50 protein-coding genes are annotated in these 57,671 nt (G+C 59.4%); 30 read left to right on the top strand and 20 right to left on the bottom strand.

What is annotated here, in order from left to right:
- Window positions 1-54: 54 nt before the first annotated feature.
- A complete protein-coding gene (locus GHO42_RS08855) occupies window positions 55-960 on the bottom strand; it encodes an ABC-three component system protein (RefSeq protein ID WP_153327685.1) in 906 nt (301 codons plus the stop codon).
- 822 nt (window positions 961-1,782) lie between these two features.
- On the opposite strand from GHO42_RS08855, the gene GHO42_RS08860 reads away from it, so the two are divergent.
- From GHO42_RS08860 to GHO42_RS08910, 11 genes are all read left to right on the top strand, one after another.
- Complete coding sequence (locus tag GHO42_RS08860) at window positions 1,783-2,949, top strand: Fic family protein (RefSeq protein WP_095020441.1); 1,167 nt, start codon at window positions 1,783-1,785, stop codon at window positions 2,947-2,949.
- Between the two features lie 32 nt (window positions 2,950-2,981).
- Window positions 2,982-3,434 (top strand): Lrp/AsnC family transcriptional regulator, encoded by a 453-nt coding sequence (locus GHO42_RS08865; protein WP_016782458.1) that lies wholly within the window; start codon window positions 2,982-2,984, stop codon window positions 3,432-3,434.
- A 150-nt stretch (window positions 3,435-3,584) separates the two neighbouring features.
- A complete protein-coding gene (locus GHO42_RS08870) occupies window positions 3,585-5,267 on the top strand; it encodes an NAD(P)/FAD-dependent oxidoreductase (RefSeq protein WP_094999922.1) in 1,683 nt (560 codons plus the stop codon).
- Between the two features lie 135 nt (window positions 5,268-5,402).
- A complete protein-coding gene (locus GHO42_RS08875; RefSeq protein ID WP_153327687.1) occupies window positions 5,403-6,197 on the top strand; it encodes a carbon-nitrogen hydrolase family protein in 795 nt (264 codons plus the stop codon).
- A 39-nt stretch (window positions 6,198-6,236) separates the two neighbouring features.
- On the top strand, window positions 6,237-8,675 hold the full coding sequence (gene pqqF / locus GHO42_RS08880; RefSeq protein ID WP_153327689.1) for a pyrroloquinoline quinone biosynthesis protein PqqF: 2,439 nt from the start codon (window positions 6,237-6,239) through the stop codon (window positions 8,673-8,675).
- Between the two features lie 152 nt (window positions 8,676-8,827).
- Entirely contained in the window at window positions 8,828-8,902 is a 75-nt protein-coding gene (gene pqqA / locus GHO42_RS08885; protein ID WP_003444522.1) for a pyrroloquinoline quinone precursor peptide PqqA, read from the top strand.
- Between the two features lie 82 nt (window positions 8,903-8,984).
- Window positions 8,985-9,896 (top strand): pyrroloquinoline quinone biosynthesis protein PqqB, encoded by a 912-nt coding sequence (gene pqqB, locus GHO42_RS08890; RefSeq protein ID WP_048361138.1) that lies wholly within the window; start codon window positions 8,985-8,987, stop codon window positions 9,894-9,896.
- A gap of 78 nt (window positions 9,897-9,974) precedes the next feature.
- Window positions 9,975-10,727, top strand: a complete 753-nt coding sequence (gene pqqC, locus GHO42_RS08895) for a pyrroloquinoline-quinone synthase PqqC (protein WP_016782463.1) — start codon at window positions 9,975-9,977, stop codon at window positions 10,725-10,727.
- A complete protein-coding gene (gene pqqD, locus GHO42_RS08900; protein WP_094999919.1) occupies window positions 10,724-10,999 on the top strand; it encodes a pyrroloquinoline quinone biosynthesis peptide chaperone PqqD in 276 nt (91 codons plus the stop codon). The genes pqqC and pqqD overlap by 4 nt, the downstream gene beginning before the upstream one ends.
- Window positions 10,992-12,137, top strand: coding sequence for a pyrroloquinoline quinone biosynthesis protein PqqE (gene pqqE / locus GHO42_RS08905; protein ID WP_153327691.1), 1,146 nt, complete (start codon window positions 10,992-10,994; stop codon window positions 12,135-12,137). The genes pqqD and pqqE overlap by 8 nt, the downstream gene beginning before the upstream one ends.
- Window positions 12,103-13,935 carry a S9 family peptidase gene (locus tag GHO42_RS08910; protein WP_130872138.1) on the top strand — a complete coding sequence of 611 codons (1,833 nt, stop codon included), beginning with the start codon at window positions 12,103-12,105 and terminating at the stop codon, window positions 13,933-13,935. The genes pqqE and GHO42_RS08910 overlap by 35 nt, the downstream gene beginning before the upstream one ends.
- 17 nt (window positions 13,936-13,952) lie before the next feature.
- Here GHO42_RS08910 and GHO42_RS08915 read toward each other — a convergent pair whose 3' ends face one another.
- Together GHO42_RS08915 and GHO42_RS08920 are read right to left on the bottom strand one after the other, a co-directional pair.
- Window positions 13,953-14,111: a YqaE/Pmp3 family membrane protein gene (locus GHO42_RS08915; RefSeq protein WP_004419451.1), complete on the bottom strand. Its 159-nt coding sequence runs from the start codon at window positions 14,109-14,111 to the stop codon at window positions 13,953-13,955.
- 187 nt (window positions 14,112-14,298) lie between these two features.
- A complete protein-coding gene (locus tag GHO42_RS08920; RefSeq protein ID WP_095019489.1) occupies window positions 14,299-15,582 on the bottom strand; it encodes an aspartate aminotransferase family protein in 1,284 nt (427 codons plus the stop codon).
- Between the two features lie 217 nt (window positions 15,583-15,799).
- On the opposite strand from GHO42_RS08920, the gene GHO42_RS08925 reads away from it, so the two are divergent.
- Window positions 15,800-16,699 (top strand): LysR family transcriptional regulator, encoded by a 900-nt coding sequence (locus GHO42_RS08925; protein WP_094999915.1) that lies wholly within the window; start codon window positions 15,800-15,802, stop codon window positions 16,697-16,699.
- A 260-nt stretch (window positions 16,700-16,959) separates the two neighbouring features.
- On the opposite strand, the gene GHO42_RS08930 is transcribed toward GHO42_RS08925, so the two are convergent.
- The 7 genes from GHO42_RS08930 to bioB form a co-directional block, all read right to left on the bottom strand.
- On the bottom strand, window positions 16,960-18,738 hold the full coding sequence (locus GHO42_RS08930) for an acyl-CoA dehydrogenase C-terminal domain-containing protein (RefSeq protein ID WP_094999914.1): 1,779 nt from the start codon (window positions 18,736-18,738) through the stop codon (window positions 16,960-16,962).
- 253 nt (window positions 18,739-18,991) lie between these two features.
- Window positions 18,992-20,797, bottom strand: a complete 1,806-nt coding sequence (locus tag GHO42_RS08935; protein ID WP_094999913.1) for a phenylacyl-CoA dehydrogenase — start codon at window positions 20,795-20,797, stop codon at window positions 18,992-18,994.
- A gap of 274 nt (window positions 20,798-21,071) precedes the next feature.
- Window positions 21,072-21,752: a dethiobiotin synthase gene (gene bioD, locus GHO42_RS08940; protein WP_094999912.1), complete on the bottom strand. Its 681-nt coding sequence runs from the start codon at window positions 21,750-21,752 to the stop codon at window positions 21,072-21,074.
- Window positions 21,749-22,561 carry a malonyl-ACP O-methyltransferase BioC gene (gene bioC / locus GHO42_RS08945; RefSeq protein WP_153327693.1) on the bottom strand — a complete coding sequence of 271 codons (813 nt, stop codon included), beginning with the start codon at window positions 22,559-22,561 and terminating at the stop codon, window positions 21,749-21,751. Before bioC ends, bioD begins: the two co-directional genes overlap by 4 nt.
- Entirely contained in the window at window positions 22,554-23,285 is a 732-nt protein-coding gene (locus tag GHO42_RS08950; protein ID WP_153327695.1) for an alpha/beta fold hydrolase, read from the bottom strand. The genes bioC and GHO42_RS08950 overlap by 8 nt, the downstream gene beginning before the upstream one ends.
- Window positions 23,278-24,450, bottom strand: coding sequence for an 8-amino-7-oxononanoate synthase (gene bioF, locus GHO42_RS08955; protein ID WP_153327698.1), 1,173 nt, complete (start codon window positions 24,448-24,450; stop codon window positions 23,278-23,280). Before bioF ends, GHO42_RS08950 begins: the two co-directional genes overlap by 8 nt.
- A 134-nt stretch (window positions 24,451-24,584) precedes the next feature.
- The gene (gene bioB / locus GHO42_RS08960; protein WP_094999908.1) at window positions 24,585-25,640 is read right to left on the bottom strand and encodes a biotin synthase BioB; all 1,056 of its coding nucleotides are present in this window, start codon (window positions 25,638-25,640) and stop codon (window positions 24,585-24,587) included.
- Window positions 25,641-25,727: 87 nt separating this feature from the next.
- On the opposite strand from bioB, the gene GHO42_RS08965 reads away from it, so the two are divergent.
- The 5 genes from GHO42_RS08965 to rarD all read left to right on the top strand — a co-directional run bounded on the left by GHO42_RS08965 (window position 25,728) and on the right by rarD (window position 31,651).
- Window positions 25,728-26,468: a ComF family protein gene (locus GHO42_RS08965; protein ID WP_095023264.1), complete on the top strand. Its 741-nt coding sequence runs from the start codon at window positions 25,728-25,730 to the stop codon at window positions 26,466-26,468.
- Between the two features lie 57 nt (window positions 26,469-26,525).
- Window positions 26,526-27,290, top strand: a complete 765-nt coding sequence (locus GHO42_RS08970) for a TOBE domain-containing protein (RefSeq protein ID WP_095031824.1) — start codon at window positions 26,526-26,528, stop codon at window positions 27,288-27,290.
- Between the two features lie 182 nt (window positions 27,291-27,472).
- Entirely contained in the window at window positions 27,473-29,374 is a 1,902-nt protein-coding gene (locus GHO42_RS08975) for a PhoX family phosphatase (RefSeq protein WP_095026650.1), read from the top strand.
- Window positions 29,375-29,552: 178 nt separating this feature from the next.
- Window positions 29,553-30,527 carry a serine/threonine protein kinase gene (locus GHO42_RS08980; protein ID WP_094999904.1) on the top strand — a complete coding sequence of 325 codons (975 nt, stop codon included), beginning with the start codon at window positions 29,553-29,555 and terminating at the stop codon, window positions 30,525-30,527.
- Window positions 30,528-30,763: 236 nt separating this feature from the next.
- On the top strand, window positions 30,764-31,651 hold the full coding sequence (gene rarD, locus GHO42_RS08985) for an EamA family transporter RarD (protein ID WP_094999903.1): 888 nt from the start codon (window positions 30,764-30,766) through the stop codon (window positions 31,649-31,651).
- Window positions 31,652-31,661: 10 nt separating this feature from the next.
- Here rarD and GHO42_RS08990 read toward each other — a convergent pair whose 3' ends face one another.
- Window positions 31,662-32,180: a glycine cleavage system protein R gene (locus tag GHO42_RS08990; protein ID WP_016782481.1), complete on the bottom strand. Its 519-nt coding sequence runs from the start codon at window positions 32,178-32,180 to the stop codon at window positions 31,662-31,664.
- A gap of 427 nt (window positions 32,181-32,607) precedes the next feature.
- On the opposite strand from GHO42_RS08990, the gene GHO42_RS08995 reads away from it, so the two are divergent.
- Complete coding sequence (locus tag GHO42_RS08995) at window positions 32,608-34,785, top strand: malate synthase G (protein WP_094999902.1); 2,178 nt, start codon at window positions 32,608-32,610, stop codon at window positions 34,783-34,785.
- Window positions 34,786-34,849: 64 nt separating this feature from the next.
- Here the strand turns inward: GHO42_RS08995 and GHO42_RS09000 are convergent, their stop codons facing one another.
- Entirely contained in the window at window positions 34,850-35,290 is a 441-nt protein-coding gene (locus GHO42_RS09000; RefSeq protein WP_094999901.1) for a response regulator, read from the bottom strand.
- Between the two features lie 294 nt (window positions 35,291-35,584).
- On the opposite strand from GHO42_RS09000, the gene GHO42_RS09005 reads away from it, so the two are divergent.
- The 7 genes from GHO42_RS09005 to GHO42_RS25735 all read left to right on the top strand — a co-directional run bounded on the left by GHO42_RS09005 (window position 35,585) and on the right by GHO42_RS25735 (window position 43,873).
- Window positions 35,585-37,519, top strand: coding sequence for a putative nucleotidyltransferase substrate binding domain-containing protein (locus GHO42_RS09005; protein WP_094999900.1), 1,935 nt, complete (start codon window positions 35,585-35,587; stop codon window positions 37,517-37,519).
- On the top strand, window positions 37,516-38,226 hold the full coding sequence (locus GHO42_RS09010; protein WP_094999899.1) for a PolC-type DNA polymerase III: 711 nt from the start codon (window positions 37,516-37,518) through the stop codon (window positions 38,224-38,226). The genes GHO42_RS09005 and GHO42_RS09010 overlap by 4 nt, the downstream gene beginning before the upstream one ends.
- 199 nt (window positions 38,227-38,425) lie before the next feature.
- Window positions 38,426-38,950 carry an RNA polymerase sigma factor gene (locus GHO42_RS09015; protein ID WP_165446525.1) on the top strand — a complete coding sequence of 175 codons (525 nt, stop codon included), beginning with the start codon at window positions 38,426-38,428 and terminating at the stop codon, window positions 38,948-38,950.
- Window positions 38,947-39,924: a FecR domain-containing protein gene (locus tag GHO42_RS09020; protein WP_153327699.1), complete on the top strand. Its 978-nt coding sequence runs from the start codon at window positions 38,947-38,949 to the stop codon at window positions 39,922-39,924. Before GHO42_RS09015 ends, GHO42_RS09020 begins: the two co-directional genes overlap by 4 nt.
- A gap of 90 nt (window positions 39,925-40,014) precedes the next feature.
- The gene (locus GHO42_RS09025; RefSeq protein WP_094999897.1) at window positions 40,015-42,450 is read left to right on the top strand and encodes a TonB-dependent siderophore receptor; all 2,436 of its coding nucleotides are present in this window, start codon (window positions 40,015-40,017) and stop codon (window positions 42,448-42,450) included.
- 140 nt (window positions 42,451-42,590) lie between these two features.
- Window positions 42,591-43,703 carry a PepSY domain-containing protein gene (locus GHO42_RS09030; protein WP_095020452.1) on the top strand — a complete coding sequence of 371 codons (1,113 nt, stop codon included), beginning with the start codon at window positions 42,591-42,593 and terminating at the stop codon, window positions 43,701-43,703.
- Complete coding sequence (locus GHO42_RS25735; protein WP_094999895.1) at window positions 43,700-43,873, top strand: hypothetical protein; 174 nt, start codon at window positions 43,700-43,702, stop codon at window positions 43,871-43,873. The genes GHO42_RS09030 and GHO42_RS25735 overlap by 4 nt, the downstream gene beginning before the upstream one ends.
- 93 nt (window positions 43,874-43,966) lie before the next feature.
- Here GHO42_RS25735 and fba read toward each other — a convergent pair whose 3' ends face one another.
- The 5 genes from fba to tkt form a co-directional block, all read right to left on the bottom strand.
- Window positions 43,967-45,031, bottom strand: coding sequence for a class II fructose-bisphosphate aldolase (gene fba, locus GHO42_RS09035; RefSeq protein ID WP_004419605.1), 1,065 nt, complete (start codon window positions 45,029-45,031; stop codon window positions 43,967-43,969).
- Window positions 45,032-45,205: 174 nt separating this feature from the next.
- Window positions 45,206-45,424 (bottom strand): hypothetical protein, encoded by a 219-nt coding sequence (locus GHO42_RS09040; protein ID WP_094999894.1) that lies wholly within the window; start codon window positions 45,422-45,424, stop codon window positions 45,206-45,208.
- 32 nt (window positions 45,425-45,456) lie between these two features.
- Window positions 45,457-46,620, bottom strand: coding sequence for a phosphoglycerate kinase (locus tag GHO42_RS09045; RefSeq protein ID WP_094999893.1), 1,164 nt, complete (start codon window positions 46,618-46,620; stop codon window positions 45,457-45,459).
- A 26-nt stretch (window positions 46,621-46,646) separates the two neighbouring features.
- The gene (gene epd / locus GHO42_RS09050) at window positions 46,647-47,702 is read right to left on the bottom strand and encodes an erythrose-4-phosphate dehydrogenase (RefSeq protein ID WP_095019480.1); all 1,056 of its coding nucleotides are present in this window, start codon (window positions 47,700-47,702) and stop codon (window positions 46,647-46,649) included.
- A gap of 126 nt (window positions 47,703-47,828) precedes the next feature.
- Complete coding sequence (gene tkt, locus GHO42_RS09055; protein WP_095025301.1) at window positions 47,829-49,826, bottom strand: transketolase; 1,998 nt, start codon at window positions 49,824-49,826, stop codon at window positions 47,829-47,831.
- Between the two features lie 260 nt (window positions 49,827-50,086).
- On the opposite strand from tkt, the gene GHO42_RS09060 reads away from it, so the two are divergent.
- The 3 genes from GHO42_RS09060 to GHO42_RS09070 all read left to right on the top strand — a co-directional run bounded on the left by GHO42_RS09060 (window position 50,087) and on the right by GHO42_RS09070 (window position 52,875).
- Window positions 50,087-51,082, top strand: coding sequence for a metalloregulator ArsR/SmtB family transcription factor (locus GHO42_RS09060; protein ID WP_094999890.1), 996 nt, complete (start codon window positions 50,087-50,089; stop codon window positions 51,080-51,082).
- A gap of 19 nt (window positions 51,083-51,101) precedes the next feature.
- Window positions 51,102-52,292 (top strand): methionine adenosyltransferase, encoded by a 1,191-nt coding sequence (gene metK / locus GHO42_RS09065; protein ID WP_094999889.1) that lies wholly within the window; start codon window positions 51,102-51,104, stop codon window positions 52,290-52,292.
- A 187-nt stretch (window positions 52,293-52,479) separates the two neighbouring features.
- Window positions 52,480-52,875 carry a DUF1090 domain-containing protein gene (locus GHO42_RS09070; protein WP_094999888.1) on the top strand — a complete coding sequence of 132 codons (396 nt, stop codon included), beginning with the start codon at window positions 52,480-52,482 and terminating at the stop codon, window positions 52,873-52,875.
- Between the two features lie 120 nt (window positions 52,876-52,995).
- Here GHO42_RS09070 and GHO42_RS09075 read toward each other — a convergent pair whose 3' ends face one another.
- A complete protein-coding gene (locus GHO42_RS09075; RefSeq protein ID WP_094999887.1) occupies window positions 52,996-53,445 on the bottom strand; it encodes a cytochrome c in 450 nt (149 codons plus the stop codon).
- Between the two features lie 128 nt (window positions 53,446-53,573).
- On the opposite strand from GHO42_RS09075, the gene GHO42_RS09080 reads away from it, so the two are divergent.
- Window positions 53,574-54,728 (top strand): murein transglycosylase A, encoded by a 1,155-nt coding sequence (locus GHO42_RS09080; RefSeq protein ID WP_150628467.1) that lies wholly within the window; start codon window positions 53,574-53,576, stop codon window positions 54,726-54,728.
- A gap of 112 nt (window positions 54,729-54,840) precedes the next feature.
- On the opposite strand, the gene GHO42_RS09085 is transcribed toward GHO42_RS09080, so the two are convergent.
- Together GHO42_RS09085 and GHO42_RS09090 are read right to left on the bottom strand one after the other, a co-directional pair.
- Window positions 54,841-55,227 carry an MAPEG family protein gene (locus GHO42_RS09085; RefSeq protein ID WP_095019477.1) on the bottom strand — a complete coding sequence of 129 codons (387 nt, stop codon included), beginning with the start codon at window positions 55,225-55,227 and terminating at the stop codon, window positions 54,841-54,843.
- 13 nt (window positions 55,228-55,240) lie between these two features.
- Window positions 55,241-56,074: a DMT family transporter gene (locus GHO42_RS09090; RefSeq protein WP_094999884.1), complete on the bottom strand. Its 834-nt coding sequence runs from the start codon at window positions 56,072-56,074 to the stop codon at window positions 55,241-55,243.
- A 199-nt stretch (window positions 56,075-56,273) separates the two neighbouring features.
- Here GHO42_RS09090 and GHO42_RS09095 point away from each other — a divergent pair, with 199 nt between their 5' ends.
- Complete coding sequence (locus tag GHO42_RS09095; RefSeq protein ID WP_083369739.1) at window positions 56,274-57,533, top strand: sodium:proton antiporter; 1,260 nt, start codon at window positions 56,274-56,276, stop codon at window positions 57,531-57,533.
- Window positions 57,534-57,671: the final 138 nt, after the last annotated feature.

Genomic DNA, 57,671 nt, shown 5'->3' on the forward strand with positions numbered 1-57,671 from the left:
TCAGCTGTCACCGGTAGAGTTTGAAAAGCGTTACGCAGCGAGCCTGGAGAGTGTCTAGGAAACCCGGGGCGATTCAACACCTATATCTTGGATAAGCCCTACATACTTCCTAATGTCCCCTTTCTGAATAAGACTAAAGCGCTCCGATGGTTTAATTAGCTGACACAAACACTTTATTTCATCAGCGGGAGTTACCCTAATATGCTCATAGAGCTTTCGAGCTCTCTCATAACTGGCGTCTGTCATGCCAAGTACTGATTGCTCTAATCTATCTTCAAAATGCGCGTGAAGCCTACTCTTAAGATTTACAGCGTAATAATCCGAATCGCTATAAGGATCATTCTTAATAATATCTTCTAGAATACTTTGACCAAGAATCCTATTTGTGTATGCAGCTCTTCTTTGAGAGTCCCCATCCACTTGAATAGTCTTATGGATTTCGATTGCCTTAGAGCTGATTTTTTCAGACAATAAACAGTAGTTTAAATTTAAAAGATTTGCACTCAAGTCTATATCTTTGGCTTGGCAAATTTTAGTTATAACTGCTTTTGTGAGTTCTTCTATCGCATCCAAACTGCAATACTTGTCATCCCCATAAGGATAAAAAATAACAACCTCACCATTATCATCCTTGTAATCACCCGCATCTGAAATTGCTATAGATACATGAAAAAACCGAGAAACCCCTTTAACCCTGTCCAATTCTACCTTTGCTGATTTTACTAAAGCATCTTTGTAGTCAGAACGATATTTACCTATATTCGCCTTAACTTGATGGGCACTAGCTAGAATTCCGCTTTTATATATAGCAAAATCATCGGTACTATCCAGCTGTAGTTCAAAATCCACATCGCCTTCATCTATTAACTTAAGGCAGTGATATAGGGCGATTTTCCCTTGGTATACAAAGCCGCTCCAGGAAGAAACGGCACTGTGTGGATATTGTTCTTCTTCGTTCACGTTGACTCCATTCACCAGGTGATCATTTTTCGACCAAAGTGGCCGAATGATATCACGCAAAGCGTGCTGCTCTTCTGTGTCATTGGCCAACTTGGCTGGCTTGAGGTTGAAAAGCCCCCTAGCGTCCTAGATACGTCCGAATGATCGTTTTTAGCTGTGAGCCCACCGATGGACGCGCCCGCTAAATTCTGTGTAACAACAAAAAGTGTTGCAGATGAAGCAGAGCCCTAATAGACCCGAAGCGGCGGTTAGCAAAGGGTAAAAGGGCCAAAGCTGCTGGATACCTGTGCATGGCGCTTTGGTAGCAATTCGCTAGACCGCTTAACTTCTTGATAGCAAAGAGTAAGCCACTGCTAGGACGGAGCTAAGTTGTTTAAAAGCAAAGGAGAGTCACTTGCTGCTAAGTGAGTACAATCACGGTACAGTGCCCAGCTAGATCAACCATCTAAAAAATACGCTAAACAACACGTACTACGGGGCTCCAGCTATGCCAACCTACGTTCACCTACGAACGACTTCTCTAGGCATACTCGTTCGCCCAGTAACTCATAATCCCTTGGTCGTAGGTTCGAGTCCTACTGGGCCCACCAAACTCAAAGCCGCGCACTGCGCGGCTTTTGTGTTTCCGGGGTTTGGGATTTTGCTTTTCAAAACGCCCAGAAAACCGGTTTGCGTCCACAAAACGTCCACAGGCCAGCTCTATAGTCCTTTCGTCGGCTTACCCTGCATCCCAGGTTAGACAGTGAGCCGATTAGCCGGCATTATCGGCTCACTATATGAGCCGAATATATTCATTAATCGGCTCATAGACGAGTAAAGCCCATGAACGATTCCCCCTGGATCTGGCAACAGCCCGGCTGGCCAAACTTTAGCTGGCAAGCTGAGATGCTTAACCCGCTATTGCGTGCCTGTACCCAGGCTCAGGGCCGTTTGCTGGGGATGATTGGCGCTGTCGGAAGTGATAATGAAGCGCTCAACAGCCTGGACACCATGCTGCAAAACATCGTTACCTCATCAGCCATTGAGGGCGAACAGCTGAATGCAGGCTCTGTACGTTCATCCCTGGCTCGCCGCATGGGGCTGACCGGAACAGGTCGCACAACTGCACGCTCCGAAGGCTTGGCACAATTGTTGTTCGATGCCACAAGTGCGCATCAACGCTTGCTGGATCTTGAACGCCTCTATAAGTGGCACTGCTGGCTGTTCCCCGGCGAGGACAAGCTGTTGGCCCGCCCACTGCACACTGGCACGCTGCGCGGCGAAGAACCCATGCAGGTAGTATCCGGGCCCCTCCACCACCCCACCGTGCATTTTGAAGCACCACCACGTGCCGGGCTGGAAGAGCAACTGGGCGACTTCCTCACTTGGTTCGAGAGCAGCAGAATCGATGTCAGCCTTGATCCTTTACTACGTGCTGGCATTGCCCACTTTTGGTTCGTTACCTTGCATCCGTTCGATGACGGCAACGGCCGCCTCACTCGCACGCTCACCGATTTGGCATTGGCCCAGAGTGAGCAGCAATCCATCCGCTTCTATGCCATGTCAGCCAGCATTCTTGATGACCGCACCGGTTATTACCGAATTCTGGAGTCCAGCCAGAAAGGCACACTGGATATCACTCCTTGGTTGCAGTGGTTTCTAGCCACGCTGCTTAAAAGCCTGGAGCAAGCCCTTGCCCGGATTGAACGAGTATTGAGCAAGGCCCGTTTCTGGCAACTACACCGCGACCAGGCCCTGCTAGCCGAACAGCTCAAGGTGCTGAACCACCTGCTCGACGGTGGCGAACGCGGCTTCGAGAACGGTATAAACGCCGCTCAATACCAAGCCGTGACCAAAGTCTCCAAGGCTACCGCGACCCGCCACCTGGGTGACCTGCTTGCGAAAGGCTGCATCACTCGCCTGCCTGGCAGTGGGCGCAGCACACGCTACCAAATTCAGTACGGCGTCAGCCTCCAAGGTGACCAGACACTGAGTAGCAAACTCGACTAAGACCAACAATCACGCAGCCCCTGGAGCCACCCTTGCCTGACACCCGCCCCCCTGCACTGGATGAAATCGACCGTCAATTGATCGCGGCCTTGCAGCTCAATGCCCGGGAAAGCGTGGCAATGCTGGCACGCCAATTGGGGATTGCCCGCACCACCGTGACATCACGCCTGGCGCGGCTGGAGAAAACCGGGGTGATTACCGGCTACGGGGTTCGCTTGGGCCAGCGCCTGATTGATGGCGGCCTGCAGGCCTATGTCGGGATTACCGTGCAGCCACGCTCCGGCAAGGACGTGGTGCGACGCTTGAGTGCGATGGCCCAGGTGCAGCAACTGTGCGCAGTCAGTGGCGAATTCGATTACGTGGCTTGGCTGCGCAGCGATTCACCCGAGCAGCTGGACCAGTTGCTCGATCAGATCGGCAGTGTCGAAGGCGTCGAGAAAACCACCACCTCAATCATCCTCAGCAGCAAAGTTGATCGCGGATAAGTCACATCGACTAGCCGCTTCGTCATATTGACTAAATAAAAGTCATAACGACGACAGTTTGCGTCTTATTTACGTGTTCTGCGCTGCCTATCATGGTGCCTGTCTTTTTCTATACTCAAGGTAAAGCTTGGGTCGCCAGCAAGGTCAGCCATGAACAAGAATAATCGTCACCCTGTCGACGGTAAAAAACCCGTCACCATCTTCGGCCCGGACTTCCCGTTTGCCTTCGATGACTGGATCGAACACCCCGCTGGCCTGGGCAGTATTCCCACACATAAACTTGGCGCTGAGGTAGCGATTGTCGGTGCTGGCATGGCCGGGATGGTGGCGGCCTACGAGTTGATGAAGCTGGGCCTCAAACCCGTGGTATATGAAGCCTCGAAAATGGGTGGGCGCCTGCGCTCGCAAGCCTTTGAGGGCAGTGAAGGGGTGATTGCCGAGCTCGGCGGCATGCGCTTTCCAGTGTCGTCAACAGCGTTTTACCACTATGTCGACAAGCTGGGGCTGGAGACCAAACCCTTCCCCAACCCGCTGACCCCAGCTTCCGGCAGTACGGTTATCGACCTCGAAGGCCAAACCTTCTACGCACAAAAACTGGCGGATCTGCCTGCCCTGTTTCAGGAAGTGGCCGACGCCTGGGCCGATGCGCTGGAGGAAGGTTCGCGCTTTGGCGATATTCAGCAAGCCATCCGTGACCGCGACGTCCCTCGCCTCAAAGAGCTGTGGAACACGCTGGTTCCTCTGTGGGACGACCGCACGTTCTACGACTTCGTCGCGACCTCCAAGGCCTTTGCCAAACTGTCATTCCAGCACCGCGAAGTGTTTGGCCAGGTGGGTTTTGGTACTGGCGGATGGGATTCGGACTTCCCCAACTCGATGCTGGAAATCTTCCGGGTGGTGATGACCAACTGCGACGACCATCAGCATCTGGTCGTTGGCGGTGTCGAGCAAGTGCCACTGGGAATCTGGCGCCACGCTCCCGAACGCTGTGCCCATTGGCCTACAGGCACCAGCCTGAGTTCGCTGCACAACGGCGCACCTCGCACCGGGGTCAAGGCGATCTCTCGCACACAAGATGGGATGTTTTCCGTCACTGACATTCTCGGAGTCACACGCCCCTACGAAGCCGTGCTGGTCACATGTCAAAGCTGGCTACTGACCACCCAGATCGAATGCGAAGAGTCGCTGTTCTCACAGAAGCTGTGGATGGCCCTTGACCGTACGCGCTACATGCAATCATCGAAAACCTTTGTCATGGTCGACCGCCCGTTCTGGAAGGACAAAGACCCGGAAACCGGCCGCGACCTGATGAGCATGACCCTCACCGACCGCCTGACCCGTGGCACCTACCTGTTCGACAACGGCGACGACAAGCCGGGGGTGATATGCCTGTCGTACTCGTGGATGAGCGATGCGCTGAAAATGCTCCCGCACCCTGTGGAAAAGCGCGTGAAGCTGGCCCTCGACTCGCTGAAAAAGATTTATCCGAAGGTAGATATCGCCAGCCGCATCATCGGCGATCCGATCACCATTTCATGGGAGGCAGACCCGCATTTCCTGGGCGCGTTCAAGGGTGCACTGCCGGGGCATTACCGCTACAACCAGCGGATGTATGCGCACTTCATGCAACAGGACATGCCTGCAGAACAACGCGGGATCTTTATTGCCGGCGATGACGTGTCGTGGACCCCGGCCTGGGTTGAGGGCGCGGTGCAGACTTCATTGAACGCGGTCTGGGGCATCATGCATCACTTTGGCGGCAGCACCCATGCGGCCAACCCGGGGCCGGGAGATGTGTTCCACGACATTGGCCCGATTGCGCTGCCGGATTGACCCCGCAGGGTGAATTGATTCCAGTGGGAGCGGGCTTGCTCGCGATTCAGGCAACGCGGTGCATCAGGCATATCGGGTGGATGATATCGCGAGCACGCCCGCTCCCACACCAACAGTCAACACCAGGAGAACCCCATGCGCATTGCCCTTTACCAATGCCCGCCTCTGCCCTTGGATGTTGCGGGCAATCTGCAGCGTTTGCGTGAAACAGCCCAGCAAGCCGATAACATTGACCTGCTGGTGTTGCCCGAAATGTTCCTCACCGGCTACAACATCGGCGCGCAAGCCGTAGCCGAACTCGCACAAGCCCACGACGGCGACGCCGCACAGCAAATTGCCAAACTGGCCAAAGCCACGGGCATGGCCATTGTGTACGGCTACCCCGAGCGCGGTGCAGACGGACATATCTACAACAGTGCACAGTTGATCGACGCACACGGCAAAAGTCTGTGCAACTACCGCAAGACTCACCTGTTCGGCGAACTCGATCACTCGATGTTCAGCCAGGGCCCCAACTCATTCCCGGTCATTGAACTCAACGGCTGGAAGCTCGGCCTGCTGATCTGCTACGACCTCGAGTTTCCGGAAAACACCCGCAGGCTGGCCCTGGCCGGAGCTGAAGTGATTGTGGTACCCACCGCGAATATGGTGCCCTTCGAGTTCATCGCCGATGTCACCGTGCGTTGCCGCGCTTTCGAAAACCACTGCTATGTAGCCTACGCCAACTACTGTGGCCATGAAGGCGAGATCCATTACTGCGGCCAAAGCAGCATCGCCGCACCCAACGGCAAGCAGATTGCCCTGGCCGAACAGGATGAGACCCTGCTGGTGGCAACGTTGCAACGCCAACAGCTGACTGATGCAAAAAGCGGCAACTTTTACCTCGCAGACCGTCGGCCCGAGCTATATGGCGAGCTGAGCAAGGGCTAAATCCGCTAGCATGAGCGCTTCTCTGTTCCGGAAGTGCCCATGCCTGCGCTGAACCACCCTCACACCCAACGTCTGACCCTTGAAAACGGCCTGACCCTCTGCGTACGCCACGAGCCGCGCCTCAAGCGCTGCGCGGCCGTTTTAAGGGTCGCCGCAGGCAGCCATGATGTGCCTGCGGCCTGGCCGGGCCTGGCGCACTTCCTTGAACACTTGCTGTTTCTGGGCACCGCACGCTTCCCGGCGGCAGACAACCTGATGGCCTGGGTACAGCGCCACGGCGGTCAGGTCAATGCCAGAACCTGCGAGCGGCATACCGACTTCTTTTTCGAACTGCCCATGGGTGCTTTCGAAGGGGGTCTTGAACGCTTGTGCGACATGCTCGCCCATCCGCGCATGACTCTGCCTGACCAACTGCGTGAACGTGAAGTGCTACATGCCGAATTTATTGCCTGGGCCCGTGAGCCTTCGGCACAGCGTGAGATCAAACTGTTCCAGCCATTGAACCCGGCCCATCCACTGCGCGCATTCCATGCCGGTAACCGTTATAGCCTGCCAGTACCTCGCGCGGGTTTTCAGCAAGCCCTGAAAGGTTTCTACCAGACCTTTTATCAGGCCGGACAAATGACCTTGAGCCTGAGCGGCCCGTCGGCAATCCGTGAACTGAGCACCCTGGCCGAGCGCTGCAGCGCTGTGTTGCGCCCCGGCAAAGCCGTGCAACAGGCCGATGCACCCGCCTTGATGACCGGTCAGCAGCGACATTATCAACACATTGACGGCTCGCGCCTGAGCCTGATGTTTGCCCTGGAACAGCTGCCGCCGGAGTCTGACAAGGCGCTGGAGTTCCTGTGCAACTGGATCAATGCCGACAAAGCCGGCGGTCTGTTCGCACAGTTACGCCAGCAGCAACTGATCGACACCCTTAAGGCCACGTCGCTCTACTGCTTCAAAGACCAGGCACTGCTACAGATTGAGTTCACTGCAACCAACGCCATTGCCCAACATGCCACGCTAATCAGCGACACCTTCCATGACTGGCTGGGGTTCTTCCGCGCACAACAGGACTGGCCTGCGTTACGTGAAGAGTTCTGTCTGCTGCAACAACGCCAGCAAGACATCAGTGGCGCACTGGAGCTTGCTCGAAGTGACTGCAAGCAACATGTGCCCGGCTTATCGGATCAAGGCGTAACAACCCTCAAGGTTGTGCTGGGGCAGCTGCAGCCAGGGGCAATGCAGTTATCGCACCATGCCTGGCAACTGCCAGCGCCCAATCCATTTCTGCAAGCAGCGAAGGAGCCGGTGAGTGCCGGCCTGATTCGCGGGCAAACCAGCGCTCACCGTGGTTTGCGCACCTTTGCCCAGGATCGTTTGCGCAGTCGCCGCGACGTGTCTGCCATGAGTTTCAGCACGGCAATACCCAACCTCAGCGGCGAAGCAGCGATTTACCTGCGCTGGCGTTTGCCCGCTACACCTGCCGACAACCCGATGCCTGCGCTGCAGAACAGCCTGCGCCCGTTGATCCAGGATGCTCGTGACGCTGGTGTCGAACTTTCGCTCAACGCTTTGGGCAATGACTGGCTGCTGAAGATGTACGGTTACCACGAGCCGATGCCCGCCATTCTGGAAAGCGCCCTGCGTACGCTCGCCAGCCCGTGCACCGGGCAATCAGCCGGCACGCCCCCTGAGGCGACGTTGATGCCCATTCGCCAACTGCTCAAGCGCCTGCCCGAACTGTGCCCGCCCGCTGGCGAAAGTGACGGGGCCCACAATTGGTCAGAAACACGCTGGGACGGGCTGACAGTCGGCCTGCCATCTGCCACACAGGCCTTGATTGGCCCCGTGCTGAACAAGGTGCCTGGTACCCCGGATGCGCAACTGACGCTTCAGTCCGGGCATCCTGTCGAGCGCCATTGGCACACAGTACCCTGTGATTCCAGCGAACACGCACTGCTGCTGTTTTGCCCGGCCGCCGAGGCCACAGTGGCGGGCGAAGCTGCCTGGCGTCTGCTTGCCCAAGTGGCGCAAACCCCGTTCTATCAACGCCTGCGGGTTGAACTGCAATTGGGATACGCGGTGTTCAGTGGCTTGCGCCAAATCAATGGCCAAACCGGCCTGCTGTTTGGTGTGCAATCGCCCCACGCGAGCACGGCACAAATCTTTGAGCACATCCGTAACTTCCTCGTAGATTTGCCAAATCTGGTCTCGGCACTGGATGAAACATCTTTCACCCAGGCCCGCGCCGCCCTGGCACAGCAATTCTCAAGCGAGGCCCTGAGCGTGTCCCAGGCCAGCGAATTGCTATGGCAAAGCAAGCTTGCAGGCCACCCGTCGGATTACCTGACAGCCCTCTACACTGCGCTTATGGCGCTGGATCAAGACACTACACTCAAGGCTGCACAGCAAACCACACAACCTGACAGCCGCTGGTTATGTGTGGCTACCGGCCCTGTAACTGAAACGTTTTATCCAGGAAGAAGCTGATAATTACCAACCCTGCAAAGGGCTTTCTTCGACATTGGGCGTTCAAAAAGCGTCAAATTTAGTAACATAGCCACCTAAGCTTTTGAACATCTCCTTCGGGAGCTGGACTAATCAAGAGACACTACTCACCCACCCGCTGAAGGAGTCATGTTATGGCTTGGACTAAACCTGCTTACACCGACCTGCGTATTGGCTTTGAAGTCACCATGTACTTCGCTAGCCGTTGATCTGCTTCTTCACTGAGCAGAGCAACCCAACGCCTCGGTTCGCCGGGGCGTTTTTATTTCCAGATTTGCAAGAGAACACGCCATGTTTGTCCAGATTCTAGGTTCCGCCGCTGGCGGTGGTTTCCCGCAGTGGAACTGCAACTGCGTCAACTGCGCGGGTTTTCGTGATGGTTCGTTAAACGCCAAGGCACGTACCCAATCGTCGATTGCGATCTCCGACGACGGCGTGAACTGGGTGCTGTGCAACACCTCGCCCGACATTCGCGCGCAACTCCAGGACTTCGCCCCGATGCAACCGGGCCGTGCCCTGCGTGATACCGGGATCAGCGCCATCATTCTGATGGACAGCCAGATCGACCACACCACCGGCCTGCTGAGCCTGCGCGAAGGCTGCCCCCACGAAGTCTGGTGCACTGACATGGTCCACGAAGACCTGAGCACCGGTTTCCCGCTGTTCACCATGCTCAAGCACTGGAATGGTGGCCTGAACTGGAACCGCATCGAGCTGGAAGGTTCGTTCACCATCCCGGCCTGCCCCAACCTGCGTTTCAGCCCGCTGCCCCTGCGCAGTGCCGCGCCGCCGTATTCGCCGCATCGCTTCGACCCGCACCCGGGCGACAATATCGGCCTGATCGTTGAAGACCTGCGCACGGGCGGTAAATTGTTCTATGCCCCAGGCCTGGGCAAGGTTGACGCGCCGTTGCTGGAAATCATGGCGGGCAGTGACTGCCTGCTGGTGGATGGCACCATGTGGGACGACGACGAAATGCAGCGCCGCGGCGTAGGCACCCGTACCGGCCGGGAAATGGGCCATCTGGCGCAAAACGGCCCCGGTGGCATGCTCGAAGTGCTTGAGCAACTGCCCGAGCAGCGCAAAGTGCTTATCCACATCAACAACACCAACCCGATTCTCGACGAAGACTCCGCCGAGCGTGCCGAACTGGTACGCCGGGGGGTTGAAGTGGCCTTTGATGGCATGAGCATCGAATTGTAAAAGCTGAATCTGTAGCAGCTGCCGAACGCAGCCTTCGGCAGCTGCTACAAAGGCATCACATTTTTTTGGAGGCACCAGATGACCCAAGCCCCACTCTCTACCGCCGAATTCGAGGCCGCCCTGCGGGCCAAAGGCGCGTATTACCACATCTACCACCCCTATCAGGTGGCAATGTACGAAGGCCGCGCGACCCGCGAGCAGATCCAGGGCTGGGTCGCCAACCGTTACTACTACCAGGTCAATATCCCGCTTAAGGATGCCGCGATCCTGGCCAACTGCCCTGACCGTGAAGTGCGCCGCGAGTGGATTCAACGCATGATCGACCACGACGGCGCGCCCGGTGAAGACGGCGGCATCGAAGCCTGGCTGCGCCTCGGTCAAGCGGTTGGCCTGGACCCGGATCAACTGCGCTCTCAAGAGCTGGTCCTGCCCGGCGTTCGTTTTGCCGTGGATGCCTACGTCAACTTCGCCCGCCGCGCTACATGGGAAGAAGCCGCCAGCAGCTCGCTGACCGAAATGTTTGCGCCGCAAATCCATCAGTCGCGCCTGGACAGCTGGCCCCAGCATTACCCGTGGATCGACCCCGCCGGCTACGAATACTTCCGCACCCGGTTGGGCCAGGCCCGACGCGACGTGGAGCACGGGCTGGCAATCACCCTGCAGCACTACACTACTTATGAAGGCCAGCAGCGCATGCTGGAAATCCTGCAGTTCAAACTCGATATCCTGTGGAGCATGCTCGATGCCATGACCATGGCCTACGAGCTGGACCGCCCGCCCTATCACAGCGTGACCAGCCAACGTGTCTGGCACAAAGGAATCACCCTATGAGCTTTGATCGCAGCAAAATCCCGACCTGGCGCACCGGCTATCGTTACCAGTACGAGCCCGCGCAAAAAGGCCATGTGTTGCTGTACCCCGAAGGCATGATCAAGCTCAATGACAGCGCGGCCCTGATCGGCGGCCTGATCGACGGCCAGCGCGACGTCGCGGCCATTATTGGCGAACTGGACAAACAGTTCCCCGGCGTACCCGAGCTCGGCGCAGATATCGAGCAATTTATGGAGGTCGCTCGTGCAGAGCACTGGATCGAACTTGCCTGACAGCCGTATCCCGCCCAAGCCTGAAGTCGGCCTGCCGCTGTGGCTGCTGGCTGAATTGACCTACCGCTGCCCGTTACAATGTCCGTATTGCTCCAACCCGCTGGACTTCGCCCAGCAGGGCAAAGAACTGAGCACCGAACAGTGGATCAAGGTGTTTCGCGAGGCGCGGGAGATGGGCGCTGCGCAACTGGGGTTCTCCGGTGGCGAGCCACTGGTGCGCCAGGATCTGGCCGAGTTGATTGGCGAAGCGCGCAAGCTGGGTTTCTATACCAACTTGATCACCTCGGGCATCGGCCTGACCGAGCAAAAGATCAGCGACTTCAAAAAAGCCGGGCTGGACCATATCCAGATCAGCTTCCAGGCCAGCGACGAGCAGGTCAACAACCTGCTGGCCGGCTCGAAAAAGGCCTTCGCGCAAAAGCTCGAAATGGCCAGGGCAGTCAAGGCCCACGGCTATCCGATGGTGCTGAACTTCGTCACCCATCGGCACAACATCGACAAAATCGACCGCATCATCGAGCTGTGCATCGCCCTTGAAGCCGACTTTGTTGAGCTGGCCACCTGTCAGTTCTACGGCTGGGCCCAGCTCAACCGTGTCGGCCTGCTACCGACCAAGGAGCAACTGGTACGGGCTGAGCGCATCACCAACGAATACCGGGCCAAACTGGAAGCAGAGGGTCACCCCTGCAAGCTGATCTTCGTGACGCCGGACTATTACGAAGAACGCCCAAAAGCCTGCATGAACGGCTGGGGCAGCATCTTTTTGACCGTTACACCTGACGGCACGGCCCTGCCGTGTCATGGTGCCCGACAAATGCCGGTCGAGTTCCCCAATGTGCGTGACCACAGCATGCAGCACATCTGGTACGACTCGTTTGGCTTCAACCGTTTTCGTGGTTATGACTGGATGCCCGAGCCCTGCCGCTCGTGCGACGAGAAAGAAAAGGACTTCGGCGGCTGCCGTTGCCAGGCCTTTATGCTCACCGGGGACGCCAGCAATGCGGACCCGGTGTGCAGCAAATCGCCCCAACACAACCTGATTCTCAAGGCGCGCGAAGAAGCCGAGCACGCCACCCAGACCATCGAACAATTGGCCTTCCGAAATGAACGAAACTCACGTCTTATCGCCAAAAGCTGAGCCCTTCAGCGCCGCACTCGCCGTAGCCGCCGGGGTTGATTTCGCAGAATTGCGAGTCGGCCCTCAAGGCCTGTTCTGGAACGAATATCGTCCACAGGATGCGGCCTCGCGCATCTGGCACTGGCGCGATGGCCAGGCCCACTGCCTGACGCCCGCCGGTTTCAGCGCACGCAGCCGGGTCTATGAGTACGGCGGTGGCGGGTTTTGCCTGAGCGATAACGCCGTGGTGTTCGTCAACGAAACCGATCAGCAGCTTTATCTGCAACCTCTGGAAGGTAGCGCCCCGCAGGCACTGACCCAGGGTGAATGCCGCTACGGCGGCGTGCAGTTTGCCGGCGGGCAGGTGCTGGCAGTCGAAGAAACCGGCGACCAACACCGACTGGTCAGCATCGACCTGGGCACCCTTGAACGTCAGATCCTGGCTGAAGGTGCCGACTTCTACGGCGCACCGGCGCTGAGCCCTGACGGCCAGCGCCTGGCCTGGGTCGAATGGAGCCGCCCACACCAACCGTGGACCTCTACCCGTTTGATGCTGGCCGATGGCCAAACCGCCGGGCGCTGGAACACCGCGCAGTGCCTGGCCGGTGATCTTGATGAGGAATCGCTGCAACAGCCGCGTTTCGACGAACATAACCGGCTCCATTGCCTGACCGACCGCGCAGGTTTCTGGCAGCCCTGGGCCGAGTCTGGCGAAGGCCTGGTACCCGCGCCCAGCGCGCGCGCCGATCACGCCCCGGCCCCTTGGCAACTGGGCACCAGCACCTTTGTGCCGCTGGGAGAGCAGGCCTATCTGGCCAGTTGGACCGAGGACGGCTTCGGGCGACTGGGCATCCGCACAGCTGACGGCAACCTCGAAGACTTCACCGGTGACTACAGCCATTTTCGCAGCCTGGCATTGGATGAGGCATTTATCTACTGCATCGCAGCATCGCCGATACGCCCTTCAGCCGTGATCCGTATCTGCCGTGCCGAGCATAAGGTGGAGGTACTGGCAGGTGGCATTGCACCGCTGCCCCCCGAACGTATCAGCCGCCCGAGAACTCTGCGTTATCCCTCTGGAACGGGCCATGCCCACGGTTTTTTCTACCCGGCTATGAACGGCGAAAAAAAACCGCCCCTGCTGGTATTTATCCACGGCGGTCCGACTTCGGCCTGTTACCCGATGCTCGACCCGCGCATTCAATACTGGACCCAGCGCGGCTTTGCCGTGGCTGACCTCAACTATCGCGGCAGCACCGGCTATGGCCGTGAGTATCGTCAAGCCTTGCATTTGAATTGGGGCGTGGTGGATGTCGAAGATGCCTGCGCGGTGGTCAGTTATCTCACCGAACAAGATCTGATTGCTCCCCGCCGTGCGTTTATTCGTGGCGGCAGCGCGGGGGGTTACACCACCTTGTGCGCGCTGGCATTCCATAAAGTGTTCCGGGCGGGTGCCAGCCTGTACGGGGTCAGCGACCCGATTGCGCTGACGCGGTCCACCCACAAGTTTGAAGGTGACTACCTTGACTGGCTGATTGGCGATCCGGAGCGCGACGCTGAACGCTATGCAGCGCGCACTCCGTTGCTGTACGCCAACCAGATCAGCGTGCCGGTTATTTTCTTCCAGGGTGAGCTGGACGCTGTAGTGGTGCCGCAACAAACCCGCGACATGCTCCAGGCCCTGCAATACAACGGCATCCCGGCCCAGGCCCATTACTACCCGGACGAGCGCCACGGCTTTCGCAAGGCCAGTAACCAGGCCCATGCACTGGAACAGGAATGGTTGTTTTATAGCCAGGTGATGCAGGCCGATACATAACTGTAGTCGCTGCCTGTTTACCGCTTGGCGATAATCCACACCGCATGCACGATGCCCGGGATATAGCCGCACAGGGTCAGCAGAATATTCAGCCAGAACGCACCGGCAAAACCCACCTGCATAAACACACCCAGCGGTGGAAGCAGAATGGCAAAGATGATTTTAATAAGATCCATATGCGCAGCTCCCTGATAGTGGCGGGCCAGAAATGGCCCTGCTTCTAATCGACTCCAGGCGCAAGCCAAAGGTTCAGACTGAACTTATCCACAGACAAAAAAAAAACGCCCCGTACCGAAGAAATCAGGCACGGGGCGATGCGTTATACCGCGAGACGGTTCTTTAAATTCTGTGTAACGGCTGCAATCAGACGGCAACCCCGCGACGGCACTGCAATTGCGCCGTTCGAACCCGGGAAAACGCCCGGGCCAGACGCAGCAGCATTTCATCGATATTGCCCTTGCTCACACACAGGGCCGGGGTAAAACGCAGGCAGTCGGGCTGCGGGGCGCTGATCAGCAAGCCCTCATACAACGCCGCCTTGACCACAGCGTCTGCCGAGTTATCCGACAAGGTCAGACCCCAAAGCAGACCCTGGCCGCGTAATTCGCCCTGTGCATAACTATTTGCCAACCTGCCCAAACCCTCGCGCAGGTGTTGCCCCGCGTCGCGAACCTGCTGCAGAAAGCCCTTGTCCAGCACGGTATCCAGCACCGCCAACCCCGCTGCGCTCATCAAGGCATTGCCATGATGGGTACCGCCCAGCTCGCCGGGCTCCAGGCAACAGGCCTTGCCCCGAGCCAGCAATGCGGCCACTGGTACACCGCCGCCCAGGCCCTTGCCTAACGTAATGATGTCGGCGCGAATGGCGTAATTCTGTTCTGCCAGCAAGGTGCCGCAACGCCCCACGCCGGTCTGCACTTCATCCAGGATCAGCAAAATGCCCAGCTCGCGACACAAGCGCTCAACACCCTTGAGGTAGTGCTCAGTCGCAGGAATCACCCCGGCTTCGCTTTGTACCGGCTCCAGCATGATGGCCACGGTCTGCGCATCGACTGCCGCATGCAGCGCCGGCAAATCGTTGAACGGCACATTGATAAAACCCGGCAACTGCGGCTCGAAGCGGTTATCCACAGAAGCGCCGCCCGAAGCCGACATCGCGCCAAAGCTGCGACCGTGGCAGCTGCGGCTGGCCGTGATGATCCGATGGGCGCCACCGCGATGCAGCTGGCCCCATTTGCGTGCCAGCTTGATCGCACCTTCATTGGCCTCAGCGCCGGTGTTGAGCAAATGCACCTGATCACTACCGGTGCTTTCACACAAGCGCTGCGCCAGGTTCAACATCCCGCGGTTTAAAAAACCTGCACCCGGGTTTAGCAATGATTGCGCCTGCTCGGTCATTGCCTTGACCAGCACCGCCGGGCTGTGGCCCAGGCTGTTGGCCGCACTGCCCTGGGTAAAATCCAGATATGCACGGCTGTCGCTGTCCCACATCCATGAGCCCTGGCCGCGCACAAACACTTGGGCTTCACGCTCAACGCAGGGCATCAGGCAGTCTCGGGACGGGTGGTTGCCAGCTTTGGATGGCGCAGAGTGGGCGGCCATTTCTTCGAGGCTGGGGGAATGGCGACGCAGGTTAAACAGGTTCATGCACGCGGACCTTGTGACCATAAACAGATTCGATTTGCAACCGCCGACGCTTCATGGGAAAGGTAAACCTCTGCTCGGGTTTATTGTCCTGCCTATGTAAAACGCCGTTGCCTATCAGCATCTCTGGCTCGATGAGCCTTGTGGAATGGGCGTAGACTAGGCGCCGGCAGGCCGTTGAGCCATTTCGTTTTTTAAGCATTTTCGATAAGCATTACTTATGGATTTCAAGCAACTGCGTTATTTCGTCGCGGTCTATGAAGAAGGCCATGTGGGCCGTGCCGCCGAGCGGCTTTGCATCTCGCAGCCAGCCCTCTCCCAGCAGATCCGTCAGCTCGAACACAACCTTGATGTGAGCCTGTTCGAGCGCAGCAGCAAGCGCCTGCTGCCTACTTTGGCAGCACACACGCTGTACAACCACGCGCTGCCCTTGCTCGACGGATTGCAGCGGGCCAAAGAGGCTCTGCACAACTTTCAGGGCCAGGCCCTGCGCACCATTGCCATCGGTGTATTGCAAACTGTGCATACCAGCCTGGTGCCGCAGATGCTGGAGCGTGTACGTCAGGCCCAACCCCATTTGGTGGTACAGATCTACGAGCTCACGGGCATAGAGATCGAACGGCGCCTGCTGAATGGTTCACTCGACATTGGCATCAGTTACCTGCCGCCACGCCAGCCTGGGCTGCACGCCATGATGCTTTACGAAGACGAACTGCAACTGGTGATCCCGGCGGATCATCCGTTGCGCGAATTCAAGAAAGTGTCCTTGAGCCAGGCGGCAGAGCTGCCAATGTTGCTGCTGGGGGAGGAGTTTCAGGTGCGCCAGATCTGGCAAGCCCAGCTTGCCAATCTGGGCCGTCGCCCGCAGGTGCAGGCCGAGCTCAACACCATGGCGGGGATCCTCGACAGCCTGCCCCATAGCAAGCTGGCCACTGTCTTGCCAGGGCGCTCGCGTCATCAACACGACGACAAGGCGCTGCTGTGGAAGCCGCTGAGCGAGCCACGGGTACCGCTGCAAGTGGGGCTGGTGTGTCGCGATGTGCAACGCCAGCAAGCCACTTTGGGACTGTTGCGCACGTTGCTTGAAGATGTGATGCAGGGTGATGAAGGGGCTTTGTAGCTGACCACCTTGTGGGAGCTGGGAAATCGAGAAAAATCTGACGCACAAAAAAGAAAACCCCGCCGAGGCGGGGTTTTGCAGACTGTTTCCCTGACATCCTTTTCACTCCGCCATCCTGGCAGAATCCTACGTGTCCGTGTTGTTGCTTTGAGCTTCCTGCTCTACGTCCATGGAAAGTAGATTACCCCTGGATCCAATCTGCCGATATGGGAGATTGTCAGCATGTAATGTAAGCAAATGCTTACAAAACACTAAACAGGTTAAAAGTGTGCTTCGTCCAGCAGGTAAAGCGACTCGCTACCCGCCTTGACCGACGCGCTCAGCGAGTGGATACGCGGCAGCAAACGGGCGAAATAGAAGCGTGCCGTGCCCAGCTTGCTGGCATAGAAGGCTTCATCGGCCTCTTTACCCAACGCGGCCCTGGCCATCAACGCCCACATGTACGCATACGTTGTGTAACCAAAAACCTGCAGGTACTCAACGGAGGCTGCGCCGATCTCGTTCGGGTTGTTTTGCGAACGGTCCAGTACCCAGGCTGTCAACTGGTCAAGTGTGTCCAAAGCCGCCGCCAGTGGCTGGGTAAACTCGTTCAGGTCGCTGTTGGCGGTGGCGATGAACTGACGGATTTCATCAGCAAACTGGCGGTAGTAAGCCCCGTGGTTGCCAACGATCTTGCGCCCCACCAGATCCAGCGCCTGGATACCGTTGGTGCCTTCGTAGATTTGCGTGATGCGCACATCACGCACCAACTGCTCCTGGCCCCACTCGCGAATATAGCCGTGGCCGCCGAACACCTGTTGGCCATGCACGGTGGTTTCCAGGCCCAGATCGGTCAGGAAGGCCTTGGCCACCGGGGTCAGCAAGGCCACCAGGCCATCGGCGCGCTCACGGGCTGCCGGGTCTTCACTGAACTTGGCGATATCCAGCTGGTTGGCAACATAAGTAGAGAAGGCCCGACCGCCTTCGTTCGAGGCCTTCATGGTCAGCAGCATGCGTCGGACGTCGGCGTGAACGATGATCGGGTCCGCCACTTTATCCTTGGCCACTGCGCCTGTTGCAGCGCGCCCCTGCAAGCGATCGCGGGCATATTCCACGGCGTTCTGATACGAACGCTCACCCGAAGCCAGGCCCTGGATGCCAACCCCCAGACGCTCATAGTTCATCATGGTGAACATGGCGGCCAAGCCACGGTTGGGCTCTCCCACCAGGTAGCCGACAGCTTCATCGAAGTTCATCACACAGGTGGCCGAAGCCTGAATACCCATCTTGTGCTCGATAGAGCCGCAGGTCACCGGGTTGCGCTCACCCAGGCTGCCATCGGCATTGACCATGAACTTGGGCACCAGAAACAGCGAGATGCCTTTAGGCCCCGCAGGCGCGTCCGGCAATTTGGCCAGTACCAGATGGATAATGTTTTCGGTCAGGTCGTGCTCACCACCGGTGATGAAAATCTTGGTGCCGCTGACTTTGTAGGAACCATCCACCTGAGGCTCGGCTTTTGTCCGAATAATCCCCAGATCAGTACCCGCATGGGGCTCGGTCAAACACATGGAACCCGCCCACACACCCGAGTACATATTCGGCAAATAGGTCGTTTTCAATGCTTCGCTGGCGTGCGCGTTGATCGACACACAGGCGCCGGCGGTCAACATCGGGTACAGGCCGAACGACAGGCTGGAGGAGTTGATCATCTCTTCGACCTGGGCCGACACAGCCTTGGGCATGCCCATGCCGCCGAACTGCGGGTCGCCGCCCACACCCACCCAACCGCCTTCGGCGTAGGTGCGATAGGCATCGACAAAACCGGCCGGGGTGGTCACTGCACCATTGTCCCAGTGGCAGCCTTCCTCATCACCACTGCGGCTCAGCGGCGCGATGCTTTTCGCGGTGACCTTACCCGCTTCTTCGAGAATGGCTTCAACCGTTTCAGCATCTACGGTCTCTGCCAACGCAGGCAATTGCGCCCAGAGCTTGGCGACCTCAAAGACTTCATTGAGGACGAAGCGCATATCGCGCAGGGGCGCTTTGTAGTCAGCCATGGCAAACCTCGTAATCTGTAAACGGCGATTATTAATGTAGGACCCAGTCTAGCTTAACGACGATAGCGATACATAGGGTCATGCTGTGACTAATATATATGTTTTGGTCGAGAGCATATCTGATGTGGGAGCGAGCCTGCTCGCGAGGGCTTTCGCGAGCAGGCTCGCTCCCACAGAAAGTTAAGGCGCACCAAAACTAAAAAAGCCGCCTCCCCAAAAGGAGAAGCGGCTTTGCAAGATGACCCGCCGAGGCTTAGTAGCCCAGGTCGAAGTCTTCTTCTTTCATGTCCATCAGGTTGGCAGCGCCCGACAGCATGGTGGCAACGTGCGCGCGGGTGCGCGGCAGGATGCGCTGGAAGTAGAAGCGGGCCGTTTGCAGCTTGGCTTTGTAGAACGCTTCTTCGGACGTGCCGGCCGCCAGCTTTTCAGCTGCCAGGCGCGCCATGTCAGCCCAGAAGTAGGCCAGGCAGGCATAACCGGAATACATCAGGTAGTCGACCGAGGCCGCACCCACTTCTTCACGGTCTTTCATCGCGGCCATACCGACCTTCATGGTCAGCTCGCCCCATTCCTTGTTCAGCGCAGCCAGTGGCGTGACGAACTCGTTGAGTACGTCGTTGCCTTCGTTGCTCTGGCAGAACTTGTGCACGATCTTGGTGAAGCCCTTGAGCGCCTCGCCCTGGGTCATCAGCACTTTACGGCCCAGCAGGTCGAGTGCCTGGATGCCGGTGGTGCCTTCGTACAGCATCGAAATGCGGCTGTCGCGAACGTTCTGCTCCATGCCCCACTCGGCGATAAAGCCGTGGCCGCCGTAGATTTGCACGCCGTGGTTGGCGGACTCAAAACCGACTTCAGTCATAAAGGCTTTGGCGATCGGTGTCATGAAGGCCAGCAGTGCGTCAGCTTTCTTCTTCTCTTCTTCATCAACGCCGTATTTGACGATGTCGACTTGCTTGGCGGTGAAGTACACCATTGCACGGTTGCCTTCGGCGAATGCCTTGGTGGTCAACAGCATGCGACGTACGTCCGGGTGAACGATGATCGGGTCAGCCGCCTTTTCAGGCGCCTTCGGGCCGGTCAACGAACGCATCTGCAGACGGTCACGAGCGTATTTCAGGCCGCCCTGGAAGGCGATTTCAGCGTGGGACAGGCCTTGCAGCGCGGTGCCCAGACGTGCGGTGTTCATAAAGGTGAACATGCAGTTCAGGCCTTTGTTCGGCGGGCCGATCAGGTAGCCGGTGGCGCCGTCGAAGTTCATCACGCAGGTGGCGTTACCGTGGATGCCCATTTTGTGCTCAAGCGAGCCACAGGACACGGCGTTGCGCTCACCGATGCTGCCATCGGCGTTGGCGTTGAACTTGGGTACGATAAACAGCGAAATGCCTTTGGTGCCAGCCGGTGCATCCGGCAGGCGAGCCAGCACGATGTGCACGATGTTATCGGCCATATCGTGTTCACCGGCCGAGATAAAGATCTTGGTGCCGGAAATCTTGTAGGATCCGTCAGCCTGAGGTTCAGCCTTGGTGCGCAGCAGGCCCAGGTCAGTACCGCAGTGCGATTCGGTCAGGCACATGGTGCCGGTCCATTCGCCGGTCACCAGCTTGGTCAGGTAGGTCTCTTGCTGCTCGGGGGTGCCGTGCTCGGAGATGGTGTTCATCGCACCATGGGACAGGCCAGGGTACATGCCCCACGACCAGTTGGCTGCACCGACCATTTCGCTCACGGCCAGGCCCAGCGATTCCGGCAGGCCTTGACCACCGTGCTCTACGTCGTGAGCCAGGCTCGGCCAGCCGCCTTCAACGAATTGTTTGTAGGCTTCTTTGAAGCCTGTAGGGGTTTTAACCCCGGTTTCGCTCCAGGTGCAGCCTTCGATGTCACCCACGCGGTTCAGAGGTGCCAGCACCTGCTCACAAAACTTGGCGCCTTCTTCAAGAATGGCGTCAACCATATCTGGAGTGGCGTCCTGGCAAGCCGGCAGGCTCTGATAGTGCGCTTCGTAACCGAGCAGTTCGTCACGAACGAAGCGAATATCACGCAAGGGGGCCTTGTAGTCAGGCATAGCGATAAACCTCTGCTGATGAAACCGGGGATGAACAACCGCGTGGATTTGTTATGGCGGTCAAACAGGTGTTTGAAACATACGTTTACGCCTATTTATTGTCAAGCAGCGCGAAGCCGCCGTTCGTCTTGGGTCGGATTTGTCTGATCAAGGGAGGGGATATTTTTGGGGTGGGCTTGCTCGCGATACAGCCGGTTCGGACAGTCAGGCAGACCGAGGCGAGGCGAGGCGAGGCCATCGCGAGCAAGCCCGCCCCACAGATTCAAGCGGTGTATCAGTCCAGCAAATCCAGTTGCAGGTATTCAGCCACGGACTGCGCCGACGCTGATTTGAGTTTAGGCACACGCCCAAGGCAAGGCGCGGGCAATCGCTCCGCCAGGGTGGCGAGGTTTTCTTCCAGGCGTGAGGTTTTCGGGCCAATGATATTGGCGACCCAGCCAGCCAGCTGCAGGCCATCACGGGCAATCGCCTCGGCGGTCAACAGTGCATGGCTGATACAGCCCAGACGCACGCCCACCACCAGGATTACCGGCAGGTCCAGCGCCTGTGCCAACTCCGACAAACTGTCCTGACCGGACAACGGCACGCGCCAGCCGCCGGCGCCTTCAATCAGGGTGAAGTCGGCCTTTTGACCCAGAATGTGCTGCATCGGCTCCAGCAGCGAGCGCACCGTCAGTACCACCCCGGCTTCACGCGCTGCGATATGCGGGGCGATGGCCGGCTCGAACGCCACCGGGTTGACCTCGTCATAACTCAACTTGATCGAGCTCTCGGCCATCAATGCCAGTGCGTCAGCATTGCGCAATCCCTGGGGAGTGACTTCACAACCCGAGGCAACCGGCTTGCCCGCGGCCGTACTCAGCCCGGCCGTGCGCGCGGCATACAGAAAACCTGCCGCCACCGTGGTTTTGCCTACATCTGTGTCCGTACCGGTGATGAAGTACGCTGGGCTCATCGCGCTTTCTCCAGAATGCCGTAGACCACCTGATAAGTCGCCGGTAACCCCAGCGGCTGACGAAACTGCTCGTAGGCGCCAACCAGCCCCTGAACCCGCGCCCTGCCGGTCAGCCCCTCAGGACGTCCCGGGTTGAGATTATGTGCACCGAGCGCTTTAAGCTCATGGCTCAGCTGGCGTACTTGCGGGTAGTGCAGCACATGCGGCTGATTCTGCAAGCCGAGCACCTGCAGACCGCTGTCGGCGCAAAGCTGCTGATAGGCCGTGAACTCACGAAAACGATTGACGTGAGCCTGGCCGTCGACTGCCCGCCAGCTATCACGCAGCTCATTCAAGGTGCCCACGCACAAACTGGTGAAGGCCAGGACCCCACCAGGTTTGAGCACACGCTGCGCCTCATTCAGCACCGCGCGAAAATCAGCACACCATTGCAGCGCCAGGCTGGAGAAAATCAGATCACAACTGTTTGCTTGCAGCGGCAGGCTTTCGGCATCGCCAGCGATAAAATGCTGTGCCCCGCCCAAAGGCCGGGCATACGCCAGCATGCCTTGGGCGATATCCAGTGCCACCCCCTGACTATGGGTAAAGCGCTGACCCAGCACGCGGCTGAAATAACCTGTGCCACTGCCCAGATCCAGCCAGCGCTGCGGGCTCAAATCCTGCGGTAAACGGGCCATCAGCTCATGGCCAACGTCACGCTGCAATTGGGCGACGCTGTCGTAACTGGCGGCCGCACGGGAAAACGAGACAGCCACTTGACGCTTGTTCGGCAAGCTGGCCGCAAGCATCGCAATACTCAAATCATTCATCGCCCGACTCGTGTAAAAAAGCCTGAATCGCCGCCGCCAGTTCGTGCGGGGCTTCCAGTAAAAATGCATGACAGGCCTGTTCAATCAGACCCACTTCGACATCGGGTAACAGCGCCAGCACATCACTTGCCGCCTGCTCCGGAACCAGGGCATCAAGCCCCGCAAACAGGTGCAATTGCGGCCCGTTGAAACGCTGCAAGGCTGCCCGCGTATCCAGCCTGCCGAGCAATTCAAGGCCGGCCGACAAGGCATCGGGCTGAGCATTGGGTGCGCCGGCCAGCAGCAGGCTGGCAAGCGCCCGCGGCTCATCCGAGCCCTGGCTGCAGAGCAGGCAAAAACGTTTGAGCGTGGTATTCGGCGCATCACCAAAACCGCTCAGGAACGGCTCGAACGTGGAGACAGGCATGGCGCCTGGCCAATCCGCGCGACTGACAAAGCTCGGGTTGCTGGCCAAGGTAACCAGCCCGCAGCAGCGATCGCCGCGACGCGCAGCCAGCTCGCTGGCAAGCATCCCGCCCAGCGACCATCCACCCAGCCAGACGTTGTCGGGCAGGGTCGCGTCGAGTTCATCGAGCCAGTCGTCAAGAGCGGTGGACAGCAGCAGCGGTAGCGGTTCGATTTCGACCCGCAAGTGCTCGTCCAGCCCGCGCAAGGCCTCGGCCAGAGGCTCTAGAGGTGAAACCCCCAGGCCCCAGCCCGGCAGCAGAATCAAACGATCACGCATGAGCAGGCTCCAACGTACGCCAACAGTCGTCGAGTGCCGTTAACAATAGCTGTACCTGTGCTTCTGTGTGGGCGGCCGACAGTGTCACGCGCAAACGGGCGCTGCCTGCGGGGACAGTGGGCGGGCGGATTGCAGTCACCAGCAAGCCGCGCTCGCGCAGCCTCTGCGACAGGCGAAGGGCTTGGCCACTGTCACCGATCATGATCGGCTGGATCGGCGTAAAGCTGTCCATCAACTGCAGGCCAATTTGCTCGGCACCAAGGCGAAACTGAGCAATCAACTTGTTCAGATGCTCACGGCGCCAATGCTCGGTGCGCAGCAGCTCAAGGCTTTTGAGCGTCGCACAGGCCAGCGCCGGAGGCTGGCTGGTGGTGTAGATGTAAGGTCGGGCGAACTGGATCAGGCTTTCGATCAGTTCTTCGCTGCCCGCGACAAATGCACCGCTGGTGCCAAATGCCTTGCCCAGCGTTCCTACCAGTACCGGCACATCGTCAGCACTCAGGCCAAAATGTTCGGCAATCCCGCCGCCATTGGCGCCCAACGGACCAAAACCGTGGGCATCGTCTACCATCAACCAGGCACCCTTGGCCTTGGTTTCACGGGCCAGAGCGGGGAGGTCGGCCAGATCGCCGTCCATGCTGAATACGCCATCGGTGACCACCAGCGTACTGCCGCTGGCTTTTTCCAGACGCTTGGCAAGGCTACTTGCATCGTTATGCAGGTAGCGGTTGAAGCGCGCCCCGCTCAACAAACCGGCATCCAGCAGGGAGGCATGGTTGAGGCGGTCTTCCAGCACCGTATCGCCTTGCCCGACCAACGCGGTGACGGCTCCCATGTTGGCCATGTATCCGTTACTGAACAGCAGCGCACGCGGGCGACCGGTGAACTCGGCCAGGACCTCCTCCAGTGCGTGGTGCGGGGTGCTGTGACCGATGACCAGATGCGACGCACCGCCGCCTACGCCCCAGCGCGATGCTCCCGCTTGCCAGGCTTCAATCACTTGCGGGTGACTGGCCAGGCCCAGGTAGTCGTTATTGCAGAAGGCGAGCAGAGGCTTGCCATCGACCACCACCTGCGGCCCTTGCGGGCTTTCTAGCAGCGGGCGCTGGCGATACAGGTTATCGGCGCGGCGTGCGGCCAGCCGGGAGCGTAGATCGAATGACATGCTGACTATAATCCCTTGTAGCCGCTGGCGCAGGCTGCGATGGGCAGCGAAGCGGCCCCGGCTTCGGTATTGAAAGCGAAGGTCCTGCGGACCTTATCGCAGCCTGCGGCAACGACTACAGGCCTGCACGGTGGTTAAACCACAGCGTTATAGAACTGCTCGCTGGACTTCTGATCCCTAAGCGCGTGCTCTATCGCCGCCTGATGCACCTCGTCGGCGTGATCTTTACCCTCTTCCGGCAGAATGCCCAAACGGCTGAACAGCCGCATGTCCTTGTCTGCCTGCGGGTTGGCCGTGGTCAGCAGTTTGTCGCCGTAAAAGATAGAGTTGGCCCCGGCAAAGAACGCCAGCGCCTGCATTTGCTCGTTCATTGCCTCACGACCTGCGGACAGGCGTACATGGCTCAGAGGCATCATGATTCGCGCTACTGCCAGCATGCGGATGAAATCAAAGGGGTCGATGTCTTCGGCGTTCTCCATCGGCGTGCCGGCCACTTTCACCAGCATGTTGATGGGCACCGATTCCGGGTGCTCAGGCAGATTGGCCAGCTGGATCAGCAGGTTGGCGCGGTCGTCCAGCGACTCGCCCATGCCCAGGATGCCACCGGAGCAGATTTTCATCCCGCTGTCGCGCACGTAACTCAGGGTTTGCAGGCGTTCGCTGTAGGTCCGCGTGGTGATGATGCTGGTGTAGAACTCGGGCGAGGTGTCGAGGTTGTGGTTGTAGTAGTCGAGACCGGCATGGGCCAGTGCAGCGGTCTGCTCCTGATCGAGCTTGCCCAGGGTCATGCAGGTTTCCAGGCCCATGGCCTTCACCCCTTTGACCATTTCCAGCACGTAGGGCATGTCTTTGGCCGACGGGTGCTTCCAGGCTGCGCCCATGCAAAAACGGGTGGCACCGATGTCCTTGGCCCGCTGTGCTTCTTCAAGCACCTTCTGCACCTGCATCAGCTTCTCTTTGGCCAGGCCGGTGTTGTAGTGGCCCGACTGCGGACAATATTTGCAATCTTCCGGGCAGGCCCCGGTCTTGATCGATAACAGCGTCGAAACTTGAACCCGGTTGGCATTGAAATGCTTGCGGTGAACGGTCTGTGCCTCGAAAAGCAGGTCGTTGAAAGGCTGGGTGAACATCGCCCGGACTTCGGCTAATGACCAATCATGTCGCAAGTTGGCAAGGCTGCTGGCGCTCATCGGCGTTTCTCTTGTTTATGCTTTGACTAGAACCCGAGGCAAAAAACCCAGGCACGGCACGGATATCGGCATGTTTAAGGATGTGACATGAACTGTCAACCACTATGGATTCGATTGGTTTACAATTGGTTAATAAACAACCAGTCATGTTTGTTGTGTGACGAGCGCGCCCGTACAGAGCAGGCCCTGTGCGTCGCCTGCGAACTGGAACTGCCCTGGCTGGGTGACCGCTGCCAGCGCTGCGCTTTGCCGCTGCCCATGGCGGGACTGGTTTGCGGCCATTGCATCAGACAGCCACCCGCCTTCGAACGAGTTCATGCACCTTGGGTGTATGGCTTTCCGATCGACAGCCTGATCGTGCGCTTCAAGCACCACAGCAAATGGCCCTACGGCCGCCTTTTGGCCGAAATTCTTGGGCAATCACTGCTTGATAGCTTCAACATGGGTGAACCTCGACCTGACGCCCTGCTGCCGGTACCCCTGTCCACCAAACGCTTGCGTGAGCGTGGCTATAACCAGGCCGGGATGCTGGGGGATTGGCTCGGCAAGCAGTTGCGCATCCCCTGCCAGCCGCACTGGCTGCTGCGTTCGCGGAACACCGCTGCGCAACAGGATCTGGACGCCAAAACCCGCAAACGCAACCTGCGCCACGCATTCAGCCTCGCGCCAGGGGTGCAGGTGAATGGCTTGCATCTGGCCCTGATCGATGACGTGCTGACCACCGGCGCCACGGCAGAAAGCCTGGCGCGCCTGTTGCTCAAGGGTGGGGCGCGGCGGGTCGATGTGTATTGCCTGGCGCGCACGCCAAAACCTGATGGGCTTGCTTGACGTCTCCCCGTGGAGCAGGCACTTTTCGGGCACTCCCCGTCTTGCGAACCTGCCTTCATGCACCTGCCTGCCCTGCTTGCCCAGCATATTGTCCACCGCCCGCAACGTATTGCCCTGTTGCAACACATCGCCGAGCAGGGCTCGATCACGGCTGCCGCCAAAAGTGCGGGCATCAGCTACAAGGCTGCGTGGGATGCCATCGATGAGCTGAACAACCTGGCGCAAACCCCCTTGGTGCAGCGCAGCATTGGCGGCAAGGGCGGAGGCGGCGCCCGGTTGTCCGTGGCCGGTGAGCGGGTGCTGCGCCTTTATCAGCGCTTGCAGGCGTTACAGGCTCAGGTGCTGGACGCCGCCGAAGACGCCCGGGATCTCGATCTGCTCGGCCGCCTGATGTTGCGTACCAGCGCCCGTAACCAGTTGCACGGTACCGTGATTGCCATCCACAGGCATGGTCACAACGATCTGATTGACCTTGAGTTGCCCGGTGGCCTGACCTTGCAGGCGCAAATCACCCACGACAGCACCCAGCACCTGGAACTGGCGATCAATAGCCCGGCGGTGGCGCTGATCAAAGCGGGCTGGCTGCAGTTGATCGACGTCGCACAAGTGCCCAGCCCCGAACACAATCACCTGCACGGGCAGATCCAACAGATCCTGCACATCGCCGACGGCCCCAGTGAAGTGCGCATCAGCCTGCCTGGCGGCCAGACGCTGTGTGCGCTGACCGAACCGCAACACCTTGAAACACTTGGACTGACCGTGGGCAGTACGGCACAGGTGCAGTTTGCGCCGACGCTGGTGTTGCTGGGCACAGCGCTCTAAACCGCTGCCCTCACCCCACCCTTCTCCAGGAGGGAGAGGGAGCTGACCGCATGCGCCTTCACCCCCCCCTAAACCAGTCCCCTCTCCCTATGGGAGAGGGGGTTTTCAAACAAAAACTGAAACATCCCTGTCATACCCGCTGCTTATGGTGTCTGCCAAAACCGTTGCCAGACGAGCCAGCCATGAGCCTATTAGAAGAAAACCAATCCACCGACCTTGAGCAGATCATCGGCCTGAGCCGTCGGGGCTTTATCAGTGCGGGCGCCTTGTGTGGTGCGGCGATGTTCCTCGGCGGCGGCCTGCTTGGTCGCAGCGCCCTGGCGGCCGGGGTCAGCGCCGCCAACAGCAACCTGCTGGGGTTCGACAGCATCAACGCAGCCACCACCGACACCATCAGCCTGCCGCCCGGCTACCGTTCCTCGGTGCTCATCAGCTGGGGTCAGCCGTTGCAGGCCAAAGGCCCGGCGTTTGACCCTTCCGGTAAAGGCACCGCCAGCGAGCAGGAAGTGCAATTTGGCGACAACAATGACGGCATGAGCCTGTTCGCCTTCCCCGATGACCCGAACCGGGCCCTCATGGCGATCAACAACGAATACACCAACTACCGCTACCTCTACCCTCACGGTGGCTCGCCCACTTCCCTTGAAGAAGTGCGCAAGGCCCTGGCCAGTGAAGGCGTGTCGGTGATCGAAATCCAGCGCAAGGGCGACAGCTGGCAGTTTGTTCAGGGCTCACCCTTTAACCGGCGCATCCACGGCAACACGCCGATCCGCCTCAGCGGTCCCGCGGCGGGCCACGAACTGCTGCGCACCCGGGCCGATGCCACCGGCAGCCGTGCCCTGGGCACGTTCCAGAACTGCGCCAACGGCAAAACCCCGTGGGGCACTTATCTGACGTGCGAAGAAAACTTCACTGATTGTTTCGGCAGCTCTGATGCCAAGCAAACCTTCGACACCGCGCAAAAGCGCTATGGTGCCGTGGCGGCCAGCAAGGATATCAACTGGCACCAACACGACCCGCGCTTCGACCTGGCACTCAACCCCAACGAACTCAACCGTCACGGCTGGGTAGTGGAAATCGACCCGTTCGACCCGCTTTCAACACCGGTCAAACGCACCGCCCTGGGCCGTTTCAAACACGAAAACGCCGCCCTGGCCGAAACCGGCGACGGTCGTGCCGTGGTCTATATGGGCGACGATGAACGCGGCGAGTTCATCTACAAATTTATCAGCCGCGACAAGATCGACCACCAGAACCCCAAGGCCAATCGCGACCTGCTCGACCACGGCACGCTTTATGTGGCGCGCTTTGACAATGGCGACAGCAACCCTGATCGCCCCAAGGGCCAGGGCCAGTGGCTTGAACTGAGTCACGGCAAAAACGGCATTGATGCCGACCATGGTTTCGCCAGCCAGGCCGATACCCTGATCCATGCCCGCCTGGCAGGCAGCACAGTCGGCGCCACACGCATGGACCGCCCGGAATGGATAGTGGTCAGCCCCAAAGACGGCCAGGTTTATTGCACCCTGACCAACAACGTCAAACGTGGCGAGAATGGACAACCGGCTGGCGGACCCAACCCGCGTGAGAAAAACGTCTACGGACAAATCCTGCGCTGGAACGCCCATAAGGGTGATCACGGCTCGGACACCTTTGACTGGGACCTGTTCGTGGTGGCCGGCAACCCGGCAGTGCACGGCAAAACGGCCAAAGGTGGCTCGGCCAACATTACCCCGCAAAACATGTTCAACAGCCCCGACGGCCTGGGTTTCGACGACGCAGGGCGCTTGTGGATCCTCACCGACGGCGATGCCAGTAACAGCGGTGACTTTGCCGGCATGGGCAATAACCAGATGCTCTGCGCCGACCCGGCCAGCGGTGAAATCCGCCGCTTCATGGTCGGGCCGATTGGCTGTGAAGTCACCGGCATCAGCTTCTCGCCCGACCACAAAACCCTGTTCGTTGGTATTCAGCACCCCGGCGAAAACGGCGGATCCACCTTCCCCGAGCATCTGCCCAACGGCAAACCGCGTTCTTCGGTCATGGCCATCAGCCGTGAAGACGGCGGTATCGTCGGCGCCTGACCCTTTCGGTGTGGGAGCGGGCTTGCTCGCGATCGGGTTGGTGCGATTTAACTGACAGACCGCAGCGCCTGCATCGTGAGCAAGCCCGCTCCCACAGCGGATTAAGTCGCCTTCCGGGCCCCGGTCTGCGCTAACATGCATGGCCGGACGCGGCAGCCTGCTGCGCGCAGGAGTCAGCATGTCTCATCCGTTTGCAACACTTACCCCTGATCTGGTGCTCGACGCCGTCGAGAGCATCGGTTTCCTGAGCGATGCCCGCGTGTTGGCGCTCAACAGCTACGAAAACCGCGTGTATCAGGTCGGCATCGAAGACTCGCAGCCGCTGATCGCCAAGTTCTATCGCCCTCAGCGCTGGACCAACGAAGCGATCCTCGAAGAGCACCGCTTCACCTTCGAACTGGCCGACTGCGAAGTCCCGGTCGTGGCCCCGATGATTCACAACGGCCAAAGCCTGTTCGAGCACCAGGGCTTTCGCTTTACCTTGTTCCCACGCCGTGGTGGCCGTGCGCCAGAGCCGGGAAACCTGGACCAGCTGTATCGTCTCGGGCAACTGCTCGGCCGCCTGCATGCCGTAGGCGCCACCAAGCCGTTCGAACACCGCGAAGCACTGGGCGTGAAAAACTTCGGTCACGACTCGCTGACCACCCTGCTCGAAGGCAACTTCATACCGCGCAGCTTGCTCCCGGCCTACGAGTCCGTCGCCCGCGACCTGCTCAAGCGCGTTGAAGACGTCTACGCCGCCACCCCGCACACCAACATCCGCATGCATGGCGATTGCCACCCCGGCAACATGATGTGCCGCGACGAAGTGTTCCATATCGTCGACCTCGATGACTGCCGCATGGGCCCTGCGGTGCAGGATTTGTGGATGATGCTGGCCGGTGATCGCCAGGAATGTCTGGGGCAGCTGTCAGAATTGATGGACGGCTACAGCGAATTTCATGACTTCAATCCGCGGGAGCTGGCATTGATCGAGCCGCTGCGCGCTTTGCGCCTGATGCACTACAGCGCCTGGCTGGCGCGACGCTGGGACGACCCGGCCTTCCCCCACAGCTTCCCGTGGTTTGGTACCGAACGCTACTGGGGCGACCAGATCCTGGCATTGCGTGAACAGCTTTCAGCACTCAATGAGGAGCCGCTGAAACTGTTCTGACGCCATGTATGTGGCTCTTGTGGGAGCGGGCTTGCTCGCGATTGGCTCGATGCGGTTTAACTGTCAGACCGCAGCGCCCGCATCGCGAGCAAGCCCGCTCCCACAGAAAATCCGGGAACGCTGCTGGTGCAAAAACAACTGTCTGCCTTGCAAATCTCCTGCACGACACGCCTGCAAAACCTGCTTACAATCCTGACTTCTTCCGTGTCTGTTAGTTGCCTAAGCAAGGATTCTGCATGCAAGCCGCCAACCCGCGCCGCGGGTATATTTTAGGCCTCACGGCCTATGTCATCTGGGGCATCTTCCCGCTCTACTTCAAACTGCTGGCCAGCGTCCCGGCGGCCGAAATCATCGTCAACCGGGTGCTCTGGTCGGCCTTGTTCGGCTCGTTGCTGCTGCTGGTGTGGAAGCACCCCGGCTGGTGGCAGGAACTGCGCGACAACCCCAAACGCCTGGGCGTGCTGACCATCAGCGGCCTGCTGATTGCCGCCAACTGGCTGACCTATGTATGGGCCGTAAATAACGACCGCATGGTCGAAGCCAGCCTGGGCTATTACATCAACCCGCTGGTAAACGTATTGCTCGGCATGTTGCTGCTGGGCGAACGCCTGCGCCGCTTGCAGTGGATTGCCGTAGGCCTGGCAGCTGCGGGCGTGGCACAACAAGTGTGGCAAGTGGGCAGCCTGCCGTGGGTATCGCTGGTGCTGGCGCTGACGTTTGGCTTTTACGGGCTGATTCGCAAGCAAGCACCGGTCAAGGCGCTGCCGGGGCTGGTGGTAGAAACCTGGATCCTGGTCCCGGTTGCCATCGGCTGGCTGTTGCTGCATCCGGAAGCCAACAGCGCCCACGTTGACTTCTGGAGTACCTCAGAGGCCTGGCTGCTGGTATTTGCCGGCCCGGCCACACTGATACCCCTGGTCAGTTTCAACGCCGCCGCACGACATCTGCCCTACACGACCCTGGGCTTTATGCAGTACATCGCGCCGACGCTGGTGCTGATCCTGGCGGTCTGGGTGTATGGCGAACACCTGTCCGAAAGCACCTTGATCGCCTTTGCGTTTATCTGGGCCGGGCTGGTGGTGTACAGCCTCGATGCCTGGTTCAGCCTGCGCCAGCGCAGCTGAACCAGCGCAGTTACTCTTCCGTGCTGAACTTGAGGTCTACCAGCAGTTCATCGGCCAGGGTTTCCAGACGCTTTTGCAGCACGTCGAGCGATAAGGTCAGGGGCACAGCCAGAATGGCCTCGGCATGAAACAGCGGCTCGTTGCTCATGGGCGCGGGCCGCACATCGGTCACCAGCCGCTCCAGGCTCACCCCCTGCTCGGTCAGCACCCGGGTGATATCGCGCACAATGCCGGGGCGGTCGTTGCCCACCAGCTCCATGGCGATGGGCTTCCAGGTGCAGGACTGCTCGATCCCGCTTTCGGCGATCAATACCCGAATCCCTTCCTTGCCCAACCGCTGCAGCGCATCGACCAGCTCATCGTGGGCTTCGGCAGGCACGCCGACACGCAGGATCCCGGCAAATTGCCCGGCCATACGCGACATGCGACTCTCCAGCCAGTTACCTCCATGCTCGGCGATGCACTGGGCAATACGCTCGACCTGCCCGGCCTTGTCCTGGGCAAAGACAGTGATAACAAGATGATTCATGGCGGGACTCTCTTATTAGGGGGTCGATTGAGTATAGGCAACACCCTTCCCTGTGGGAGCGGGCTTGCTCGCGATGGTCTCGCCACGGTTTGCCTGACAGACCGCGTCGCCCGAATCACGAGCAAGCCTGCTCCACAGATGCCTTCAAAATCACAAATTGTGTACTGTTTTTAGAATTATCTGGAACAACCTGCCTGTTTCTTGAGAACATCCCGTTCTTCTGAGTGACCGTTCGCGTAAAAATGGTCGCAGAACGACGTGATCAGTCTGATTTTCACATCTGCAATTGATCATGTAGTATGCCTCGGCGACCACTACATAACTTGCAACATGGTCTGCCAAAGCGTCTGCAATCCCCGTACAAACCCGCTCTGGCGGTGTTTTGAGAAGCGCTCCAGGCTTTAAATAAAAATGAGTGAGGCAAGCAATGACTGAACACGTTCACGTCGGTGGCCTGCAGGTCGCCAAAGTCCTGTTCGACTTCGTCAACAACGAAGCTATCCCCGGTACCGGCCTCACCGCCGATCAGTTCTGGGCCGGTGCCGACAAGGTCATCAACGACCTGGCACCCAAGAACAAAGCACTGCTCGCCAAACGCGATGATTTGCAGGCGCGCATCGACGCCTGGCACCAGGCGCAGGCCGGCAAGGCCCATGACGCCGTGGCTTATAAGGCCTTCCTCCAGGATATCGGGTATCTGCAGCCAGAAGCTGCGGATTTCCAGGCAACGACGCAAAACGTCGATGACGAAATCGCCCGCATGGCCGGCCCGCAATTGGTGGTGCCGGTGATGAATGCGCGCTTTGCCCTCAACGCCTCTAACGCCCGTTGGGGCTCGCTGTACGACGCGCTTTACGGCACCGACGCCATCAGCGAAGCCGACGGCGCCGAAAAGGGCAAAGGCTACAACAAGGTTCGCGGCGACAAGGTCATCGCCTTCGCCCGCGCCTTCCTCGACGAAGCTGCACCTCTGGCCAGCGGCTCCCACGTTGATTCCAGCGGCTACGCCATTGTTGACGGCGCCTTGCAGGTCACCCTCAAGGGCGGCGCCAGCACCGGCCTGCGCGACACCGCGCAGTTGATCGGTTACCACGGCACGGCCGCAGCGCCGACGGCCGTGCTGCTCAAGCACAACGGCCTGCATTTCGAAATCCAGGTCGACGCGGCCAGCCCCGTCGGCCAGACCGATGCTGCAGGCGTCAAAGACGTGCTGATGGAAGCCGCCCTGACCACCATCATGGACTGCGAAGACTCGGTCGCTGCGGTCGATGCCGATGACAAGGTGGTGATCTACCGCAACTGGCTCGGCCTGATGAAGGGTGACCTCAGCGAGCAAGTATCCAAGGGCGGCCAGACCTTTACCCGCACCATGAACCCGGATCGCGAGTACACCGCGCCAAACGGCGGCACCGTCAGCCTCCACGGCCGCTCGCTGTTGTTCGTGCGCAACGTCGGCCACCTGATGACCATCGATGCGATCCTCGACAAAGACGGCAACGAAGTGCCCGAAGGCATCCTCGACGGCCTGCTCACCAGCCTGGCGGCTATCCACAGCCTCAATGGCCAGACCACGCGCAGCAACAGCCGCACCGGCTCGGTGTATATCGTCAAGCCGAAGATGCACGGGGCTGAAGAAGCCGCGTTCACCAACGAGCTGTTCGGCCGCATCGAAGACGTGCTCAAGCTGCCACGCAACACGCTCAAGGTCGGAATCATGGACGAAGAGCGCCGTACCACGATCAACCTCAAGGCCTGCATCAAGGCCGCCAGCGAGCGAGTGGTGTTTATCAACACCGGCTTCCTGGACCGTACCGGCGACGAGATTCACACGTCGATGGAAGCCGGCCCGGTCGTGCGCAAGGCCGACATGAAAGCCCAGAAGTGGATTTCGGCCTACGAAAACAACAACGTCGATGTCGGCTTGAGCACTGGCCTGCAAGGTCGTGCACAAATCGGTAAAGGCATGTGGGCCATGCCCGATCTGATGGCCGCCATGCTGGAGCAGAAAATCGCTCACCCGCTGGCCGGCGCCAACACTGCCTGGGTGCCGTCACCGACCGCCGCCGCCCTGCACGCGCTGCATTACCACAAGGTTGACGTGTTCGCCCGTCAGGCCGAACTGGCCAAGCGCGCTCCGGCTTCGGTGGACGACATCCTGACCATCCCGCTGGCGGTGAACCCGCAGTGGACCCCGGAACAGATCCAGAACGAACTGGACAACAACTCCCAGGGCATCCTGGGCTACGTTGTGCGCTGGATCGACCAGGGCGTGGGGTGCTCCAAGGTGCCGGACATCAACGACATCGGCCTGATGGAAGACCGTGCCACGCTGCGCATCTCCAGCCAGCACATCGCCAACTGGCTGCGTCACGGCATCGTCAACGAAGAGCAGGTCATGGCAAGCCTCAAGCGCATGGCACCGGTGGTTGACCGCCAGAACGCCAACGACGCGCTGTACCGTCCGCTGGCGCCGGACTTCGACAGCAATATCGCCTTCCAGGCGGCGGTCGAACTGGTCATCGAAGGCACCAAACAGCCTAACGGCTACACCGAGCCGGTACTGCACCGTCGTCGGCGCGAGTTCAAGGCCAGAAACGGCCTGTAACCCGCAGCAATAAAAAAAGCCCCGATCATTCGGGGCTTTTTTTTGACACGGTGGGAGACCAACCTTACATCCCCAACTCCTCACGGATCAGCTTGAGCAACCTGTCGGTATCAATCGGCTTGAGCAAAAAGTCCACCACGCTCAAATGCATGGCATCGATGGCATCCCGTACATTCGCATCCCCCGACATGATGATAACCGGCAAGGCCGCCCGCTCGGATTCACGCACTTTGCGGATCAGATGCAAGCCATCGTGGGGCAGCATGCGCAAATCGGTGAGCATCAGGTTGATCGGCTGGCCCGATGCCAATAGCGCCAGCGCTTCTTCTTCATTGCTGGCCTGGAGGCACTCAATGGCATTGAGTTCAAGAAACTCCGCCAACAACTCCCGAGCCAAAACATCATCTTCGACAATCAACACACATGACGAGACCGAAGCAGGTGTCTGCATGACCTCTTGTAAGGCCTCTCTTTCGGCGTCAGTCAAAATGTCGTGTTCGGTCATAGGCTTCTCGGAAGCTGACTTGCAGGCGAAATATCCTAATAGCGTAGTCGGTTATCCATTACTGGGTGTAAATGTGCGCTCACATTCCGGTATTTCCAAGCCTGCCAGCACAAGAAATATCTGAAACCAATGTGCGATGTTTTTAAAACAGCAGCACAACGCTGCCCCATAGACTTACGTCCAATGGGCACCCGCGCGCAGACCACCGAGCATGAGGGATAGAAATACACCTTGGGGCGATGCCCTGTCCGGTCATAACAACAACGGCTCACAACCAACGACGCGGTATCAGTAATGAGTAAATCGGATGCGTTTCTCCAGGCAGGGAAAACCGCGGTGTTGCAGAACATTCACGGCACCATGCAATTCTTGCAGCGATTCCCGCCCTTCAACCAAATGGAAAACACTCACCTGGCGTACCTGGTCGAGCAGTGCCAACTGCGCTTCTATGCCCCGGGCGAAAGCATCATCCGACCCACCGACGGGCCGGTGGAGCACTTCTATATCGTCAAGCAGGGCCGAGTGGTGGGCGAGCGCACCCACGCCGGTCGCGAAGAAGCCCAGACCACCTTCGAGATCACCGCCGGCGAATGCTTCCCCCTGGCCGCGCTGCTGGGCGAGCGCGCCACCCGCACCGAACACCGGGCCGCCGAAGATACGTTCTGCCTGCAACTGAACAAAACCGCGTTTATCAAACTGTTTGGCCTGTCCGACGAATTTCGCGACTTTGCCTTGCGCGGCGTCAGCAGCCTGCTGGACAAGGTCAATCAGCAGGTGCAGCAAAAAGCCGCTGAAACCCTCGGCACCCAGTACTCGCTCAACACCCGCCTGGGTGAACTGGCCATGCGTCATCCCGTGACCTGCGCGCCTCAGGTTGCACTGCGTGAAGCCGTGCGTCTGATGCACGAACAGCAGGTGGGCAGCATTGTGGTGGTCGACGAGTTCAAGGCCCCGCTGGGGATTTTCACCCTGCGCGACCTGCGTCAGGTCGTTGCCAATGGCATTGAGGATTTCGACCAGGCCATCGACCTGCACATGACCCCCGGGCCGTTCTACCTGAGCCCCGATCACAGCGCTTTCGACGCTGCAATCGCCATGACCCAGCGGCATATTGCCCACGTGTGCCTGGTTAAAGATCAACGCCTGTGTGGGGTTGTTTCCGAGCGTGACCTGTTTTCGCTGCAACGGGTCGACCTGGTGCATCTGGCACGTACCATTCGCCATGCTCCACGGCTGGAAACCCTGATCAGCCTGCGCGGCGAAATCGGCCAGCTGGTTGAGCGCATGCTGGCCCACGGCGCATCTTCCACGCAAATCACCCATATCATCACCCAACTGAACGATCACACCGTCTGCCGGGTGATTGAACTGGTGCTGGCCGACAAGGGTGACCCCGGCGTGCCGTTTACCTGGCTGTGTTTTGGCAGCGAAGGACGGAGCGAACAAACCCTGCACACCGACCAGGACAACGGCATCCTGTTCGAGGCCAGGGACGCTGCCGAGGCCGCCGACATTCGCCAGCGCCTGCTGCCCATCGCCCAGCAGATCAACCAGCACCTGGCGGCCTGCGGCTTTACCCTGTGCAAGGGCAATATCATGGCCGGCAACCCCGACCTGTGCTTGTCCCGTACCGAATGGGCGCGGCGCTTTGCGGCGTTTATTCGTGAAGCCACCCCGGAAAACCTGCTGGCCTCCACCATCTACTTCGACCTGCGCGTGGTCTGGGGCGATGAACAGGGCTGCGCGCAACTACGTCGCGGCATCCTTGAGCAAGTGGCCGACAACCGCCTGTTCCAGCGCATGATGGCCGACAACGCCCTGCGTCACCGGCCACCGGTGGGGCGCTTTCGCGAGTTTGTGCTGGAGCGCAAAGGCAGTGACAAGGCCACCCTCGACCTCAAGGTGCAGGGCCTTACGCCCTTTGTCGACGGGGCTCGCTTGCTGGCACTGGCCAACGGTGTAGAAGCCAACAATACCCTTGAGCGCTTGCGCCAACTGGTTGCTCTCGACGTGATCGAACCGCTGGACGGCGGTGCCTACGAAGAGGCTTACCACTTTATCCAGCAAACCCGCATGCAGCAGCACCAGTTGCAAACCCGGGAAAATCGCCCGTACTCCAATCGCGTCGACCCGGACAACCTCAACCAGCTGGATCGCCGTATCCTGCGTGAAGCCCTGCGCCAGGCCCAGCGCCTGCAAAGCAGCCTGGCCCTGCGGTATCAGCTATGAGCCTGTTGTCCTGGCTGTTACCCCGCAAAAAACCGCTGCTAAGCCTTGAGCAACAGCAACGCCTGCTGCAATTGCCGTCCGCCACCGCCTTGAGCAATGTGCCATTGCGCAGTCAGCGTTGGGTGGTGGTAGACCTGGAAACCAGCGGTCTTAATCTCAACCGCGATCAAGTGTTGTCGATTGGTGCAGTAGTGATTGAAGACGGCGCCATTGACTTGAGCCAGGCCTTTGAGCGCACCCTGCTGCGCCCCGACCACCCCCTGAGCCCCAGCATGCTGCTGCATGAACTGGGACCTGCCGCCATTGCCGCTGGCAGCGACCCGGTGGATGCGCTGCTGGATTTCATGGACTTTGTCGGCGATAGCCCGGTACTGGCCTTCCATGCACCATTTGACCAGCACATGCTCACCCGAGCCCTCAAGGACAGCCTGGGCTATCGGTTGCAGCATCCGTTTATGGATGTGGCCGCACTGGCACCGATGCTCTGCCCGCAGTTCAACCCGCGCCAGGCAGGGCTTGATCACTGGATCAACCACTTCAACCTGCAGGTTGAAGACCGTCACAACGCCAGTGCAGACGCGCTGGCCACGGCCGAGCTGGCACTGATCCTGTTCAGCCGTGCCAGCGTCCAGGGCATCGACAGCCCCCTGGCCTTGCAACAGCGGCTTAACCAGTGGCAGCGACGCAAGCAGATTCACGGTTTTTAATCTGTGGGAGGGGTCTTGCTCGCTATTCATGCGACGCGGCTCATCAGGCGAAACGCGGCGATCCCATCGCGAGCAAGCCCGCTCCCACAATAACGACCCTCCCCCGCTTATATGTCATCCGATGAGCGTCAATTGCGTAGGATCACTCCCTCTGCCACAATCGCGAATAATTATCGTTAGTTAAAACTTGCAGTCGGTGATGCTCTTGTCGTCAGTCCAAACCCCCCACAGTGAGCTGGTTGGAGCGCTTTATCGCGACCATCGCGGCTGGCTGCTGGCGTGGTTACGGCGCAACGTAGCCTGCCCGCAGCGGGCAGAGGACCTCAGCCAGGACACTTTTGTACGCCTGCTTGGCCGTACCGAACTGCAAGCCCCGCGCGAACCCCGGGCCTTTCTGGCGGCCATCGCCAAAGGCCTGCTGTTCGACTATTTTCGCCGCGCCGCCCTGGAGCAGGCCTGGCTCAACGAGTTGATGCTGATCCCCGAAGCCGAGCACCCCTCGCCCGAGGCCCAGCAGTTGATCCTCGAAGACCTGCGAGCCATCGACCGCATGTTGGCCAAACTGTCGAGCAAGTCGCGTGCGGCCTTCCTGCACAGTCGGCTCGACGGCATGACCCACGGCGAAATCGCCGAACGCCTGGGCGTATCGGTGCCCCGTGTACGTCAATACCTGGCCCAGGGCATCCGCCAGTGCTACATCGCCCTGTATGGTGAGCCGACATGAGCCAGGCCAACGGCAAACCGGTCTCGGCCCAGGTGCTGGACGCCGCCATCGCCTGGCAACTGTGCCTGGATTGCGGCAACGGCAGCGCCGTGGAACAGGCCGAGTTCGCCAAGTGGTACAGCGCCAGCGAAGAACACGCCCGGGCCTGGTTACAACTGGGCATGCTCGACCAGCGCTTCAGCAATACCGGCATCCCGGCACGCAACGCCCTGCTCAATGCGCGCAATGGCGTGCAGCAGCAGGCGCGCAAGATCGGCAGCGGCCTGGCGAGTATCGCCCTGGTGTGCGGGCTGGCCCTGTTTGCCGGCAAGAACTACTTGCCCATCGATTACTGGATGGCCGACCAGCGCACTGCCACCGGTGAACAGCGCCAGATGCGCCTGGCCGACGGCACGTTGCTCAACCTCAATACCCACAGTGCAGTCGATGTACGTTTTGACAACAGCACCCGGCGCATCATCCTGCAAGAAGGCGAGATCATGGTCGAAACCGGCCACGGCGACCCTCGCCCGTTTATCGTACAAACCCGCGATGGCAGCTTGCTGGCCCTTGGCACCCGGTTCATGGTCAAACGCGAAGACGAGGGCACGCGCCTGAGCGTGCTGCAATCGCGTGTCCAGGCCCATCCTGAAGATAGCGTCGAACAAACCATCTACAGCGAAGGGCAGCAAGTGCTGATGCACCGCGACCGTCTGGGCCAGATGTATGCAGTGAGTCCCGGGGCCGACGCCTGGACACGGGGCATGCTGGTACTGGACAACGTGCGCCTGGGCGACATGCTTGGCGAACTCAACCGCTATCACCGTGGCCACCTGGGTGTAGCCCCCGAAGTGGCCGACCTGCGCATCACCGGCAGCTTCCCGCTGAACAACGTCGAACTGGCGCTCAACGCCCTGTTGCCGACCTTGCCGGTGCAAATAGAACAGCGCACCCCGTGGTGGGTCACTGTCAGCGCCAGGCCTGCGGCGAACTGAATCTAAATTATTTTCAATAAGCCCTATCACTTTTCAAATCTCGTGCGGCAGATAGGCATTGAGAAACATTTCCATTCAGGAACCCGCCGAATGTCCCGCACCCTCGACACGTTTTTGCGCCCCAGCCTGTTGGCTGTTGCCATTGCCCTTGGCGCTCCGCTGGCCAGCACCACGCTGATCGCCGCCGAACAGGCATCCTCTGCGCGCAGCTACAACCTGCCCGCCGGCCCATTGGCGGCCACCCTGAACCAGATCGCCAGCCAGGCTGGCATCACCCTGGCCATCGACTCGTCCTTGCTGGCAGGCAAAACCTCGGCGCCGGTCAACGGCACATTTGAAGCCACGACTGCGTTGCGTGAGGCGTTGCAGGGGAGCGGCTTGCAGCTGGTGCCCGGCTCGGCTGGCAGCTTTACTCTGATCGAGATTCCCCAGGGCGCATTGGCTCTAGGAGCAACGACCATCTCCGCCCAGGGCAGCTACGAAAGCGCTTGGGGCCCGGTGGACGGCTACCTCGCCCAGCGCACGGCGTCGGGTACCAAAACCGATACCTCTTTGGCTGAAGCCCCGCGCTCCATCTCCGTGGCCACCCGTAGCCAAATGCAGGACCGGGCGGTGCAGAACCTGGATGATGCAGTACGTTACATGCCCGGCGTTACGGCCAGCAGCTATGGCAGCGACAGCCGCTCGGAGTGGCTGAAGGTACGCGGCTTCGAACCCACCCAGTTTCTCGACGGCCTACCGCTGCCCAAGGGCTCCTACACCATGCCCAAGCTGGAAACCTGGGACCTGGAGCGCGTAGCCCTGCTGCGTGGCCCAGCGTCATCGGTCTACGGCCAGACACCTGCCGGGGGTTTGCTGGACATGGTCAGCCGTCGCCCGCAGGACACCCCCAGCCATGAAGTGCAGGTCCAGGTCGGCAGCTACCAGCGCAAGCAGATCAGCTTCGACAGCACTGGCCCGATCGATGATGAAGGCCGCTTTTTGTACCGTATCAGCGGCCTGGTACGCGACAGCAACACCGCCATCGATCACAACGAAGACAAGCGCTATAACCTCGCGCCCAGTCTGACCTGGAACATCGACCCGGACACCAAACTGACGTTCCTCAGCCAGTTCAATCGTGACGACACCGGTATCACAAGTCAGTTCTTGCCGATCCAGGGCACTAAGGTTGACTCACCGGCGGGCAGTGTGAAGTATCACGAAAACCTGGGTGATCCGAAGTGGGAGTTCTACGACAAGACCTACTACGCACTCGGTTACGCCTTCGAACACCGCTTTGACGATGTGTGGCAGTTCCGTCAGAACTTGCGCTACACCAAAAGCGACCTGTCATTTCAGGGCATCACTGCAGGCGGTTACTACGGCTCCGTTGCCGACGACGGTACCGTGCAGCGCGGCGCCAATATCGTGAACGAAGACATCAGCCAGTTCGCCGTGGATAACAACTTCCAGGCAGACTTCAATACGGGCGCCCTCAAGCACACGGTACTGATCGGCCTCGATCACCAGCGCGTCAATACCAACTACAAGTGGCAATACGGCGCAGCCCCGGCCAGCAACATCATCAACCCGATCTACGGGCAGGATTTCAGCAACGTCAAATACACCGCTTACAACGACTACAACCAGAAAACCCGTGACACAGGCCTCTACCTGCAAGACCAGATGGCGCTGGATAACTGGCGTTTAACCTTGGGCGGACGCCAGGACTGGCTGCACACCGACACCACGTTCTACAACGAGAACAATGCGCGCGACAAACGTGACGACAGCGCCTTCACCGGCAATGCCGCGCTGAGCTATGTGTTCGATTCCGGCTTCACGCCTTATGTGTCCTATGCCGAATCGTTCCAGGCCGAGCCGGGTGGTTTTGGCGGCAAGGCGTTCAAGCCCGGTACTGGCAAGCAATACGAAGTGGGCCTCAAGTACCAGCCACCCGGCACCGAGATGCTGTTCACCGCTGCTGTGTATGACCTGACCCGTAAAAACATCGTGCTCAGCGACACCCTGGGTGTAAGCCGGCCACTGGGTGAAGCCAACGTGCGCGGCGTGGAGCTGGAGGCCGTGGGTAACGTCAACGAGAACCTTAAACTGACCGCTGCCTACACCTATGCCAACACCAAGATGACCAAGGTCTCCGACCCGCTGGACAAGAACCGTCCACTCCCCCTGACACCTGAACATCAAGCCTCGATCTGGGCGGACTACACCTGGCACAAAGGCGTGCTGGATGGCTTCGGCGTCGGCTTTGGTGCCCGCTACATTGGTGAGACCGACAACATCGCAATCGGCAGCATGGCTTATGTGCCCGACGCTTCTTATGGCCACACCGACGCTTATACCGTCTACGACGCCGCGGTGCATTACGACTTGGGCAAGGTCAGCAAAACGCTCAAGGGCGCCACGGTTTCTGTGAACGCCAACAACGTATTCGACAAGGAATACCTGTCGACCTGCGACGGTTTCTATTGCTACTACGGCGACCGCCGTAACGTCATGGCCAGCGTCAACTACAAGTGGTAACCCGCTAAGGGCTGCACCACCTCCCCCCTGTGGGAGCGGGCTTGCCCGCGATGCAGACAACTCGGTGCAACTGAAAAAACGAGTTGATGCCATCGCGAGCAAGCCCGCTCCCACAGGGGGTTTACGCATTCAGGATTTTCATGAAAAGCAAAACCATCCGCCGCTGGTCCTTTATCCACACCTGGACCAGCCTGATTTGCACTGCGTTCTTGCTGATGCTGGCACTGACCGGCCTGCCGTTGATTTTTCATCATGAAATCGACCATCTGCTAGGCGATGCGCCGCAGGTCAAAACCCTGCCTGCCGATACCCCAACCCTCGACCTGCAACAACTGGTGCGCGCCGCCGAAGCTCATCGCCCGGGCGAGGTCATGCAGTATTTCGGCTGGGACGAAGACGAACCCAATGCCGTCCTGACCATCATGGCACCCACCGCCGGCACCGAACCCAATTCCTCCCACACCTTTATGCTCGATGCGCGCACGGGCGAAGCCATAGAGGTGCCGTCAGCCAATGGCGGACTCATGATGGTCATGCTGCGCCTGCATGTGGACATGTTCGCCGGGCTGCCCGGCAAGCTGCTACTGGCCTTTATGGGCCTGCTGTTTGTATTGGCCATCATCTCCGGCACAGTGCTGTACCTGCCTTTTATGCGCCGCCATGAATTCGCTACCGTGCGCACCGACAAATCCAAACGCCTGCGCTGGCTCGACCTGCACAACCTGATTGGCGCCGTGACCCTGACCTGGGCCCTGGTGGTAGGGGTGACCGGCGTTATCAGTGCCTGTGCTGACCTGATCATTGCCGCATGGCGCAATGACAGCCTCAGCGCCATGATCGAACCCTACCGCGATGCTCCGCCACTGACCCGTCTTGCCCCGGCCAGCCAGTTGCTGGAGATCGCAGCCAAAGCCGCGCCCGGCATGCGCCCGGACTTTATCGCCTTCCCCGGTACACGGTTCTCCAGCGAGCACCATTACGCGGTCTTTATGAAAGGCAGCACGCACCTGACTTCTCACCTGCTGACCCCGGTATTGATCGATGCCAGTACCCTGGAGGTCACCGCAGTGGCCGGGCGCCCGTGGTACATGGACGCTATGGGCATGTCGCAACCGCTGCACTTCGGCGATTACGGCGGCATGCCGATGAAAATTCTCTGGGCGGCTCTCGACGTGCTGACCATTGTGGTGCTCGGCAGCGGACTCTACCTGTGGTGGGTGCGCCGCCGAGCGGCCAGGGAGAGCGCACGATGAGGCCCCGTCAGTCGAACTTCTGGAAAGTGTTTTCCATCCCGCTGGCGATTGGCCTGGTCAGCGTGATGGGCTTGTTCAGTGCGCTATTGGGTGACGAGGCGTGGGATGTATTGAGCTGGATTGGCTTGGGTATTCCTGTGTGGATCAGTGTGCGCGGGTTGCTCAAGTGACCCTCACCCTAGCCCTCTCCCGGAGGGAGAGGGCTGCAACTGACACCCACAAAAAAGCCCGCATCGCTGCGGGCTTTTTAGTACGCGCCGGTCTTAGTTGACCTTGGCGTTCAGCTCACCTTTGAGGTAACGCTGGTACATGGCTTCGAGGGAGATCGGCTTGATCTTCGAAGCATTACCGGCAGTACCGAAGGCTTCGTAACGGGCAATACACACGTCACGCATGGCCGTTACAGTGGCGCCGAAGAACTTGCGCGGGTCAAACTCGCTCGGGTTGGTTGCCATCAGGCGACGCATCGCGCCAGTCGATGCCAGACGCAGGTCGGTGTCGATGTTGACCTTGCGCACGCCGTGCTTGATGCCTTCAACGATTTCTTCTACCGGGACACCGTAGGTTTCTTTGATGTCGCCGCCGAACTCGTTGATGATCGCCAGCCACTCTTGTGGAACAGAGGACGAACCGTGCATCACCAGGTGAGTGTTCGGAATGCGCTTGTGGATCTCTTTGATACGGTCGATTGCCAGTACGTCGCCAGTCGGTGGCTTGGTGAACTTGTAAGCGCCGTGGGAAGTACCGATGGCAATTGCCAGGGCATCTACCTGGGTGCGCTTGACGAAGTCAGCCGCTTCTTCCGGGTCGGTCAGCATCTGGCTGTGATCCAGAACGCCTTCTGCACCGATGCCGTCTTCTTCGCCAGCCATACCGGTTTCCAGCGAACCCAGGCAGCCCAGCTCGCCTTCAACCGATACGCCGCAAGCGTGCGCCAGGGCAACGGTTTGCTGAGTCACGCGAACGTTGTAGTCGTAGTCGGTCGGGGTCTTGCCGTCTTCACCCAGCGAGCCGTCCATCATCACCGAGCTGAAGCCCAGCTGGATCGAGCGCTGGCACACGTCAGGGCTGGTGCCGTGGTCCTGGTGCATGCACACCGGGATATGCGGAAATTCTTCGATTGCAGCCAGGATCAGGTGACGCAGGAAAGGAGCACCCGCGTACTTGCGCGCACCGGCCGAGGCCTGAACGATCACCGGGGAGTCGGTCTTGTCAGCGGCTTCCATAATGGCGCGCATCTGCTCAAGGTTGTTTACGTTGAAGGCTGGAACGCCGTAGCCGAATTCGGCGGCGTGGTCCAACATCTGGCGCATGCTGATAAGTGCCATTGTGTGTGTCTCTCCCGGACAAGGGTCGTTAATCGTGCAAGCCTGCCGTAGCGGCGGCTGCTATTCAAGTTATTGCAGATCGGGGGTTTGCCCCGATATGGCCAATGCGATTTAGCTGAAACGTTACAGCTTCAGCTATAGCTATGCGGCCCATTGGGTGGGCCGCATTTCAAATCATGGGCACCCGCGCTCTTGTGAAGGCTTGGGCGACTCGTATTTTTCCAGCGCCTCGGGCCCTGAGCGTTTATTGACCAGCGGCACGCTTTGCGCCTGCCAGTCAGCCTGGTAACAACCACTCTCTTCAGGGGTTGCAGCCTCGGGCACCGACTCGCTCGAGCCGGCGCAACCGGCCAAAAAGCCCGCGATCATCAACAGCGGTAACAACTTGACCATGTCCATGCTTCCTTTCAGGGCCTGAAACACCTTCAGGCTTTGGCGCGGCTTTCCAGGATTTCAACGGCAGGCAGTACCTTGCCTTCGACGAACTCCAGGAATGCACCACCGCCGGTGGAGATGTAGGAGATTTGATCAGCAATGCCGTATTTGTCGATCGCCGCCAGAGTGTCGCCGCCACCCGCAATCGAGAACGCTGCGCTGTCGGCAATGGCCCGGGCCAGAACCTTGGTGCCGTTGCCGAACTGGTCGAACTCGAACACGCCAACCGGACCGTTCCACAGGATAGTCTTCGAAGACTTGAGCAGCTCGGCGAAATGCGCAGCAGTTTGCGGGCCGATATCCAGGATCATGTCGTCAGCAGCCACGTCGGCAATCAGCTTGACGGTGGCAGCGGCACTTTCAGCGAACTCCTTGGCCACGACTACGTCGGTAGGCAGGGGCACGTTGACCTTGGCAGCGATGGCGCGAGCGGTTTCCAGCAGGTCGGGCTCGTACAGCGACTTGCCCACCGGGTGACCGGCAGCGGCCAGGAAAGTGTTGGCGATACCGCCACCCACGATCAGCAGATCGCAGATCTGGCTCAGGCTGTTGAGCACTTCAAGCTTGGTCGACACCTTGGAGCCAGCAACAATGGCCGCCATTGGCTTGGCCGGGGCGCCCAGGGCCTTGCCCAGTGCTTCCAGTTCAGCAGCCAGCAGAGGGCCTGCCGCAGCAACCTTGGCAAACTTGGCCACGCCGTGGGTCGAACCTTCGGCGCGGTGAGCGGTGCCGAAAGCGTCCATCACAAACACGTCGCACAGGGCGGCGTATTGCTTGGCCAGTTCGTCGGCGTTTTTCTTTTCGCCCTTGTTGAAGCGCACGTTCTCGAACAGCACGATGTCGCCGGCTTTGACGTCGACACCATTGAGGTAATCGCTGACCAGCGGCACTTCACGGCCCAGGGCCTTGCTCAGGTACTCGGCTACAGGCTTGAGGCTGTTTTCAGCCGAGAACTCGCCTTCAGTCGGACGTCCCAGGTGCGAGCAGACCATAACCGCCGCGCCTTTTTCCAACGCCAGCTTGATGGTCGGCAGCGAAGCGAGGATACGCGCATCGCTGGTGACTACACCGTCCTTGACTGGGACGTTGAGGTCTTCGCGGATCAGTACGCGTTTACCTTGCAGATCGAGGTCGGTCATCTTCAACACGGTCATGGGTCGCAATTCCTGAGTTTCTAATGTTAGAGAACGGATTTTGGGTGGGTAACGTGCAAGTAGTGCTCTGCCACATCGATCATTCGATTGGCAAAACCCCATTCGTTGTCGAACCAGGCCAGCAGGTTCACCAGCCGGGGGCCGGAAACGCGGGTTTGGCTGGCATCGACAATGGCCGAATGAGGGTCATGATTGAAATCACAGCTGGCGTGCGGCAGCTCGGTGTAGGCCAGCAAGCCTTTGAGCGGGCCGCTGGTGGCAGCCTCGCGCAGCAGGCGGTTCACTTCTGCGGCATCGGTATCCCGGGCCGTGGTCAGGGTGATGTCCAGGCACGACACGTTCAAGGTCGGCACCCGTACTGCTTTGGCCTGAATTCGGCCGGCAAGTTCCGGCAACAGGCGCTCAATGCCTTTGGCCAGGCCGGTCGATACCGGAATCACCGACTGAAAGGCCGAGCGAGTACGTCGCAGGTCTTCATGATGGTAGGCATCGATGACCGGCTGATCGTTCATCGCCGAGTGAATCGTGGTGATCGACACGTACTCCAGGCCAAGCGCCTGATCCAGCAGACGCAACAGCGGTACGCCGCAATTGGTGGTGCAGGAAGCGTTGGACACCAGGCGCTCTTCGCCCGTCAGGCTGTGCTGGTTGACGCCGTAGACAATGGTGGCGTCGACATCGGCGTCGCTGGCCATCGGTTGCGAAAAAAGTACGCCGGGAGCCCCGGCATCCAGAAAGCGCTGGCCGTCGGCACGGGTGTTGTAGACACCGGAGCATTCCAGCACCAGGTCAATGCCCAGCGCGGCCCAGTCGATCCCTTCGGGGGTGGCACTGCGGAACACTTTCACGCAGTCGCCATTGATATGCAGGCAGTCGCCTTCGATCCGTATCTCGCCGGGAAACCGGCCATGGGTGGAGTCGAAGCGCGTCAAATATTCGAGACTGGCCATATCGGCCAAATCATTGAGTGCAACAATTTCAAACCCGGCAGAAGCCCCTCGCTCGAACAACGCACGCAAGACACAACGACCAATCCGGCCGTAGCCGTTGAGTGCAACTTTGTAGGGACGCGGTTGAGGCATGGGGTTCTCGATTACCAAGGTGAATCCTTCACCACTACTATTTCGCGAGCAGGCTCGCTGCCACAGGGATCTACATAGCCCATGTGGGAGCGAGCCTGCTCGCGAATAAGGCAGCCACTTTGTTACTTAGTCTTCCAGCAGCTCGTCAGCCTGACCCAGGATGTTTTCCAGGGTGAAGCCGAACTCCTCGAACAAGGCAGGCGCAGGCGCCGACTCGCCGTAGGTGGTCATGCCGATCACGCGGCCTTCCAGGCCCACGTACTTGTACCAGTAGTCAGCGTGGGAGGCTTCAATGGCGATACGGGCGCTCACCTGCAGCGGAAGAACCGACTGCTTGTAGCCCGCATCTTGAGCTTCGTACACGCTGGTGCATGGCATCGACACCACACGAACCTTGCGGCCCTGCTCGGTCAGTTTTTCCCAGGCCTGAACAGCCAGGCCCACTTCGGAACCGGCCGAGATCAGGATCAGCTCAGGCTCGCCTGCGCAGTCCTTGAGCACGTAGCCACCACGGTTGATATCGGCAATCTGGCCGGCATCACGGTTCTGGTGGTTGAGGTTCTGACGCGAGAAGATCAACGCGGACGGGCCGTCGTTGCGCTCCAGGGCGTATTTCCAGGCAGCTGCGGATTCCACCGCATCGGCCGGGCGCCAGGTGTCCAGGTTCGGCGTAGTACGCAGGCTGGTCAGCTGTTCGATCGGCTGGTGAGTCGGGCCGTCTTCGCCCAGACCGATGGAGTCGTGGGTGAACACATAGATCACGCGCTGTTTCATCAGGGCCGACATGCGGATGGCGTTGCGGGCGTATTCCATGAACATCAGGAAGGTTGCACCGTAAGGCACCAGGCCGCCGTGCAGGGCAACGCCGTTCATGATGGCGCTCATGCCGAACTCACGTACACCGTAGTACACGTAGTTGCCGCTGGCGTCTTCAGCCGAAACACCTTTGCAACCTTTCCACAGGGTCAGGTTGGAGCCGGCCAGGTCAGCGGAGCCGCCCAGCAATTCAGGCAGCAACGGGCCGAAGGCATTCAGCGCGTTCTGGCTGGCTTTACGGCTGGCGATGGTTTCGCCTTTGGCCGCGACTTCAGCGATGTAGGCGTTGGCCTTGGCATCGAAGTCAGCTGGCAGCTTGCCGCTCAGGCGACGGGACAGCTCGGCGGCCAGCTCAGGGAACTCGGCAGCGTAGGCAGCGAAGCGCTTGTCCCACTCGGACTCAACCGCAGCACCGACTTCCTTGGCATCCCATTCGGCGTAGATATCAGCCGGGATTTCAAATGGACCGTGGTTCCAGTTCAGGGCCTTGCGGGTCAGGGCGATTTCATCGTTGCCCAGTGGAGCACCGTGGCAGTCTTCCTTGCCCTGCTTGTTCGGCGAACCGAAACCGATGGTGGTCTTGCAGCAGATCAGCGTTGGCTGGTCGCTTTTGCGTGCGGTTTCGATCGCGGTCTTGATTTCTTCCGGGTCGTGACCGTCAACGTTACGGATCACTTGCCAGTTGTAGGCTTCGAAACGCTTTGGCGTGTCGTCGGTAAACCAGCCTTCAACTTCGCCATCGATGGAGATGCCGTTGTCATCGTAGAAAGCGATCAGTTTGCTCAGGCCCAGGGTGCCGGCCAGCGAGCCAACTTCGTGGGAAATGCCTTCCATCATGCAGCCATCACCCAGGAACACGTAGGTGTGGTGATCGACAACGTTATGGCCAGGACGGTTGAACTGCGCGCCCATGACTTTTTCGGCCAGGGCAAAGCCCACAGCGTTGGCCAGGCCCTGACCCAACGGGCCAGTGGTGGTTTCAACGCCCGGCGTGTAGCCCAGCTCCGGGTGGCCCGGGGTGCGGCTGTGCAGCTGGCGGAAGTTTTTCAGGTCGTCGATCGACAGGTCATAGCCGGTCAGGTGCAACAACGAGTAGATCAGCATCGAACCGTGGCCGTTGGACAGCACGAAGCGGTCACGGTCAGCGAACGAAGGATTGCTCGGGTTGTGCTTCAGATAATCGCGCCACAGTACTTCGGCGATATCCGCCATACCCATAGGGGCACCTGGATGACCGCTGTTGGCTTTTTGCACGGCATCCATGCTGAGTGCACGAATGGCGTTGGCACGCTCACGACGGCTGGGCATCGCTGTTCTCCTGGGTATTGGAAGTTAAATCGAAACGGAAAAAAGGCGAGCATTTTCCCTCACCCACCCCCTCGGGGCAATGACAGATAGTCAGCTGAAACGTTTTTCCTTTGTTCAGGCAGGCAATCTGTTAAGGATCGGACATTTCATTTCGTTAATAAGCACATTCCACCCGACAAACGTGCCATTTATCGACCAATATCAAAAAGTTTTGATATTGAACTTGCGGGGGCTTGAGCGGGTAACTAGACTGCGGCCCCATGAACTTACGCGTGCCTTCAATCCGCCATGACGATTGCGACGAGCTCTCCGCCCTGTGCAAGGCTGGAGGCGATCCGCTGCGACTCAATGTGCTGCGCGCGTTGGCCAATGATTCGTTTGGTGTGCTGGAACTGACACAGATTTTCGCCACCGGGCAGTCCGGCATGAGCCACCACCTCAAGGTGCTGTCCCAGGCACGGCTGGTTGCAACCCGGCGTGAAGGCAACGCGATTTTTTATCGCCGCGCCCTGCCCCATACCGAACAACTGGGCGGCAAATTGCATGCAGCACTGCTGGAAGAGGTCGATAACCTGGCCTTGCCCGCCGATGTACAGGCGCGCATCAGCGCCGTACACGGCCAACGTGCAGCCGCCAGTCAGGACTTTTTCTCACGCATAGCCGAGAAATTTCGCGCTCAACAGGATTTGATCGCCGGCTTGCCGCAATACCGTGACAGTGTTTTAACCCTGCTCGACAAACTGAGCTTCGGCCCGGGGGCCACAGCCCTGGAAGTCGGCCCCGGCGATGGCAGCTTCTTGCCCGACCTGGCCCGTCGTTTCCATCAGGTCACGGCGCTGGACAACAGCCCGGTGATGCTGGAGCTGGCCCGCCAGTTGTGTGAACGCGAGTCACTGAACAACGTCAGCCTGATCCTGGCCGACGCGCTGCATGAAGCACCGATCCAGGTCGATTGCGTGGTCGTGAACATGGTCTTGCACCATTTCGCTGCACCGGCCGAAGCACTCAGGCAACTGGCGACCTTGCTGCAACCGGGCGGTAGCCTGCTGGTAACAGAGTTGTGCAGCCATAATCAGGCGTGGGCCCGCGAGGCCTGCGGTGATTTATGGCTGGGTTTTGAACAAGATGATCTGGCCCGTTGGGCCACCGCTGCGGGACTCGTTCCCGGGGAAAGCCTCTATGTAGGCTTACGTAATGGTTTCCAGCTTCAGGTCCGCCACTTTCAGCGGCCAGCTGGCGACACTCACCATCGGTAAATATTAGGAAACCGTCGAGATGAGCGAATACTCCCTTTTCACCTCCGAGTCCGTGTCTGAAGGGCATCCGGACAAAATCGCCGACCAGATTTCTGACGCGGTGCTGGACGCCATCATTGCTGAAGACAAGTTCGCCCGTGTGGCGTGCGAGACTCTGGTGAAAACCGGCGTAGCAATCATCGCCGGCGAAGTCACCACTTCGGCCTGGGTTGACCTGGAGCAGATCGTTCGTGACGTGATCACCGACATCGGTTACACCAGCTCCGACGTCGGCTTCGACGGTGCTACCTGCGGCGTGATGAACATCATCGGCAAGCAGTCTCCTGACATCAACCAGGGTGTAGACCGCGCCAAGCCTGAAGATCAGGGCGCCGGCGACCAGGGCCTGATGTTCGGCTACGCCAGCAACGAAACCGACGTGCTGATGCCGGCACCGATCACCTTCTCTCACCAGTTGGTACAGCGCCAGGCAGAAGCCCGCAAATCCGGCCTGCTGCCGTGGCTGCGCCCGGACGCCAAGTCCCAGGTCACTTGCCGTTACGAAGGCGGCAAGGTTGTGGCCATCGACGCCATCGTGCTGTCGACCCAGCACAACCCGGAAGTGTCGAACAAAGACCTGCGCGAAGGCGTCATGGAGCTGATCGTCAAGCACGTGCTGCCTGCTGATCTGTTGCACAAAGACACCCAGTTCCACATCAACCCTACTGGCCAGTTCATCATCGGTGGCCCGGTTGGCGACTGCGGCCTGACCGGTCGCAAGATCATCGTTGACACCTACGGCGGCATGGCCCGTCACGGCGGCGGCGCGTTCTCGGGTAAAGATCCATCCAAGGTTGACCGTTCGGCGGCCTACGCCGGTCGTTACGTGGCCAAGAACATCGTGGCTGCCGGCCTGGCTGAGCGTTGCGAGATCCAGGTTTCCTACGCAATCGGCGTCGCTCAACCGACTTCGATTTCGTTGAATACTTTCGGCACTGGCAAAATTTCCGACGACAAGATCATCAAGCTGGTGCGTGAGGTGTTCGACTTGCGTCCATACGCCATCACCAAGATGCTTGATCTGCTGCACCCGATGTACCAGGAAACTGCAGCATACGGTCACTTCGGCCGTATCCCGCAGACCAAAACGGTTGGCGACGATACCTTCACCACGTTCACGTGGGAGCGTACCGACCGCGCTGAAGAACTGCGTACTGCCGCTGGTTTGTAAGTAAGCCTGCTGCACCAAAAGCCCCGGACAGGCGACTGTTCGGGGCTTTTTGCTGCTGGCGGGCATCGCGCAACGGATTGCTTGCGTACGGATGCTGCTAACATCCACGGTTTCGAACCGCCGAACGACGCTTGTGCAGCGTTCTTTCGACCTTATTTAATTGTCATCTTTGGTCATGGAGCTATTTATGAAATTACTTTCACCGCTCGCCCTGTTTACTGTCTGCGGCCTGTTGGCTGCCCCGCTGATGGCCGCCGACACAGCGCCTGAACTGACCGGCTGTGCTGCCAAGAAGCAGGCCATCACCCTGCAACTTGAGCAAGCGCGTGCCCACGGCAACAGCAACCAGGTAGCAGGCCTGGAAAAAGCCCTGAGCGAAGTTGAAGCCCATTGCACCGACGCGGGCCTGCGCAAGGAACGCGAAAACAAGGTGCTGGAAGCCAAGCACGAAGTCAGCAAGCGCCAGGCAGATCTGGACAAGGCCATGAAGAAAGGCGATCCGGAAAAAATCGACAAGCGCAAAAACAAGCTGGCCGAATCGCGCAAGGAACTGCAGGAAGCGCTGGATCAGCTGGACAAGTAATTCGCCCTGTGGGAGCGGGCTTGCTCGCGATGGGATCGCTGCGGTCTGCCTGACAGATCGCGTCACCTGCATCGCGAGCAAGCCCGCTCCCACAGCAGGTGGGTACCGGCTCAACTTTACTCAGTGATTCCTGAATGCCTTGTGGCACGCACTGCAGGTGTCTTCGACCTTCTGCACCGCAGGCATCAGGTTACTGGCCTTGTAGGGTTGCACCTGGCTGGCGATAACCAGCTCACCCGTAGCAGCCTCCAACTGCCGCGCCAACTCCTGAAAACGTGCCTGCTTTTGCCAGACGTCATCAGTAGCGCTGGTTTGATCGCTCTCCTTTACTTGAGGGAAATGCTTCCACGGCTCGTAAGCCAACGCATCCAACTTGATAGCGCCTGCGGTAAAGCGCGGACCATCGAACGGAATTCGACCCCGCAACATGCCGCCCAGATCTTCACTGGTCTTTAGCATTTGCTTGAAAATCGCTTTACGCTGGCCCAGCGGCGAATCGGGATCAACCCCGCCACACGCCGTCAGCGTCAGGCAGGCCAGCACTACAACAGTCAATCGTTTAAGAATCATGGTGGCTTCAGGTCACGGAAATCGGCCGCCAGTATCCTCGTGTCACCCGTAAAGACCAATACCCTTATTAAATATACGGGTTGCCTTGAAGGCCATCAGACCTCGGCAGCCGTTAAGGAACAGCGTCAATGAACATATTTTTCAAACCACTGGCCTGGGCGCTGCCCGTTGTCATGCTCCTGGCCGGGTGCAACGGCACCGACAAGGACGCGGACAAAAATGCCGCAAAACCTGAACCTCACACGACCTACAGCAAAGCCGACTGGAGTGCGCTGCCTGAAGTGACAGGCAATGACCTGCAAAGCGGCTTCGCTTCATGGCGCAGCGCCTGCACCCGTCTCAAGGCCGACGCCAACTGGGGGCCGGTATGCAGCGACGCTGCGGCCCTGCCTGCCAGCCCCAGCGTGGCCGAAATCAGCAACTTCCTGCAAACCCACCTCGACGTCTACAGCTTGCGTTCGGCCGAAGGCAGCAGCGACGGCCTGATCACCGGTTACTACGAACCCGTTTACCCGGGCAGCCTCAAGCCCACCCAGGCGGCCAATGTACCGATCTACGGCGTACCGTCTGATCTGATCGTGGTCAACCTGGACAGCATTTACCCCGAGCTCAAAGGCAAACGCCTGCGCGGTCGCCTCGAAGGCCGTGTACTCAAACCTTACGACACCGCTGAAACCATCAACAGCAACGGCCTGAATGCTCCGGTACTGGCGTGGCTGACCGATCCGATGGACCTGCAATTCCTGCAGATCCAGGGCTCTGGCCGGGTCCAGCTGGACAATGGCCGTCAACTGCGCATTGGCTATGCCGACCAGAACGGCCACCCGTACAAACCGATTGGCCGCTGGCTGGTCGAGCAAGGCGAGCTGAAAAAAGAAGACGTGACCATGGGCACCATTCACGCCTGGGCCATGGCCAACCCGCAGCGTGTCCACGAGATGCTTGCCAGCAACCCGAGCTACGTGTTCTTCACTCAGAACCCCGACAGCAACGAAGGCCCGCGCGGCTCGCTGAACGTGCCGCTGACGGCCGGTTACAGCGTGGCAGTGGACCGCAAGGTAATCCCGCTGGGCAGCCTGTTGTGGTTATCGACCACCCAGGCCGACGGCCAGCCCATCGTGCGCCCGGTTGCCGCCCAGGACACCGGCGGCGCCATTGCCGGCGAAGTGCGGGCCGACTTCTTTGTCGGTACGGGCCCCGAGGCAGGGCAAATTGCAGGCGACATGAAACAGAAGGGCAATATCTGGCTGCTGTGGCCTAAAGGGGCGGCGTTGCCGTTGTAACTGCCCTTGTGGGAGCGAGCCTGCTCGCGATGGCATCACTGCGGCGCATCAGGTAAACCGCATCGCCGACATCGCGAGCAAGCCCGCTCCCACAGGCAGTGTGGTGATTGCGTTACATCGACACAAAAAAGAAGCTGACCACCAGCCCCATGCCGATAAACCACACGATGGAACGCAGCATCGCCCAGTCAGCCAGGTAGCAGATGATGTAGAGCATGCGACTGGTAATAAACAGCACCGCCAGCACGTCAATGGTCACCGGCTGGGCGTTGCCGACGATATCGGCAATGATCACCGCCGCGGCAAAAGCCGGGGTCACTTCAAAGCTGTTGAGCTGGGCACTGTGGGCACGCTTGGCAAACCCTTGCAGGCCGTCAAGAAACGTACGCGGATCATGGTTTTGCCTGGGCCCGAACTTGCCGTCACTGAACTTGGCAAAGGCGGTACACACATAGGTCAAACAGAAGGCAATCAGCACACACCAGAAAGCAACCGTCATTGGAATTTCCTTTTTAGAGTTTCATCACGAGCATGCCGATCAGCACCAGCCCACAGGCTAAGAGCCTCGGTCCGCCGAAAGGTTCTTTGAGGTAACGCATACCGAACAGCACCACCAGAATCACACTGACTTCACGCAGCGCCGCCGCCTCGGCAATCGAGCCCAGTTGCATGGCCCACAGCACCAGCGCATAGCTGGCCAGCACGCAAACCCCCACCGCCACGCCCAATCGCCATTGTGTACGCCAGAACAGCGCAAACGCGGCACGCTTGCGGGTAACCGCCAGCAACGGAAACGGCCAGGCGCTGAGCAGCGTGACCCATACCAGGTAATCCAGCGGGTGCGACCAGCGCCGGATTGCCTGGCCATCCAGGAAGGTATAGCAACCGATACACAGGCCGATCAGCGCCACGACCGGCAGCATCGACCAGGGCAGACGATCACCGCCACCGCCCTGCCACAACAGGCAGGCCATGCCGCACGGGATCAGCAAAATACCGATAATCTGCTGCCCGGTCAGCACTTCTCCGGCAAAGGTCAGGGTCAGCGCCAGCACCACCAGCGGCGAAAGCCCGCGCATCAGCGGGTACACCAGACCCAGATCCCCCACCCGATACGCGCGGATCAGCAGCACCCGATACACCAGCTCGAAAAATACCGACGCCAGGATCCACGGCCAGATATCCGCCGGTGGCCATTGCGCAAACCCCACCAGCGCCGCCACCACCACCAGCGCCACCGTGTCCATGCAGGCGATCACCAGCAAGCGCTCACCGCTGAACTTGATCAGGGTGTTCCAGATCGCGTGCAATACCGCCGCGACCAACACCAACACCGTTGCCAGCACCGCAGACTCCTTATTGTTATCAACCTGCGACTGCCGCAAGCGCCACCATGCAACCTCAGTGCAGCATTGTGGTCAATGACCTCGCACTTCGCGTCCGTTTGCCACACCCCCGGGATGTGCCCCTGACGCCCGTTTTTGCATCCAAACATGACCCGAACCCATCGGATTTCCATTCACTCTCGCCACCACAGGATCCCGGATGCTTGAGCTTGTTGCTGCGTTTATCTGCCTGACCTCACTACTGACTTATGTGAACTTCCGCTTTATCGGCCTGCCGCCGACGATTGGCGTGATGGTCACCGCCCTGATGTTTTCCCTGCTGTTGCAAGGCTTGAGCTTTCTCGGTTACCCCGGGCTGGAAGAGCGCGTGCAAGAGCTGATCGGCCAGATCGACTTCGGCGACCTGCTGATGAACTGGATGCTGTCGTTCCTGCTGTTTGCCGGCGCCCTGCATGTGAATTTCAACGACGTGCGCAGCTATCGCTGGCCCATTGGCTTGCTGGCCACGGTCGGCGTATTGATCGCCACTACGGTGATCGGCAGCCTCGCGTACTGGATTTTCGGCCTGTTCGGCTGGCATATCAGCTTCCTGTACTGCCTGCTGTTCGGTGCACTGATCTCCCCCACCGACCCGATTGCCGTGCTCGGCGTGCTGCGTACAGCCAATGCCTCCAAGCCACTGAAAACCACCATCGTCGGTGAGTCGCTGTTCAATGACGGCACCGCCGTTGTGGTGTTCACCGTGCTGTTGGGCATCGTGCAACTGGGCGAAACACCTAGCCTGAGCGCCACGGCCATGCTGTTCGCCCACGAAGCCATTGGCGGCGTGGTGTTCGGCGGCCTGATCGGTTACCTGGTGTACCGCATGATCAAGAGCATCGAGCAATACCAGATCGAAGTGATGCTGACCCTGGCCCTGGTGATTGGCGGCTCGGCCATGGCCAGTGAGCTGCATGTATCGGCACCGATTGCGATGGTGGTCGCCGGTTTGATCATCGGCAACCTGGGCCGCAACAAGGCCATGAACGAGATGACCCGTCGCTACATGGACGGTTTTTGGGAGCTGCTGGATGACATGCTCAATGCGCTGCTGTTTGCGCTGATCGGCATGGAACTCTTGCTGCTGCCGTTCTCGTGGCTGCATCTGCTGGCTGCCAGTGGTTTGGCCGTGGCCATTTTGCTGTCGCGCCTGCTGACTGTGGCCCCGGCCATTGTCTTGCTGCGCCGCTGGCGCACCGTGCCGCGCGGCACTATCCGTATCCTCACCTGGGGCGGCTTGCGCGGTGGTGTTTCGGTGGCGCTGGCCCTGGCCTTACCGCTGGGCCCGGAGCGCGACCTGATCCTGAGTATCACTTATATCGTGGTGCTGTCCTCGATCCTGTTCCAGGGCCTGACCATCGGCAAACTGGTCAAGCATGTGACCAAGGATGCGCCGGTGGAGGCTGAGCAGGCGCACTGACACTCACATTTCCTGTGGGAGCGGGCTTGCCCGCGATGGCATCTACTCGGTCTGTCAAAGAGACCGAGCCGCCTGTATCGCGAGCAAGCCCGCTCCCACAAAGATTGCTGCCGCTTGCATCCTCCCGGCGATTTCCTC

Origin of the sequence: Pseudomonas sp. FSL R10-0056, from assembly GCF_009600105.1 — a bacterium.
GTDB lineage: Bacteria > Pseudomonadota > Gammaproteobacteria > Pseudomonadales > Pseudomonadaceae > Aquipseudomonas > Aquipseudomonas bubulae.

Coding starts and splice junctions, on each gene's coding strand:
- GHO42_RS08860 (WP_095020441.1), top strand. CDS start 1,783: ATGAACGATTCCCCCTGGATCTGGCAACAGCCCGGCTGGCCAAACTTT.
- GHO42_RS08870 (WP_094999922.1), top strand. CDS start 3,585: ATGAACAAGAATAATCGTCACCCTGTCGACGGTAAAAAACCCGTCACC.
- GHO42_RS08875 (WP_153327687.1), top strand. CDS start 5,403: ATGCGCATTGCCCTTTACCAATGCCCGCCTCTGCCCTTGGATGTTGCG.
- pqqF (WP_153327689.1), top strand. CDS start 6,237: ATGCCTGCGCTGAACCACCCTCACACCCAACGTCTGACCCTTGAAAAC.
- pqqB (WP_048361138.1), top strand. CDS start 8,985: ATGTTTGTCCAGATTCTAGGTTCCGCCGCTGGCGGTGGTTTCCCGCAG.
- pqqC (WP_016782463.1), top strand. CDS start 9,975: ATGACCCAAGCCCCACTCTCTACCGCCGAATTCGAGGCCGCCCTGCGG.
- pqqD (WP_094999919.1), top strand. CDS start 10,724: ATGAGCTTTGATCGCAGCAAAATCCCGACCTGGCGCACCGGCTATCGT.
- GHO42_RS08910 (WP_130872138.1), top strand. CDS start 12,103: ATGAACGAAACTCACGTCTTATCGCCAAAAGCTGAGCCCTTCAGCGCC.
- GHO42_RS08915 (WP_004419451.1), bottom strand. CDS start 14,111: ATGGATCTTATTAAAATCATCTTTGCCATTCTGCTTCCACCGCTGGGT.
- GHO42_RS08920 (WP_095019489.1), bottom strand. CDS start 15,582: ATGAACCTGTTTAACCTGCGTCGCCATTCCCCCAGCCTCGAAGAAATG.
- GHO42_RS08925 (WP_094999915.1), top strand. CDS start 15,800: ATGGATTTCAAGCAACTGCGTTATTTCGTCGCGGTCTATGAAGAAGGC.
- GHO42_RS08930 (WP_094999914.1), bottom strand. CDS start 18,738: ATGGCTGACTACAAAGCGCCCCTGCGCGATATGCGCTTCGTCCTCAAT.
- GHO42_RS08935 (WP_094999913.1), bottom strand. CDS start 20,797: ATGCCTGACTACAAGGCCCCCTTGCGTGATATTCGCTTCGTTCGTGAC.
- bioD (WP_094999912.1), bottom strand. CDS start 21,752: ATGAGCCCAGCGTACTTCATCACCGGTACGGACACAGATGTAGGCAAA.
- bioC (WP_153327693.1), bottom strand. CDS start 22,561: ATGAATGATTTGAGTATTGCGATGCTTGCGGCCAGCTTGCCGAACAAG.
- GHO42_RS08950 (WP_153327695.1), bottom strand. CDS start 23,285: ATGCGTGATCGTTTGATTCTGCTGCCGGGCTGGGGCCTGGGGGTTTCA.
- bioF (WP_153327698.1), bottom strand. CDS start 24,450: ATGTCATTCGATCTACGCTCCCGGCTGGCCGCACGCCGCGCCGATAAC.
- bioB (WP_094999908.1), bottom strand. CDS start 25,640: ATGAGCGCCAGCAGCCTTGCCAACTTGCGACATGATTGGTCATTAGCC.
- GHO42_RS08965 (WP_095023264.1), top strand. CDS start 25,728: ATGAACTGTCAACCACTATGGATTCGATTGGTTTACAATTGGTTAATA.
- GHO42_RS08970 (WP_095031824.1), top strand. CDS start 26,526: ATGCACCTGCCTGCCCTGCTTGCCCAGCATATTGTCCACCGCCCGCAA.
- GHO42_RS08975 (WP_095026650.1), top strand. CDS start 27,473: ATGAGCCTATTAGAAGAAAACCAATCCACCGACCTTGAGCAGATCATC.
- GHO42_RS08980 (WP_094999904.1), top strand. CDS start 29,553: ATGTCTCATCCGTTTGCAACACTTACCCCTGATCTGGTGCTCGACGCC.
- rarD (WP_094999903.1), top strand. CDS start 30,764: ATGCAAGCCGCCAACCCGCGCCGCGGGTATATTTTAGGCCTCACGGCC.
- GHO42_RS08990 (WP_016782481.1), bottom strand. CDS start 32,180: ATGAATCATCTTGTTATCACTGTCTTTGCCCAGGACAAGGCCGGGCAG.
- GHO42_RS08995 (WP_094999902.1), top strand. CDS start 32,608: ATGACTGAACACGTTCACGTCGGTGGCCTGCAGGTCGCCAAAGTCCTG.
- GHO42_RS09000 (WP_094999901.1), bottom strand. CDS start 35,290: ATGACCGAACACGACATTTTGACTGACGCCGAAAGAGAGGCCTTACAA.
- GHO42_RS09005 (WP_094999900.1), top strand. CDS start 35,585: ATGAGTAAATCGGATGCGTTTCTCCAGGCAGGGAAAACCGCGGTGTTG.
- GHO42_RS09010 (WP_094999899.1), top strand. CDS start 37,516: ATGAGCCTGTTGTCCTGGCTGTTACCCCGCAAAAAACCGCTGCTAAGC.
- GHO42_RS09015 (WP_165446525.1), top strand. CDS start 38,426: ATGCTCTTGTCGTCAGTCCAAACCCCCCACAGTGAGCTGGTTGGAGCG.
- GHO42_RS09020 (WP_153327699.1), top strand. CDS start 38,947: ATGAGCCAGGCCAACGGCAAACCGGTCTCGGCCCAGGTGCTGGACGCC.
- GHO42_RS09025 (WP_094999897.1), top strand. CDS start 40,015: ATGTCCCGCACCCTCGACACGTTTTTGCGCCCCAGCCTGTTGGCTGTT.
- GHO42_RS09030 (WP_095020452.1), top strand. CDS start 42,591: ATGAAAAGCAAAACCATCCGCCGCTGGTCCTTTATCCACACCTGGACC.
- GHO42_RS25735 (WP_094999895.1), top strand. CDS start 43,700: ATGAGGCCCCGTCAGTCGAACTTCTGGAAAGTGTTTTCCATCCCGCTG.
- fba (WP_004419605.1), bottom strand. CDS start 45,031: ATGGCACTTATCAGCATGCGCCAGATGTTGGACCACGCCGCCGAATTC.
- GHO42_RS09040 (WP_094999894.1), bottom strand. CDS start 45,424: ATGGTCAAGTTGTTACCGCTGTTGATGATCGCGGGCTTTTTGGCCGGT.
- GHO42_RS09045 (WP_094999893.1), bottom strand. CDS start 46,620: ATGACCGTGTTGAAGATGACCGACCTCGATCTGCAAGGTAAACGCGTA.
- epd (WP_095019480.1), bottom strand. CDS start 47,702: ATGCCTCAACCGCGTCCCTACAAAGTTGCACTCAACGGCTACGGCCGG.
- tkt (WP_095025301.1), bottom strand. CDS start 49,826: ATGCCCAGCCGTCGTGAGCGTGCCAACGCCATTCGTGCACTCAGCATG.
- GHO42_RS09060 (WP_094999890.1), top strand. CDS start 50,087: ATGAACTTACGCGTGCCTTCAATCCGCCATGACGATTGCGACGAGCTC.
- metK (WP_094999889.1), top strand. CDS start 51,102: ATGAGCGAATACTCCCTTTTCACCTCCGAGTCCGTGTCTGAAGGGCAT.
- GHO42_RS09070 (WP_094999888.1), top strand. CDS start 52,480: ATGAAATTACTTTCACCGCTCGCCCTGTTTACTGTCTGCGGCCTGTTG.
- GHO42_RS09075 (WP_094999887.1), bottom strand. CDS start 53,445: ATGATTCTTAAACGATTGACTGTTGTAGTGCTGGCCTGCCTGACGCTG.
- GHO42_RS09080 (WP_150628467.1), top strand. CDS start 53,574: ATGAACATATTTTTCAAACCACTGGCCTGGGCGCTGCCCGTTGTCATG.
- GHO42_RS09085 (WP_095019477.1), bottom strand. CDS start 55,227: ATGACGGTTGCTTTCTGGTGTGTGCTGATTGCCTTCTGTTTGACCTAT.
- GHO42_RS09095 (WP_083369739.1), top strand. CDS start 56,274: ATGCTTGAGCTTGTTGCTGCGTTTATCTGCCTGACCTCACTACTGACT.